The sequence below is a fragment of the Neobacillus sp. PVCKKU3 genome, assembly GCF_058323225.1.
Genome location: NZ_JBLVQN010000010.1, coordinates 57,672 through 114,449 on the forward strand (window position 1 = coordinate 57,672; position 56,778 = coordinate 114,449).

Annotated in this window: 65 protein-coding genes (2 of these 65 running past the window's edge); 60 read left to right on the top strand and 5 right to left on the bottom strand. The window is 40.6% G+C overall.

Annotated elements, in window-relative coordinates:
* A protein-coding gene (locus ACNQGS_RS08995) for a LysM peptidoglycan-binding domain-containing protein (protein WP_491487043.1) crosses the window boundary here: on the top strand, positions 1-669 show its 3' portion. It extends 48 nt beyond the left edge of the window; only the last 669 of its 717 coding nucleotides appear in the window; its start codon lies beyond the left edge, outside the window; its stop codon occupies positions 667-669.
* A gap of 90 nt (positions 670-759) precedes the next feature.
* A complete protein-coding gene (locus ACNQGS_RS09000; RefSeq protein ID WP_491487044.1) occupies positions 760-1,215 on the top strand; it encodes a DUF2663 family protein in 456 nt (151 codons plus the stop codon).
* A 27-nt stretch (positions 1,216-1,242) separates the two neighbouring features.
* Here ACNQGS_RS09000 and ACNQGS_RS09005 read toward each other — a convergent pair whose 3' ends face one another.
* Genes ACNQGS_RS09005 through ACNQGS_RS09015 form a run of 3 tightly spaced genes read right to left on the bottom strand, consistent with a single transcriptional unit; the run spans position 1,243 to position 2,352 of the window.
* Positions 1,243-1,812 carry a manganese catalase family protein gene (locus ACNQGS_RS09005; RefSeq protein WP_213145002.1) on the bottom strand — a complete coding sequence of 190 codons (570 nt, stop codon included), beginning with the start codon at positions 1,810-1,812 and terminating at the stop codon, positions 1,243-1,245.
* 52 nt (positions 1,813-1,864) lie between these two features.
* On the bottom strand, positions 1,865-2,125 hold the full coding sequence (locus ACNQGS_RS09010) for a spore coat protein CotJB (RefSeq protein WP_423798973.1): 261 nt from the start codon (positions 2,123-2,125) through the stop codon (positions 1,865-1,867).
* Positions 2,122-2,352, bottom strand: a complete 231-nt coding sequence (locus ACNQGS_RS09015) for a spore coat associated protein CotJA (protein ID WP_423798972.1) — start codon at positions 2,350-2,352, stop codon at positions 2,122-2,124. The genes ACNQGS_RS09010 and ACNQGS_RS09015 overlap by 4 nt, the downstream gene beginning before the upstream one ends.
* A 146-nt stretch (positions 2,353-2,498) precedes the next feature.
* Between ACNQGS_RS09015 and ACNQGS_RS09020 the strand changes: the two genes are divergently transcribed.
* The 15 genes from ACNQGS_RS09020 (at position 2,499) to fni (ending at position 15,871) form a co-directional block, all read left to right on the top strand.
* Positions 2,499-3,131 carry a CBS domain-containing protein gene (locus tag ACNQGS_RS09020; protein WP_491487045.1) on the top strand — a complete coding sequence of 211 codons (633 nt, stop codon included), beginning with the start codon at positions 2,499-2,501 and terminating at the stop codon, positions 3,129-3,131.
* A gap of 63 nt (positions 3,132-3,194) precedes the next feature.
* Positions 3,195-3,551: a hypothetical protein gene (locus ACNQGS_RS09025; RefSeq protein WP_464490976.1), complete on the top strand. Its 357-nt coding sequence runs from the start codon at positions 3,195-3,197 to the stop codon at positions 3,549-3,551.
* A gap of 22 nt (positions 3,552-3,573) precedes the next feature.
* On the top strand, positions 3,574-4,362 hold the full coding sequence (locus ACNQGS_RS09030; protein WP_491487046.1) for a metallophosphoesterase: 789 nt from the start codon (positions 3,574-3,576) through the stop codon (positions 4,360-4,362).
* Between the two features lie 190 nt (positions 4,363-4,552).
* Positions 4,553-5,134, top strand: coding sequence for an adaptor protein MecA (locus ACNQGS_RS09035; RefSeq protein ID WP_491487047.1), 582 nt, complete (start codon positions 4,553-4,555; stop codon positions 5,132-5,134).
* Positions 5,135-5,360: 226 nt separating this feature from the next.
* Entirely contained in the window at positions 5,361-6,638 is a 1,278-nt protein-coding gene (locus ACNQGS_RS09040) for a Glu/Leu/Phe/Val family dehydrogenase (RefSeq protein ID WP_213120339.1), read from the top strand.
* Positions 6,639-6,712: 74 nt separating this feature from the next.
* The gene (locus ACNQGS_RS09045) at positions 6,713-7,714 is read left to right on the top strand and encodes a YpdA family putative bacillithiol disulfide reductase (RefSeq protein ID WP_491487048.1); all 1,002 of its coding nucleotides are present in this window, start codon (positions 6,713-6,715) and stop codon (positions 7,712-7,714) included.
* A gap of 7 nt (positions 7,715-7,721) precedes the next feature.
* Entirely contained in the window at positions 7,722-8,678 is a 957-nt protein-coding gene (locus ACNQGS_RS09050) for an asparaginase (RefSeq protein WP_213145009.1), read from the top strand.
* A gap of 82 nt (positions 8,679-8,760) precedes the next feature.
* The gene (gene prsW, locus ACNQGS_RS09055) at positions 8,761-9,450 is read left to right on the top strand and encodes a glutamic-type intramembrane protease PrsW (protein WP_213145010.1); all 690 of its coding nucleotides are present in this window, start codon (positions 8,761-8,763) and stop codon (positions 9,448-9,450) included.
* Between the two features lie 157 nt (positions 9,451-9,607).
* Positions 9,608-10,363 (top strand): spore cortex-lytic enzyme, encoded by a 756-nt coding sequence (sleB, locus tag ACNQGS_RS09060; RefSeq protein ID WP_423798966.1) that lies wholly within the window; start codon positions 9,608-9,610, stop codon positions 10,361-10,363.
* Positions 10,364-10,375: 12 nt separating this feature from the next.
* Positions 10,376-11,725, top strand: a complete 1,350-nt coding sequence (gene ypeB, locus ACNQGS_RS09065) for a germination protein YpeB (RefSeq protein ID WP_491487049.1) — start codon at positions 10,376-10,378, stop codon at positions 11,723-11,725.
* A gap of 102 nt (positions 11,726-11,827) precedes the next feature.
* Positions 11,828-12,007 carry a DUF5359 family protein gene (locus tag ACNQGS_RS09070; RefSeq protein WP_213120345.1) on the top strand — a complete coding sequence of 60 codons (180 nt, stop codon included), beginning with the start codon at positions 11,828-11,830 and terminating at the stop codon, positions 12,005-12,007.
* A 281-nt stretch (positions 12,008-12,288) separates the two neighbouring features.
* Positions 12,289-12,963 carry a (d)CMP kinase gene (gene cmk, locus ACNQGS_RS09075; RefSeq protein WP_491487050.1) on the top strand — a complete coding sequence of 225 codons (675 nt, stop codon included), beginning with the start codon at positions 12,289-12,291 and terminating at the stop codon, positions 12,961-12,963.
* Between the two features lies 1 nt (position 12,964).
* Complete coding sequence (locus ACNQGS_RS09080; RefSeq protein WP_491487051.1) at positions 12,965-13,546, top strand: lysophospholipid acyltransferase family protein; 582 nt, start codon at positions 12,965-12,967, stop codon at positions 13,544-13,546.
* A 120-nt stretch (positions 13,547-13,666) separates the two neighbouring features.
* Positions 13,667-14,806, top strand: a complete 1,140-nt coding sequence (gene rpsA / locus ACNQGS_RS09085; RefSeq protein WP_464490969.1) for a 30S ribosomal protein S1 — start codon at positions 13,667-13,669, stop codon at positions 14,804-14,806.
* A gap of 12 nt (positions 14,807-14,818) precedes the next feature.
* On the top strand, positions 14,819-15,871 hold the full coding sequence (fni, locus tag ACNQGS_RS09090; RefSeq protein WP_491487052.1) for a type 2 isopentenyl-diphosphate Delta-isomerase: 1,053 nt from the start codon (positions 14,819-14,821) through the stop codon (positions 15,869-15,871).
* 155 nt (positions 15,872-16,026) lie between these two features.
* Here the strand turns inward: fni and ACNQGS_RS09095 are convergent, their stop codons facing one another.
* Positions 16,027-16,173 (bottom strand): YpzI family protein, encoded by a 147-nt coding sequence (locus tag ACNQGS_RS09095; RefSeq protein WP_213145018.1) that lies wholly within the window; start codon positions 16,171-16,173, stop codon positions 16,027-16,029.
* 106 nt (positions 16,174-16,279) lie between these two features.
* On the opposite strand from ACNQGS_RS09095, the gene ACNQGS_RS09100 reads away from it, so the two are divergent.
* The 29 genes from ACNQGS_RS09100 to ACNQGS_RS09240 all read left to right on the top strand — a co-directional run bounded on the left by ACNQGS_RS09100 (position 16,280) and on the right by ACNQGS_RS09240 (position 41,638).
* A complete protein-coding gene (locus ACNQGS_RS09100) occupies positions 16,280-16,888 on the top strand; it encodes a YphA family membrane protein (RefSeq protein ID WP_491487053.1) in 609 nt (202 codons plus the stop codon).
* Between the two features lie 161 nt (positions 16,889-17,049).
* A complete protein-coding gene (gene der / locus ACNQGS_RS09105; protein ID WP_423798959.1) occupies positions 17,050-18,360 on the top strand; it encodes a ribosome biogenesis GTPase Der in 1,311 nt (436 codons plus the stop codon).
* Between the two features lie 19 nt (positions 18,361-18,379).
* Positions 18,380-19,429: an NAD(P)H-dependent glycerol-3-phosphate dehydrogenase gene (locus tag ACNQGS_RS09110; protein ID WP_491487054.1), complete on the top strand. Its 1,050-nt coding sequence runs from the start codon at positions 18,380-18,382 to the stop codon at positions 19,427-19,429.
* Positions 19,430-19,653: 224 nt separating this feature from the next.
* Complete coding sequence (locus ACNQGS_RS09115) at positions 19,654-19,827, top strand: DUF2768 domain-containing protein (protein ID WP_491487055.1); 174 nt, start codon at positions 19,654-19,656, stop codon at positions 19,825-19,827.
* Between the two features lie 28 nt (positions 19,828-19,855).
* Entirely contained in the window at positions 19,856-20,563 is a 708-nt protein-coding gene (locus ACNQGS_RS09120) for a YphF family lipoprotein (protein ID WP_491487056.1), read from the top strand.
* A gap of 308 nt (positions 20,564-20,871) precedes the next feature.
* Positions 20,872-22,350 (top strand): stage IV sporulation protein A, encoded by a 1,479-nt coding sequence (gene spoIVA / locus ACNQGS_RS09125; RefSeq protein ID WP_213120356.1) that lies wholly within the window; start codon positions 20,872-20,874, stop codon positions 22,348-22,350.
* Positions 22,351-22,694: 344 nt separating this feature from the next.
* Positions 22,695-22,967 carry an HU family DNA-binding protein gene (locus tag ACNQGS_RS09130; RefSeq protein WP_213120357.1) on the top strand — a complete coding sequence of 91 codons (273 nt, stop codon included), beginning with the start codon at positions 22,695-22,697 and terminating at the stop codon, positions 22,965-22,967.
* A gap of 151 nt (positions 22,968-23,118) precedes the next feature.
* Positions 23,119-23,685: a GTP cyclohydrolase I FolE gene (folE, locus tag ACNQGS_RS09135; RefSeq protein ID WP_213145025.1), complete on the top strand. Its 567-nt coding sequence runs from the start codon at positions 23,119-23,121 to the stop codon at positions 23,683-23,685.
* A gap of 29 nt (positions 23,686-23,714) precedes the next feature.
* Positions 23,715-23,951 carry a trp RNA-binding attenuation protein MtrB gene (gene mtrB, locus ACNQGS_RS09140; protein ID WP_213120359.1) on the top strand — a complete coding sequence of 79 codons (237 nt, stop codon included), beginning with the start codon at positions 23,715-23,717 and terminating at the stop codon, positions 23,949-23,951.
* Positions 23,952-24,175: 224 nt separating this feature from the next.
* Positions 24,176-24,982, top strand: a complete 807-nt coding sequence (locus tag ACNQGS_RS09145) for a heptaprenyl diphosphate synthase component 1 (protein WP_491487057.1) — start codon at positions 24,176-24,178, stop codon at positions 24,980-24,982.
* Between the two features lie 3 nt (positions 24,983-24,985).
* Positions 24,986-25,690, top strand: a complete 705-nt coding sequence (locus ACNQGS_RS09150) for a demethylmenaquinone methyltransferase (RefSeq protein WP_213145027.1) — start codon at positions 24,986-24,988, stop codon at positions 25,688-25,690.
* 39 nt (positions 25,691-25,729) lie between these two features.
* A complete protein-coding gene (gene hepT, locus ACNQGS_RS09155) occupies positions 25,730-26,692 on the top strand; it encodes a heptaprenyl diphosphate synthase component II (RefSeq protein ID WP_491487058.1) in 963 nt (320 codons plus the stop codon).
* Between the two features lie 97 nt (positions 26,693-26,789).
* Positions 26,790-27,236 (top strand): nucleoside-diphosphate kinase, encoded by a 447-nt coding sequence (gene ndk / locus ACNQGS_RS09160; RefSeq protein WP_491487059.1) that lies wholly within the window; start codon positions 26,790-26,792, stop codon positions 27,234-27,236.
* 164 nt (positions 27,237-27,400) lie between these two features.
* On the top strand, positions 27,401-28,573 hold the full coding sequence (gene aroC, locus ACNQGS_RS09165) for a chorismate synthase (RefSeq protein WP_491487098.1): 1,173 nt from the start codon (positions 27,401-27,403) through the stop codon (positions 28,571-28,573).
* The gene (gene aroB / locus ACNQGS_RS09170) at positions 28,573-29,643 is read left to right on the top strand and encodes a 3-dehydroquinate synthase (protein ID WP_491487060.1); all 1,071 of its coding nucleotides are present in this window, start codon (positions 28,573-28,575) and stop codon (positions 29,641-29,643) included. The genes aroC and aroB overlap by 1 nt, the downstream gene beginning before the upstream one ends.
* A 20-nt stretch (positions 29,644-29,663) precedes the next feature.
* Positions 29,664-30,038 carry a chorismate mutase gene (gene aroH / locus ACNQGS_RS09175; RefSeq protein WP_213145031.1) on the top strand — a complete coding sequence of 125 codons (375 nt, stop codon included), beginning with the start codon at positions 29,664-29,666 and terminating at the stop codon, positions 30,036-30,038.
* A 44-nt stretch (positions 30,039-30,082) separates the two neighbouring features.
* Positions 30,083-31,171, top strand: a complete 1,089-nt coding sequence (hisC, locus tag ACNQGS_RS09180) for a histidinol-phosphate transaminase (protein WP_491487061.1) — start codon at positions 30,083-30,085, stop codon at positions 31,169-31,171.
* Between the two features lie 83 nt (positions 31,172-31,254).
* Positions 31,255-32,361 carry a prephenate dehydrogenase gene (locus ACNQGS_RS09185; RefSeq protein ID WP_491487062.1) on the top strand — a complete coding sequence of 369 codons (1,107 nt, stop codon included), beginning with the start codon at positions 31,255-31,257 and terminating at the stop codon, positions 32,359-32,361.
* 26 nt (positions 32,362-32,387) lie between these two features.
* A complete protein-coding gene (gene aroA, locus ACNQGS_RS09190) occupies positions 32,388-33,677 on the top strand; it encodes a 3-phosphoshikimate 1-carboxyvinyltransferase (protein WP_491487063.1) in 1,290 nt (429 codons plus the stop codon).
* A 104-nt stretch (positions 33,678-33,781) separates the two neighbouring features.
* Complete coding sequence (locus ACNQGS_RS09195; RefSeq protein WP_491487064.1) at positions 33,782-34,681, top strand: hypothetical protein; 900 nt, start codon at positions 33,782-33,784, stop codon at positions 34,679-34,681.
* Positions 34,682-34,704: 23 nt separating this feature from the next.
* A complete protein-coding gene (locus tag ACNQGS_RS09200) occupies positions 34,705-35,970 on the top strand; it encodes a tetratricopeptide repeat protein (protein ID WP_491487065.1) in 1,266 nt (421 codons plus the stop codon).
* 42 nt (positions 35,971-36,012) lie between these two features.
* Positions 36,013-36,579 (top strand): ReoY family proteolytic degradation factor, encoded by a 567-nt coding sequence (locus tag ACNQGS_RS09205; RefSeq protein ID WP_213145037.1) that lies wholly within the window; start codon positions 36,013-36,015, stop codon positions 36,577-36,579.
* Between the two features lie 139 nt (positions 36,580-36,718).
* Entirely contained in the window at positions 36,719-37,183 is a 465-nt protein-coding gene (locus ACNQGS_RS09210) for a YpiF family protein (protein WP_491487066.1), read from the top strand.
* A gap of 140 nt (positions 37,184-37,323) precedes the next feature.
* Positions 37,324-37,827: a QcrA and Rieske domain-containing protein gene (locus ACNQGS_RS09215; protein ID WP_213145039.1), complete on the top strand. Its 504-nt coding sequence runs from the start codon at positions 37,324-37,326 to the stop codon at positions 37,825-37,827.
* Between the two features lie 3 nt (positions 37,828-37,830).
* Positions 37,831-38,505, top strand: a complete 675-nt coding sequence (qcrB, locus tag ACNQGS_RS09220; protein ID WP_213120374.1) for a menaquinol-cytochrome c reductase cytochrome b subunit — start codon at positions 37,831-37,833, stop codon at positions 38,503-38,505.
* A gap of 62 nt (positions 38,506-38,567) precedes the next feature.
* Positions 38,568-39,344 carry a c-type cytochrome gene (locus tag ACNQGS_RS09225; RefSeq protein WP_464490958.1) on the top strand — a complete coding sequence of 259 codons (777 nt, stop codon included), beginning with the start codon at positions 38,568-38,570 and terminating at the stop codon, positions 39,342-39,344.
* Between the two features lie 88 nt (positions 39,345-39,432).
* A complete protein-coding gene (lhaT, locus tag ACNQGS_RS09230) occupies positions 39,433-40,026 on the top strand; it encodes a lipoprotein heptaprenylglyceryl N-acetyltransferase LhaT (RefSeq protein ID WP_491487067.1) in 594 nt (197 codons plus the stop codon).
* Between the two features lie 78 nt (positions 40,027-40,104).
* The gene (gene ypjB / locus ACNQGS_RS09235) at positions 40,105-40,899 is read left to right on the top strand and encodes a sporulation protein YpjB (RefSeq protein WP_491487068.1); all 795 of its coding nucleotides are present in this window, start codon (positions 40,105-40,107) and stop codon (positions 40,897-40,899) included.
* A gap of 61 nt (positions 40,900-40,960) precedes the next feature.
* A complete protein-coding gene (locus ACNQGS_RS09240) occupies positions 40,961-41,638 on the top strand; it encodes a zinc metallopeptidase (protein ID WP_213145042.1) in 678 nt (225 codons plus the stop codon).
* 34 nt (positions 41,639-41,672) lie between these two features.
* On the opposite strand, the gene ACNQGS_RS09245 is transcribed toward ACNQGS_RS09240, so the two are convergent.
* Positions 41,673-42,545: a YitT family protein gene (locus ACNQGS_RS09245; protein ID WP_491487069.1), complete on the bottom strand. Its 873-nt coding sequence runs from the start codon at positions 42,543-42,545 to the stop codon at positions 41,673-41,675.
* A 218-nt stretch (positions 42,546-42,763) separates the two neighbouring features.
* Between ACNQGS_RS09245 and ACNQGS_RS09250 the strand changes: the two genes are divergently transcribed.
* The 14 genes from ACNQGS_RS09250 to ACNQGS_RS09315 all read left to right on the top strand — a co-directional run.
* On the top strand, positions 42,764-43,090 hold the full coding sequence (locus ACNQGS_RS09250; protein ID WP_213145310.1) for a nucleotide pyrophosphohydrolase: 327 nt from the start codon (positions 42,764-42,766) through the stop codon (positions 43,088-43,090).
* A gap of 6 nt (positions 43,091-43,096) precedes the next feature.
* Positions 43,097-43,900 (top strand): 4-hydroxy-tetrahydrodipicolinate reductase, encoded by an 804-nt coding sequence (dapB, locus tag ACNQGS_RS09255; protein ID WP_491487070.1) that lies wholly within the window; start codon positions 43,097-43,099, stop codon positions 43,898-43,900.
* Between the two features lie 23 nt (positions 43,901-43,923).
* The gene (bshB1, locus tag ACNQGS_RS09260; protein ID WP_491487099.1) at positions 43,924-44,631 is read left to right on the top strand and encodes a bacillithiol biosynthesis deacetylase BshB1; all 708 of its coding nucleotides are present in this window, start codon (positions 43,924-43,926) and stop codon (positions 44,629-44,631) included.
* A 3-nt stretch (positions 44,632-44,634) separates the two neighbouring features.
* A complete protein-coding gene (gene bshA / locus ACNQGS_RS09265) occupies positions 44,635-45,762 on the top strand; it encodes an N-acetyl-alpha-D-glucosaminyl L-malate synthase BshA (protein ID WP_491487071.1) in 1,128 nt (375 codons plus the stop codon).
* 12 nt (positions 45,763-45,774) lie between these two features.
* A complete protein-coding gene (locus tag ACNQGS_RS09270; RefSeq protein ID WP_491487072.1) occupies positions 45,775-46,989 on the top strand; it encodes a CCA tRNA nucleotidyltransferase in 1,215 nt (404 codons plus the stop codon).
* Entirely contained in the window at positions 46,959-47,936 is a 978-nt protein-coding gene (locus ACNQGS_RS09275; protein ID WP_213145047.1) for a biotin--[acetyl-CoA-carboxylase] ligase, read from the top strand. The genes ACNQGS_RS09270 and ACNQGS_RS09275 overlap by 31 nt, the downstream gene beginning before the upstream one ends.
* Positions 47,937-48,184: 248 nt before the next feature.
* The gene (panB, locus tag ACNQGS_RS09280; protein ID WP_464490951.1) at positions 48,185-49,021 is read left to right on the top strand and encodes a 3-methyl-2-oxobutanoate hydroxymethyltransferase; all 837 of its coding nucleotides are present in this window, start codon (positions 48,185-48,187) and stop codon (positions 49,019-49,021) included.
* On the top strand, positions 49,018-49,866 hold the full coding sequence (gene panC, locus ACNQGS_RS09285) for a pantoate--beta-alanine ligase (RefSeq protein WP_491487073.1): 849 nt from the start codon (positions 49,018-49,020) through the stop codon (positions 49,864-49,866). The genes panB and panC overlap by 4 nt, the downstream gene beginning before the upstream one ends.
* Before the next feature lie 29 nt (positions 49,867-49,895).
* Complete coding sequence (gene panD, locus ACNQGS_RS09290) at positions 49,896-50,279, top strand: aspartate 1-decarboxylase (protein WP_213145050.1); 384 nt, start codon at positions 49,896-49,898, stop codon at positions 50,277-50,279.
* Between the two features lie 272 nt (positions 50,280-50,551).
* Positions 50,552-53,350, top strand: a complete 2,799-nt coding sequence (dinG, locus tag ACNQGS_RS09295; protein WP_491487074.1) for an ATP-dependent DNA helicase DinG — start codon at positions 50,552-50,554, stop codon at positions 53,348-53,350.
* 48 nt (positions 53,351-53,398) lie between these two features.
* Positions 53,399-54,247, top strand: coding sequence for a ComEC/Rec2 family competence protein (locus ACNQGS_RS09300; RefSeq protein ID WP_491487075.1), 849 nt, complete (start codon positions 53,399-53,401; stop codon positions 54,245-54,247).
* 138 nt (positions 54,248-54,385) lie between these two features.
* Positions 54,386-54,862 (top strand): cell wall elongation regulator TseB-like domain-containing protein, encoded by a 477-nt coding sequence (locus tag ACNQGS_RS09305; protein WP_491487076.1) that lies wholly within the window; start codon positions 54,386-54,388, stop codon positions 54,860-54,862.
* A 29-nt stretch (positions 54,863-54,891) separates the two neighbouring features.
* Entirely contained in the window at positions 54,892-56,079 is a 1,188-nt protein-coding gene (locus ACNQGS_RS09310; protein ID WP_491487100.1) for a pyridoxal phosphate-dependent aminotransferase, read from the top strand.
* Between the two features lie 123 nt (positions 56,080-56,202).
* Positions 56,203-56,778: the 5' portion of a DnaD domain-containing protein gene (locus ACNQGS_RS09315; RefSeq protein WP_491487077.1), read on the top strand. It continues 123 nt past the right edge of the window; the window shows 576 of its 699 coding nt (coding positions 1-576); the start codon lies at positions 56,203-56,205; its stop codon lies beyond the right edge, outside the window.

The following is a 56,778-nucleotide window of genomic DNA, read 5'->3' on the forward strand; positions in this document are numbered from 1 at the left end:
CGAATACAAAAGGTGAATGAAAATATCGAAGTGAACGATGAATTGCCGCCAAGAGAACTGGTCCATCGGGAAAAAAAGAAAAAGGTAAAATGGAAAATAAAATATCCGGTTATTCGGATCCTGGTATTATTCTTTATTCTTCTTCCTGTGATTATTTTCAGTGTTATTTCTTATCTTGATGGAAAACAAATAAATGGCTCTAAGAAAGCTTCAACGGATCCTGTTGGCTATGAAACTATTAACCTAAAAAAATCAACTTCAGAAGAGACTGATAAAGTGGAGGAAGAACAATCCGTAAATGCCGATGGAGCTGATAATCCGGAAAGTGTAGAAGCGGGCACCTTATTAACTCCTCCAGCCGAAGAACAGCCGACTGCCAATACGGAAAAAAATGTGTCCACGGAAAGTCCTGTTTCACCTCAAGGGGCTGCCAGCAATAATGCACCAGTGCAGACTCAGAATCAACCAACACAAACGGATACAAGTAAAAGTGAACCAGTACAAGAGACGATCATTCGTCATAAGGTTCAGCAGCAAGAAACATTATTTAGTATTTCGATGAAGTATTATAAATCTCAAAAAGGGATGGACATTATAAAAAAAGCAAACAACATGTCCAATGACGAAATCTATGTTGGTCAGGTATTGAAAATCCCAATTAGCAACTAACCGATCGTTTTTAGGTCGGTTTTTTTGATTTTTAAATCATAAGTTTGCGGACAAGTTCATATTTATTAATGGAGAAATGGAGGGATGGATATGGATTCTCCCATTAGGGAGCTTGAGCATACGGATGAAGCGACCAAGCAGGTTCTAGAAAATGTCCGGAAAAAGAAGGAAAAATTTGATAAAGCAGAAAAGTTACATTATCTTTCTATCTATTCGACTCTTTTATTGGCAGCCATCTTTTTTTGTTATTTTTATTTTGCCATTGCGAAATATTATTCTTATTCCTTTTTTGCCATGTTTTCTGCTTCGTTAAATGATTCGGTTATCATATTTTTAATGGCGGTTACGCTCATTGGGTACGGTTCAATGAATATTTTGAAGCAGCAAAAGGATAAGAAGGAGAAGGAATACCAGGAGTTGAGGGCTGAGATTGCTGACCGCAGTAAAGATTTTTGGAAGAAGGAAGAAGAGTGGAAAAATCGCCATATCGTTTTTGCAATGATGAAAAAAAATTACGATATCAATCTATATCATGAAAAAAAATAAAGAAGCAGAATCTCTGCCTCTTCCTAATTAAAATATCTTCTTCTTTCCTTTTTCTTCTTTTAAAATTTCGACCGCTTCGCGGAAGCGTTGCGAGTGGATGATTTCTCTTTCCCGGAGGAAACGAAGACCGTCATTCAAGTCGGGGTCATCGCTCATATTGATAATCCATTGGTAGGTTGCCCGTGCTTTCTCTTCTGCAGCAATGTCTTCATAAAGGTCGGCGATTGGGTCACCTTTAGCTTGGATATACTGAGTGGTAAAAGGAATTCCAGCGGCATTATGGTAAAATAGGGCTTTATCATGATCGGCATAGTGCCCGTCAAGCCCTGCTGCCTTCATTTGTTCAACAGTAGCGTCTTTTGTGAGCTTGTAGACCATGGTGGCAATCATTTCCAAGTGAGCAAACTCTTCCGTTCCGATATCTGTCAAAAGGCCGATGACTTTGTCGGGAATCGTGTATCGTTGGTTCAAATATCGGAGCGCTGCAGCAAGCTCTCCATCGGCACCTCCATATTGTTCTATCAAAAATTTGGCTAACATCGGGTTGCAGGTGCTGACACGGACAGGATATTGCAGTTTCTTTTCATATATCCACATTTTCCTTTATCCCTCCCTTTGAACGTTCACTACTGCTGATTTTTATGTGAATTTATACCTGCCATGGCCAAGGTGAATCGTCCCAATTCCAAGGATGCCCTGAATAGCTGTTGCCAAACTGCTGAAGGGGGCCAAACTGGCTTTCGAAGGCTTTTTTTATTCGCTTTCTTTCCTTTACATAATGGTTAAATTGGTTTATTGCTTCAAGATCATCATTGTGGGTATCCAAATACAAAGTGAGCTCGACCAGGACAAAGTCGACGGCTTGGAGCTGTTCCATCAATTGATAATACTCGGCAGGAACTTGCTTCATGAAGGGATACCCCCTTTTGCAATTTCATTGGGGCCGTACCAGGGATCATAGAAATCTTTCCAAAGCGTACCTGCTTTAAGAGCCTCAAAAGGAGAAAACTGTGGGAGATTTGGTGGTTGAAAACCCATATATAAATGAGGCGGTGTGGAATACTTTTTTTCAAGCATCGGCTTACAGGGGTCGAAAGGACTTACATACGGATGATAGGTCTTAAGATGAGTGTTCATGGAAACCCTCCCTTTATTTCAGCATCAGTTAATCATATGATAATATTCTTATGAAATGACATAAAAGTTTAATAAATGAAAGGTTTTCGAACGCTGACATAGAATTATAATGTAGTTGAAGTATTAACCTTAGAGGTGATAGGAATATGTTCGTAAAAAATATGATGATTCCAAAGCATGACTGTATTACAGCACAGGAAAACGAAACGCTTAAAGCAGCCTTGGATCGATTGGAAGCTCAAGAAATTGATGGCCTACCTGTTTTGCAAGGTAATAAATATGTCGGTGTAGTGACCAGATATGGGATTTATGAAAATTATTTTCTTTCCAATAAAACAAAGGAAGAATATTTAACAACGACGAGTGTGAAAGACATTGCTACCCACCAAGAGATGTTTTTAGAAGGTGCGGAACTATTTGAAAGGACGATGCTTGATTTAAAAGATTTTCCTCTGCTTGCAGTAGTAGATGAGGACCGTAATTTTCTAGGGGTGATAACTCGCTCAGATGTTCTGAGCTTCTTTGAGAGTGCTTTTGGAGTCAATCGCCCTGGGGTGAGGATTGCGTTTACATCAGTTGAGACGGAAGGGCGGATCGCTCGCTTGTCGGAAATCGCCCATCATTTTCACGAGCATATCATTTCGCTGGTCACCTTTGACGAAACAGATAAGCTGGTCCGAAGAATTGTCATGAAAATTGAAAAGAAAGATAACATTGATAAATTTACGAAAAAACTTGAAGAACATGGGTTCCGTATTTTAAGTATCGAAGAAGTGTAAAAATACTTAATCGTGGAAAAAATACCAATCCCCCTCATACATTGTTATGGGGGGGATTTTTGCATGCTTGCAGTAGGGAGGATTTTGTTTATCTACTTGTTCGGCTATTTATTCATTAAATGGATTTGGATTCCGAAACCATTTGTTTTGGCTGATTTTTTTATTGTTTTAATTACACACCCGCTTGAGTTTTTGGCTGCCTCCTTAGCCCTGTTCCTTGGTGTCCTTCTTACGGGTGGTCTTATCAAGGATTTCATACATAAATTAAGAGGTGCACAGAAGAAGCATATTCTCTTGAAGATTATAGAAATGGTTTTTCTGATCATCGTATTCACGATTCTTTTTCGATTTGGCTGGGAGCAGGCACTTGTTTTTTTTAGTTTAAGTATCGTTTATGGTACCATTTCATTAGAATCTTAGAGTTTTAAAGGGGTATGTGAATATGGGTTTAATCCCAATTATCTTGTTGATTGTTCTCATCATTGGGTTATGCCTGCTTTTATATATGCTGCGGGAGGCCTTTTTAAATGATGTTGTCCGGCATGAATTCCTTTTTCAGGATTTTCCTGAAACGTTTGGAAGGATGACCATCTTTTTTATTTCCGATATTCATAAACGGACAATATCTGATAAGGTCATTCAAACGGCCATAGGGAAGGCTGATTTTGTTGTAGTAGGCGGGGATTTGACAGAAAGAGATGTGCCTTTACAAAAGGTAAAGGCAAATTTAATGAAGTTAAGACAAATTGGTCCCGTTTATTTTGTATGGGGAAATAACGATTATGAGGCCAATTTGCATCAGCTACATACAGTGTTTCTGGAAACTGACATAAATGTCTTGGATAACTCAGCCGTCAGCCTGCATTCTAACCAAGGCGAAAAGATTTTTTTACTTGGAGTTGACGATGTCACTTTAGGAAGGGACCGACTTGAGTTGGCCTTAGACAGAACAGAAGCCAATCACTTTAAAATCTTGGTCAGCCATTCCCCGGATATTATCAAGAAAGTTGGACCAAAGCAGAATATCCGGCTGATTTTAAGCGGACATACACACGGTGGTCAAATCCGTCTTTTTGGATTCAGTCCCGGAGAAAAAGGGGGAATAAAAAGAGTTCAGCAAACAGTGCTTTTCATTAGCAACGGTTATGGAACAACTGCCATCCCCCTTAGATTGGGAGCCCCGGCACAGTGTCATTTGATTACTGTTAGAAACGGAACCGATACTCCTTAGTTAGCTAATAAGAAAGTATAAACTTTCTGTCGAAAGCTTTATACTTTCTTAACGCATAAATTCAACTACGCCTCATGAACCGTCCTATCGGACTCGCCAATCGGCGAGTTTTCATTTAAGGGAGACAATTCACAACCGCCTCTCTGCTTTCATAATCTAACACAAGAGATGTCTAGCAGGGGGCAAAAACATGCGCTTAGAACGCTTAGCAGCTAATAAAATAAAAATTATTTTAACGTCCGATGATTTGTTTGAAAGAGGGCTTTCCAAGGAGGATATTTGGAAAGAATCCGGCAAATGGAATCAGCTATTTCACGATATGCTTGAAGAGGCAAGTGAAGAATTCGATGTTGATATAAGGGGTTCGGTAGCGGTTGAAATTTTCTCCCTTCAAGCTCAAGGAATTATCATGATTATTACCGTCGACCATACGCGGGAAGATGAGGAAGCATTGGATGATGGTTTAATTGAAATGCAGGTAAGAGTAGGGGGCTGTGAGGACTTTTTATATGAATTTGAAGAATTAGAAGATATAATCGGTCTTGCGAAACGGCTTTCCTTATTAGATATTTATGGTGGGAGTCTATATGTATATCGCAGCCGCTACTTTCTTTTGCTGACAAAAATAGAAACCGAACAAAGCTCTATTACCGCCTCATTGATGTCGGAGTTTGGCAATGCATCTATATTAAGTCCGTATGTCCTAAAAGAATACGGAAAACTTATAGTCGGTCACGCAGCGATCGAAACCCTTCTCCACTATTTCAAATGAATAATACACATATCTAATAAGGAGGGGGTTAAACCGCTCCTTAAGTTTTTTCACAATGCAATTTGTTATTTTAAAATAGCAAATAAATGCGAATGACCGCCTTTGCATAATCACATTATATAAAAGGAAAGGTGGATTTTTGTTCTTGCATTAATTGCCTAAAGGTGTATACTTGTGACTGATAGCGGACATTAATCGTTTTAGTATTTTCTTAGGAGGTTTATAAATGTCTACCGAAAAAGGTAATGAAAAGACTAATCATGAGGGTAAGCACGATGTGTTAAAATCAACACAGACCGTTATACATAAAGCCCTTGAAAAATTAGGTTACCCTGAAGAGGTATACGAGCTCTTAAAAGAGCCGCTAAGAATGATGACAGTCAAGATTCCAGTTAGAATGGATGATGGATCTGTAAAAATATTTACTGGATACCGTGCGCAGCATAATGATGCAGTAGGCCCAACAAAGGGAGGAATACGCTTCCATCCAGGTGTAACAGAGACAGAAGTGAAAGCCCTTTCAATTTGGATGAGCTTAAAATGCGGAATCGTTGATCTTCCATATGGCGGCGGTAAAGGCGGGATTATCTGTGACCCGCGCGATATGTCATTCCGTGAGCTTGAAAGATTAAGCCGCGGATATGTAAGGGCAATTAGCCAAATTGTCGGCCCAACAAAAGATATTCCTGCTCCTGACGTATTTACAAACTCGCAAATAATGGCCTGGATGATGGACGAGTACAGCCGGATTGATGAATTTAACAATCCTGGTTTTATCACTGGAAAACCGCTTGTACTTGGCGGTTCCCATGGCCGTGAGTCGGCAACAGCAAAAGGGGTCACCATTTGTATCCGCGAGGCAGCGAAAAAGAGAGGCATCAATATCGAAGGAGCTAGAGTCGTTGTCCAAGGTTTCGGCAACGCTGGCAGCTACTTGTCAAAATTCATGCATGATGCAGGTGCTAAAGTAGTAGGGATTTCAGATGCCTATGGTGCGCTTTATGATCCGAATGGACTAGATATCGATTACCTGCTCGACCGAAGGGACAGTTTTGGAACAGTAACAAAGCTATTCAATAACACAATTACCAATAAGGAACTGCTTGAATTGGAATGTGACATTCTCGTTCCGGCAGCAATTGAAAATCAAATTACCGAAGAGAATGCCCACAATATTCGTGCCGGCATCGTGGTTGAGGCCGCAAACGGACCTACCACATTAGAAGCTACAGAAATTTTAACCGAGCGCGGAATTCTTCTTGTACCTGACGTATTAGCTTCTGCAGGTGGAGTAACTGTTTCATATTTTGAATGGGTACAAAATAACCAGGGTTACTATTGGTCTGAGGAAGAAGTAGAAGAAAAGCTTGAAAAAGTGATGGTCAAATCCTTTAACAATATATATGATACAGCCCAAACTCGCCGCGTTGATATGCGTCTTGCTGCTTACATGGTTGGTGTAAGAAAAATGGCTGAAGCAAGCCGCTTCAGAGGCTGGATTTAAGTTGTTACCATTGAAATATATCCTCAAAACTCCTATCATTAACAGGTAGGAGTTTTTTCTATATATTAAAACAGATGCATGAATGTTTTAAGGAGTGTTCCATTGTGCAAATAGAAGACGTAATTATTATTGGCGGTGGCCCGTGTGGTATGGCGGCTGCAATCGCCTTACAGGAAATAGGAAAAAGCCCGCTTATCATCGAAAAGGGCAATATTGTAAACTCTTTATATAACTATCCAACACATCAAACCTTTTTTAGTACAAGTGAAAAATTAGAAATTGGTGATGTCGCTTTTCTAACCGAAAATTATAAACCAAAAAGAAATCAAGCTCTAGTCTATTATAGAGAGGTTGCAAAAAGAAAAAAGCTTCGTATTAATCCCTTTGAAAAAGTGACACAAGTGACAAAAGACAATCAATTGTTTACAGTTGTAACAGAAAAAAATACTTATCGTGCCAATTATGTTGTCATAGCCACCGGCTACTATGATAACCCCAATTTTATGAAGGTACCTGGTGAGGATCTGCCTAAAGTGTTTCATTACTTTAAAGAAGCGCATCCCTATTTTGACCAGGATGTCTGTGTTATAGGCGGAAAAAATTCCAGTGTAGATGCGTCCATAGAGCTTGTAAAGGCGGGTGCAAGAGTAACTGTTTTATATCGCGGAAATGAATATTCTCCAAGTATCAAGCCATGGATTCTTCCGGAATTTGAAGCCTTGGTCCGGAATGGAGTCATCCATATGGAGTTTAATGCAAATGTCAAAGAAATAACTGAAAATGAGGTCATTTATGTAAAAGAAGGCCAAGAAAAGACCATAAAAAATGACTTTGTGTTTGCCATGACTGGCTACCACCCTGATCATCAATTCATTAAAAAAATGGGAGTGATAATCGACCAAGAATCAGGAAGACCGATTTTTAACTCTGAAACGATGGAAACAAACGTAGAAGGGATTTATATTGCAGGGGTACTAGCGGCCGGCAACAATGCAAATGAAATCTTTATCGAAAATGGAAGATTTCATGGCGGGCAAATTGCAGGTTCCATCTTAGAGAAAGAATTAAAAGGGTGATATTACTATGAAAAAGGTAGTTTTGTTAACTACAGGCGGTACAATTGCAAGTAAACCAAATAAAGATTCTGGAAAACTTGCATCTGGTGCTTTAACGGGTGAAGAACTGGCTGCTATGTGCCAATTGCCAAATGATATTGAAGTCATTGTTGAATCTGTCTTTCAAAAAGCTAGTATTCATATTACTTTTGACGATTTACTTTTATTAAAATCAAAAATTGAGGGCTATTTTAAAGATGATACGGTTTGTGGAGTGGTCGTCACACACGGGACAGATACAATGGAAGAAACAGCCTACTTCCTTGATTTAACAATTGCCGATTCCCGTCCAGTTGTAGTAACCGGATCACAGCGTTCCCCAGAAGATTTGGGGAGTGATGTCTACATTAACCTCAGGCATGCCATCTATTCTGCTTGTGCTAAAGATTTGCATGATGCCGGGGCAGTTGTCGTTTTTAATGAACGGATTTTTGCAGCAAGATACGTCAAAAAGGAACACGCATCCAATATTCAGGGGTTTAACTCCTTTGGATTTGGCTATCTAGGAATCATTGATAACGACCAGGTTCATATTTTTCAAAAGCCTATCAAACGGGAATTTTATAAGGTTCTTACAGCTATCCCCCAGGTTGAGATTATTAAATGCTATATTGGTGCCGATGGGAAATTTATTAAGGCCGCAAGAGAAGCGGGAGTAAAAGGAATCATCCTTGAGGGGGTAGGGCGTGGCCAGGTAGCCCCTAAAATGATGGAAGAAATAGAACTATCAATAAAAGCTGGAATTAAGATGGTCGTTACCACCAGCGCTGAAGAGGGTTCTGTTTATACAACCTATGATTACGAGGGCAGTGCCTATGACCTTTATAAAAAGGGAGTCATCCTTGGCAGCGATAATGACTGCAAAAAGGCAAGAATTAAACTTGCTGTTTCGCTAGCAAGCGGACTAGAAAATATTCAATATTAATGGAAGCTGGAATAAATCTTTCATTTTCCTTACGTCATTTCCATGTTAGACTTAAGAAAATGGAGTTGAAAAGAGGTTCATCATGCTGGGAATCTTATCTGCCGGGATCGCTCCCGGCTTGGCCTTGCTAAGTTATTTTTATTTAAAAGATGAATATGAATCTGAGCCTATTCCCCTTGTTCTTAGAACATTTTTGTATGGTGCGCTGTTGGTATTTCCGATTATGTTTATCCAGCATGTCCTAAAGACAGAGCAATTACTTGATTCAAGCATGATTAACGCATTTATCAGTACCGGTTTTCTTGAGGAATTTTTTAAGTGGTTTATTGTTTTTTATGCCATTTATCAACATGTTGAATTTGATGAACCGTTTGATGGAATTGTCTACGGTGCAGCAGTTTCCCTTGGTTTTGCTACCGTTGAAAATATTTTTTACCTTATTGCTAACGGCATTGAACATGCCATAACCCGGGCGCTGCTCCCGGTCTCCAGTCATGCACTCTTTGGAGTTATAATGGGATTTTATTTTGGCAAGGCAAAGTTTACCGAAGGCAATAAAGCGAAATGGCTTGCTTTGTCGTTGCTACTCCCATTTGTTTTGCACGGCTTCTACGATTTAATCCTGTTATCTTTAGAGAATTGGCTGCTTATCATTTTCCCTTTCATGATCTTTCTATGGTGGTTTGGACTTAGAAAAGTGAAAAAAGCGAAATTGTTAAGTGCTAACCATTTTAAAAAACAATATTCACTTGAAAAGACCCTTCATCATTGATGTTGGGTTTTTTCAGCTAATAAGAAAGTATAAATCTGTCTTCGCCCTTACAGGCTCGCCAATCGGCGAGTTTTCTTTATTTAATTGGAATAAAAACACCATTTAAACAAAAAATAGGATTAATGCAAAAAGATTTACAAATGGGGGTTAATGTTCCATGTTGAAGAAATCGATATTAATAAATCTGCTAATCTTATCCCTTTTAATAACGCCATTACCATTCGTAAAAACCAATCAGGTTCAGGCTTTTTCGGGTCAGGTAATCCAGCATGGTGCGGTTGGCGCGGATGTCATTGAATTACAAGAAAGGCTCAAACATTTAGGTTTTTTTACAGGGACGGTGGATGGAGTTTTCGGCTGGCGGACCTATTGGGCATTACGGAATTTCCAGTATGAATTTGGGATGCCGATTGATGGGATGGCAGGGCCGGATACAAAAGCGAAACTCGTGAAGGCGAGCAAAAACTATAAGGCGGGCAATAATTCTGCGGCAAAACCAAATGCAAAACCGCAAGCACCTGCCAAAAAGCCCACCGCAGCAAACACTCCGGCTGGTTTTTCGCAAAATGATATTCGCTTAATGGCAAATGCCGTTCATGGGGAGTCGAGAGGTGAACCATATATCGGCCAGGTAGCAGTTGCTGCAGTGATTCTAAACAGGGTACAAAGTGCGTCATTTCCAAACACGGTTTCTGGAGTTATCTTTGAACCGGGAGCATTTACGGCAGTCGCCGATGGACAGATTTGGCTGACCCCGAATGAAACTTCCAAGAAAGCAGTGATCGATGCGATAAATGGCTGGGATCCTACCGGCGAAGCCTTGTATTATTTTAATCCGGCAACGGCCACGAGTGGATGGATTTGGGGAAGACCGCAAATTAAAAAAATTGGCCAACATATTTTTTGCAAATAGAGGTGAAAACAGTTGATTAGAGGAATATTGATTGGCGTTCTCGCGGTAGCTATTGCGGGTACTGCCTACTGGGGTTACCAGGAACATCAAGAGAAAAACGCGGTGCTTTTAAATGCAGAAAACAATTATCAACGGGCGTTCCATAATCTTACTTATCGAATGGACCTTTTAAATGACAAAATTGGCACAACACTTGCTATGAACTCAAAAAGTTCATTATCACCGTCGCTAATTGAAGTCTGGAGACTCACGTCACAGGCGCACAGCGATGTTGGGCAGCTTCCATTGACGCTGCTGCCATTTAATAAAACAGAGGAATTTCTTGCGAATATCGGAAACTTCAGCTATCGGACTGCTGCCAGGGATTTGGATAAGGAGCCCCTTTCTGATCAGGAATACGAAACATTGAAATCCCTTTATAAGCAATCCGGACAAATCCAGTCAGAGCTTAGAAAAGTCCAGCATATGGTACTAAAGAACAATTTGCGCTGGATGGATGTTGAGCTTGCCTTGGCCTCAGGTAAGGAAAATACAGATAACACGATTATTGACGGTTTCAAAACGGTTGAGAAAACCGTCAGCGGCTATGAAGAAACTGCTCAGGGGCTTACTTTAACAAACCTGCAAAAAAAGGATGAAAACTATAAAAAAATTAAAGGGAAATCCATTACAAAGCAAGAGGCTGCCGACATTGCGAAAAAATATATGAAAATTGACGACAATGCGGATGTGAAGGTCACCAAAAATGGCAAAGGGTCTGACTACGGCTTTTACAGTGTTTCCGTAAGGAATAACAAAACTGGTCAGGAAGCTAGTATGGACATTACAAAAAAAGCCGGCCATCCCATTTGGTTTATGAACAACCGCCCGATCGATAAGCAGGCGATCAGTTTGAATGATGCCAATAATAAAGCACTTGCCTTTTTAAAAGAAACCGGCTTTAAAGACTTAGAAACTTTTGAAAGTTTTCAATATGATAATGTTGGTGTCTTTAATTTTGTCACCACTACTAATGGGGTTAGAATCTATCCGGAATCGGTAAAAGTTAAGGTTGCTCTAGATAATGGCGATATTGTCGGCGTCTCTGCGGAGGATTACTTAAAGTCCTTTCAAACAAGAAATTTAGATAAACCAACCATTACACTTGAAGAGGCGAGAAAGAAAGTGAATCCAAATCTAAAGGTGATGGAGGACCGGCTTGCTGTAGTCATCAATGATTTAAATGAGGAAGTATTATGTTACGAATTTCTCGGGACAATGGGAGAAGATACTTACCGCATTTTTATTAATGCGAAAACAGGTATGGAGGAAAAAGTAGATAAACTAAAAAATGCGGAAAATATGTATGAAGGTGTTTTATAAGGGAAAGCGCTTGCTTTCCTTTCTTTATTTGGTGCGATAATGAGAATAAAACATCGAATCAGCCCCCATAATAGGAATATCTTGGTTTCGAGGTGAATGGATTTGGAGAAAATCGAAAAAATATTAATGAAGATAATCATCATACAGTTTCTGTTTTTACTTCTAACGCAATTTTTTCTTCATCAGCTTGACACGCTGCCAGAATTGCAGCAACTAACCAAATACGAAGGCGTCAACGAAAATTCCATCACCGAAATACTCCAGACCTTTCAAGGAAACTAATTTATTGCCTCTGCAAACGGGCCTGTTGATTTCCGCTCCGGGCACTCGCTTTCCGCGGGGAGGCTCCCCGGCACGCCCGCGGAAAGCGAGTGCCTGGAGCACCAATCAACAGACTTAATTAAATCATAAATGATTAGAATTTCAACACGATAATTATTAATGAAAAAAATATGAGCAGGCTTGCCTGCTTTTTTTGATTTAATGGATTAAATTAAGGAAGGATTCCATTCTCTTATGGTAAAATAAATATAGACAACTTTAGATATTCATTAGGAGGATTTATGAATAGAAAAATATCCATCGCAATTGACGGTCCTGCTGCTGCCGGTAAAAGCACTGTAGCAAAAATTGTGGCAGAAAACTTATCGTATATTTACATTGATACAGGTGCCATGTATCGGGCGTTGACATATAAAGCAATTGCGAACAATCTTGATCTTGAAGATGAAGACTCCCTAGTGGAGATGCTGCTCAAAACAGAAATAGGACTCCTGCCTTCTGATAACGGGCAAATCGTTTTACTCGATAATCTGGATGTTACTAACGAAATTCGCACATCTGAAGTAACCAATTTGGTATCCATTCCTTCCAAACATCTAAGGGTAAGGGAAGAAATGGTGAGAAGACAGCAATCGTTTGCGAAAAGCGGCGGTGTTGTCATGGATGGGCGTGACATTGGCACCCATGTTTTACCGAATGCAGAGGTAAAAGTCTTTTTACTCGCCAGTGTGGACGAAAGAGCTGAGCGGCGCCATAATGAAAATCTTCAAAAGGGATTCCCATCAGACTTGGAAAAACTAAAAGAAGAAATTGCGCGAAGAGATAAAATCGACTCTGAAAGAGAAGTAGCTCCTTTGAAAAAGGCCGAAGATGCCACCGAAATTGATACCACCTCTTTGACTATTCCGGAAGTAGTCGATAAAATTATGGCTCTTGTGCACGAAAGGATTGGATGAGTTGACGTTTTATACCTTTGCCAGATCAGTAGTAAACGCAATTTTTAAACCATGGTATCGAGTTGAAACGATTGGAGCGGAGAATATTCCAAAAGAGGGCGGCGTGCTTCTTTGTTCCAATCATATTCATAATTTTGACCCCATTATTGTCGGGATTACCGGGAAAAGACCTGTCTATTTTATGGCCAAAGAGGAAATCTTCCGAGTCCCTGTCTTGGGGAACATCGTGCGGAAATGTAACGCTTTTCCTGTAAAAAGAGGAATGAGTGATCGGGAAGCACTAAGAAAAGGAATCAACATCTTAAAGGATGGGCATGTGCTTGGGCTTTTTCCAGAAGGAACGAGAAGTAAAACTGGGGAATTAGGGAAGGGTCTTGCCGGTGCTGGTTTTTTTGCCTTGAAAACAAACTGTGCTGTTGTTCCGTGTGCGATTCTTGGCCCTTACAAAAGCCTGCAAAAGTTAAAGGTAGTTTATGGTAAACCTATTCAAATGGACGAACTTAGAACTTCGAAGGCATCTGCAGAAGTAGCCACTGAATTAATTATGGCTGAAATTCATAAACTTATTAAAGAGGATCGATAGGTTTCCGCTTGACAAAAGACATGATTTATAAGAAGTTAAATATGAGATTCAATTTTGGGCAAATCAGAATTTATAGATAATTATAGATTTTGCTAGTCAATGGATTAAGGAGGATTACATATGTCTGAAGAATTAAATCAGGTAGAAGTGAAAAGCTTTGAAGTTGGCGACAAGGTAACCGGGCAAGTTACTAAAGTAGAAGAAAAGCAGGTGCTTGTAAATATCCAAGGCAGCAAACTTGATGGGATTATTCCAATCAGCGAATTATCAAGCCTGCATATCGAAAAAGCTTCAGATGCCGTTAAAGAAGGCGATGAACTAGAGCTTGAAGTAATGAAGGTTGAGGAAGAAGCATTAATTCTTTCAAAAAGAAAAGTGGACGCCGGCAAGGCTTGGGAAAGCCTTGAGCAGAAATTCCAAAGCGGCGAGGTTATTGAAACCGAAGTAAAAGATGTAGTGAAAGGCGGCCTAGTTGTCGACCTAGGAGTTCGCGGCTTTGTCCCAGCTTCCCTTGTTGAGACATATTTTGTCGAGGATTTTAGCGACTATAAGGGCAGAACGATTACTTTTAAAATTGTCGAACTTGATAAAGATAAAAATCGCTTAATCCTTTCCCACCGTGCTGTTGTTGAACAGGAAAAGGCAAAGCAAAAACTATCCCGTCTTGATGCAATCCAGCCGGGGGATATCATTGAAGGTACAGTTCAAAGATTGACTGATTTTGGTGCTTTTGTTGATATCGGCGGAATTGACGGACTTGTCCATATTTCCCAATTATCACACGAACATGTCAATAAACCAACAGATGTTGTACATGAAGGCCAAAAGGTTAATGTAAAAGTCCTAAGCGTGGATCGGGGCAGCGAAAGAATCTCATTATCCATTAAAGAGACACTTCCTGGGCCATGGTCAAACATCTCAGAAAAGGCTCCAAAGGGCAGTGTGTTAACCGGAACCGTTAAGCGATTGGTTTCTTATGGAGCTTTCGTTGAGGTATTCCCTGGTGTTGAAGGCCTTGTTCATATCTCCCAGATTGCCCATAAACACATCGGTACCCCTCATGAGGTGTTAAAGGAAGGACAAGAGGTATCCGTTAAAGTTTTAGATGCAAATGAAGCGGAGCAGCGCCTATCTTTGAGCATCAAGGAGCTTCTTGAAAAAGAGGTTGAGGAAACCTACGATTATGAACTTCCGGAAGAATCAAAAGGATTCCAGCTTGGTGAAATGATTGGAGATAAGTTAAAGAATCTGAGAAAATAATGGTGATAAAACGTGTCTAGATTGGAACGTAAATGGGATCACATCCGCCTAGCTATTGAAAATGGGCACACGCGTTCTTCAGCATTTGATGATATTAAATTTATTCACCAAAGTTTACCGAATATTGGTATTAGTGATGTTCGATTAAATCATGAAATAGGCGAACTTTATTTAAGTTCGCCTATTTTTATCAATGCGATGACGGGCGGCGGCGGTGAAAAGACCTATTCGATTAATAAGGAACTGGCTATTGCTGCAAGTGAGCTTGGATTGGCGATGGCTGTCGGTTCTCAAATGTCGGCTGTTAAGGATCGAACTCAAAGTTATACCTATGAAGTTGCCCGTAAAGAGAATCCGAAGGGCGTTTTGATTGCCAATCTTGGCAGTGAGGCACAGTTGGATGATGCAAAATATGCAATTGAAATGATTGAAGCCAATGCGCTGCAAATTCATTTAAATGTGATCCAAGAGCTGACCATGCCGGAGGGGGATCGTGACTTTTCCGGAGCCTTAAAAAGAATTGAAACCATCGTAAACGGTGTAGAAGTCCCAGTGATCATAAAAGAGGTGGGCTTTGGTATGTCCCGTGAAACGATTCAAATGCTTTTCTCGATAGGGGTGCAAATTGCCGATTGTGGGGGAGCCGGAGGAACCAACTTTGCGGAGATTGAAAATAAACGCAGAGAGAAATCCCTTCCTTTTTTCACTGATTGGGGCATACCCACTCCTGTGTCTATTGCGGAAGCTTCATCCATTTCCAACATTTCCATCCTTGGCTCTGGCGGTTTTATGAACGGTTTGGATATCGTCAAAGGAATAGCCTTAGGAGCGGATGCGATTGGGATTGCCGGTCATTTCCTGAGGATTCTTGTAGAAAAAGGGACAGAAGCATTAGTGGATGAAATGCAGGAGCTGCTTATGGAGATTACTCTTATTATGACAGCCTTAGGGGTAAAATCCATTTCGGAATTGAAACGTGTTCCTTTGATTATTTCCGGAGAGACTTATCATTGGTTAACCCAAAGAGGAATTGATACTAAACAATACAGCCAGCGACAAGTTTAAAGCTCCTGCAAAATGCAGGAGCTTTTCTTCTTGTCTGGCTGCAGCGCCTAGGGGCTCGGGGTCATAAGCCAATCCGTCAAGAAGGCTAAAAAACAGCCTTCTCGCCGGCTCGTCTTATGCCTGTCGCCCCTGGTCAAGGCGCTTCCGCTTTTCTTTTAGTAATCGTCCTTCCCATCATTTAAACCTCTTGCCTCATCAGGACCTGACAGCTTCGTGGACCCCTTATAGTGCAATGCTTGATCACGGTCTGACTCCACTCTTCTGCTTGCTTTTAGCTTTTTCTCTTGGCGGTCTTTTCCCATTTTTCTACACCTCCTCTTTATAAGATGAATCACATAGGAAATATTATTCAGTAAGTATAAAAGTTCATCAGGAATATCAATAATGATAATAATAGGAGGTGTATGTATGGAAGGTGCGGCATTTTATTTGATTTTTTGGATGTTTTGGGTTTACCTTACGTTTATTTTACCTAAGGATAATCCGTATCGGCTAAGGGTTGCGGCTGCAGTATTAATCTTGATTATTTTTTCAAACCATCATTTTAGTTTCGGCATGGTTGACGTTTATGGAAGCGGGGTTGTCATCTTAGGTTATTCATATTTATTTATAAGCAAAGAAAAGCAGCGGGTTATCATATACCTTCTCATATGTTCTTTAATTATCACAATTGCCTACGTAACCTTCCATTTGTTCGAAATATTTGACCCGGTTTGGTTAATATTTAAGAAGGAATGGATGATGGGAATCGGTATCGGCTATTTGGCTATAATCCTGCAAAACACATTAAAGGGGAGACTGCTGATTATATTTAGCGGAACCATGCAGGGAGAGTTATTGTACGCGTATATTTTAAATAAATTTCAATTTCCGCATTCAATCGGAGATTTTGCTTATTTAGATGTATGTGCGTTGATTTCCGCAGTAACGGTTGGCTGGAGCCTTTTGGAAAATGCAGGAGCTGTACTGCAAAATCATTTTCATTTTTTGGAAAAAGCAAAACAAAAATCTTCTTAACAAGATTTATTCCCCCTATCCGTTGCAGGAGGAGATTAACATTTGCTAAGATAGGATAGTTAGACCTTTCTGGGGGTACCCCGAAGGGTTCTTTCATCATTTTTAGTAACTTTACATACTAAAAAAGTTTGATTAACGGATAAGAAAGGATGGCGATTTGAATGGTTAAACCTGTTATTGCCATTGTGGGAAGACCGAATGTCGGAAAATCCACTATTTTTAATAGAATTGTTGGTGAACGAATTTCCATTGTTGAAGATATCCCAGGTGTGACGAGAGACCGAATTTATAGCTCAGGCGAATGGCTCAACCATGATTTTAATATCATCGATACAGGCGGGATTGATATTGGTGATGAGCCGTTTCTGGAGCAAATCCGGCAGCAGGCCGAAGTGGCGATTGATGAAGCTGACGTCATTATCTTTTTAACGAATGGGAGAGAAGGGGTTACGGCTGCCGATGAAGAAGTGGCTAAAATTCTTTATAAAACAAAAAAACCAATTATCCTAGGGGTTAATAAGATTGATAATCCTGAAATGCGGGATATGATTTATGATTTTTACGCACTTGGGTTTGGAGAGCCAATCCCAATTTCGGGGTCTCATGGACTTGGCCTGGGGGATTTGTTGGATGCTGCTGCAAAACATTTTCCAAAGGGCGGAGAAGCAGAGTATGATGAGGATGTTATTAAGTTTTCTTTAATTGGCCGGCCAAATGTCGGAAAATCTTCTTTGGTTAACGCCATATTAAGAGAAGACCGGGTAATTGTCAGCAATATCGCCGGGACAACCCGTGATGCCATCGATTCTCCTTATACGTACGAAGGACAAGAATATGTTATCATCGATACAGCAGGAATTAGAAAAAAAGGTAAAGTATACGAAAGCACCGAAAAATATAGTGTGCTGCGTGCACTTAGGGCCATTGAACGATCAGACGTGGTTTTGGTGGTCATTAATGCCGAAGAAGGAATCATTGAACAGGATAAGAAAATCGCAGGCTATGCCCATGAAGCCGGAAGAGCGGTCGTCATTGTCGTCAATAAGTGGGATGCTATTGAAAAAGATGAAAAAACGATGAAAGAGTTTGAGCAGAAGATCAGAGATCATTTTCTGTTTCTTGATTATGCACCGATCGTTTTCTTATCTGCGAAAACGAAAAAAAGAATCCATACCTTGCTGCCAGTGATTAATTTGGCTAGTGAGAACCATTCTATGCGTGTTGAAACAAGTGTCTTAAACGATATTATTATGGATGCGGTTGCCATGAACCCGACACCAACGGATAAAGGCAGAAGATTAAAAATTTATTATGCTACACAGGTTGCCGTGAAGCCGCCAACCTTTGTCATTTTCGTCAACGAACCAGAATTATTGCATTTTTCTTATGAACGTTTTCTTGAAAACAGGATAAGGGATGCATTTGGCTTTGAGGGTACCCCTATTAAAATTTATGCAAGAGAAAGAAAATAGCCTTGAGGCGGTGATCGTAATGGAAGAGAAACAAAAGGCTGCTGCCGTCGTCGGTGCTGGATCCTGGGGGACAGCCCTGGCGATGGTACTGGCGGATAATGGACTCGGGGTCCGGTTGTGGAGCCATAATGAGGAACAAGTTAAAGAAATTAATCAGTTTCATACAAACAAAAAATATTTGCCCGGAATAGACCTTCCTGAATTAATCGTTGGCTATGCTTCCTTAAGCGATGCCTTGGCAAATATTAAGCATGTTATTTTAGCGGTTCCCACAAAGGCCATTCGCGAGGTCATTCGGAAAATTCAAGCTGTCGTAACTTCTCCGATTATGATAACACATGTAAGTAAAGGGATTGAGCCCGATACTTTGATGAGAATTTCGGAAATCATCAAGGAAGAAATGCCTGAAGAGCTCTTAGATGCTGTTGTTGTTCTTTCTGGTCCAAGCCATGCCGAGGAAGTTAGTCTCAGACACCCGACAACGGTTGCAGTTACTTCGGAAAATATGGAAGCAGCAGAAGAAATTCAGGATTTATTTATTAACCACAATTTCCGTGTCTATACGAATTCCGATGTAATTGGGGTTGAGATTGGCGGTGCCTTGAAAAACATTATTGCCTTGGCTGTAGGAATTACCGATGGTTTGGGCTATGGGGATAATGCCAAAGCTGCCCTAATGACAAGAGGGTTGGCTGAAATCGCGCGGCTTGGCACAAAAATGGGAGCTAACCCGTTAACTTTCTCCGGCTTGGCAGGAATAGGCGATTTAATTGTCACCTGCACCAGTGTTCATTCAAGAAACTGGAGAGCAGGAAATTTATTAGGGAAAGGAAAAACCCTAGAGGAAGTACTTGATAGCATGGGTATGGTCGTGGAAGGTGTCAGAACCACGAAAGCTGCTTACCAGCTGGTCGAAAAATATGAAGTAAAAATGCCTATTACCCGTGTGCTCTATGATGTTTTGTTTAATGGCAAAAATGCAAAAGACGGGGTAGAGGTATTAATGGGCCGCAGCAAAACACATGAGATGGAAGATTTGGTTAATATTTTGGATGAAAGAAATATATAACGAAAAAATGTGCTTTTTCCTTCAAAAAATAGGCGTTCTTCTGATACGCTTTAACATGAAAATGCATACAATGCAACGAAGCAACTTGGTAGTATGACGCTGGAGTATGGGTTATTTAGTCTTGACCATGGCTGAAGTAAAGAACTCGCCCCTCTTTACTTCAGTTTTTTATTTTTATGTTATAATAACTTTCGGACAAGGGGGGAATTACGTTGTCACCAGGTATGTTAAAGATGTGGATATCCGTTGGCGGAATGGCTTTAATGTTTTTCGCCATTATTACCATTTATTTGAGCAGGTATAAATTAACAGGAGTACTCCGTTTTGTTACAGCTATTCTTGCCTATCTATTTATGATTGCAGCAGGGCTGACACTGCTTATCGTATTCCTGACATGACGAAAAATATACATATAAAGGTGATTATATGAAGTGGAAGATGCTGGGCTTGTGTGCAGCTTTGGCTTTCCTGTTAACGGGATGTATGTATCCAAAGGAGGAATTGGCAAAGAATCAGATTCCCTACAAGGATCAAATACAAGCAGTTCAAACGGCTGTGGACGATTTTAGAAATGATAATGGCGGTATACTGCCAATCAAAACGAAAGAAGCGGGTACCCCTATTTATCAAAAGTATCCAATTGATTTTAAAAAGATTGCCCCTAAATATATAGCTGAACCACCCGGTAATGCGTTTGAAAACGGGGGTATATTCCAATACGTTTTGGTTGATGTGGAAACCAGTCCAACGGTGAAACTTATTGACTTAAGAATGGCTGAAACGATCCGGGATATGAAATTAAGATTAAAGGCAATGGGGTATCCGCCCTATAAAAAACAAATTGCCAAAAATGTGTTTACTCTAGACTATAAAAAATTGGGATATAAGGAGCCTCCATATGCCGTCAGTCCGTATTCCAATCAAAATTTATCCTTTGTCATCACTGGGAATGCCGAAGTATATATAGATTACAGCCCTGACCTTTATCAGGCAATTAAGAAATCAGACCAGAAGGTGAATCCTGGCGAGGATATCCGGCCTATTCTAGTCAATAACTCTATGTTCGTTCCGGCTTTTTCCCTGCCCTACACCATAGACCCAAAAACAAATGAACCGGTATTTCTAGAAGAATAAGATTTAAAAGTCATAACCCTTTTCCTGCGAAATATATTGTAGGAGAAGGGTTTTTTTTCAATAAATAAACGCGGTACGGCGAATTCCTAATTCCATCGTATCGATGAACATAAATAGAAACCCTCCATCCATTTTGACCTTACAGGTACTGTAAATACCAGCATTACATGAAATTTTTTTTGAAGGAGGTAAAAAATTTTTAGAAAAGTGTCATAACTGGGTAGGACAACATCATAAACATATACTGTCCAAAAATACCTATATGGATGAAACTATCCCACTTTACTCTATGATCAGGAGGGGATCACTTGGAAAAGGTAGATATTTTTAAAGATATTGCCGAAAGAACGGGCGGCGATATTTATTTAGGAGTAGTCGGAGCAGTACGAACAGGAAAATCAACATTCATTAAAAAATTTATGGAGCTTGTTGTCTTACCGAATATAAACAGCGAAGCAGATAGATCGCGAGCACAGGATGAGCTTCCGCAAAGTGCAGCTGGAAAAACAATCATGACAACTGAACCTAAATTTGTTCCAAACCAGGCCGCAACTGTTCATGTTGATGAAGGCTTGGATGTCAACATAAGACTTGTGGATTGTGTTGGCTATACAGTACCTGGAGCTAAAGGGTATGAAGATGAAAATGGCCCTAGAATGATTAATACGCCATGGTATGAAGAACCTATTCCATTCCATGAGGCCGCTGAAATTGGCACCAGAAAGGTCATTCAGGAGCATTCCACAATAGGTGTGCTGGTTACAACAGATGGAACCATTGGAGAGATTCCAAGGAGTAATTATATCGAGGCCGAGGAAAGGGTTATTGAAGAGCTCAAAGAAGTCGGCAAGCCGTTTATCATGGTGGTGAACAGTGCCCAGCCATATCATCCAAGTACAGAGACTCTTAGGTCCAACCTGGCTGAAAAATATGATATTCCTGTCATTGCCATGAGTGTTGAGAGCATGCGGGAAAATGACTGCTTAAATGTACTCCGCGAAGCACTTTATGAATTCCCTGTTCTTGAAGTCAATGTCAATCTGCCAAGCTGGGTAATGGTTCTAAAGGAAAATCATTGGCTGAGAGAAAGCTATCAGGATGCTGTTAAGGAAACGGTAAAAGATATCAAGAGATTGAGAGATGTCGACCGGGTTGTACAGCATTTCAGTGAGTTTGAGTTTATTGACAAGGCAGGACTCGCCGGAGTGGAAATGGGTTCAGGTGTAGCTGAAATCGATTTATTTGCTCCGGATGAATTATATGATGATATTTTAAAAGAAATAGTCGGGGTAGAAATCAGAGGAAAAGACCATTTGCTAGAGCTTATGCAGGATTTTGCCCATGCAAAAGCGGAATATGATCATATTTCAGACGCCCTAAAAATGGTAAAACAGACCGGCTATGGAATTGCTAGTCCAACACTTTCAGATATGAGCCTCGAAGAGCCGGAAATAATCCGTCAGGGTTCCCGTTTCGGTGTTAGATTAAAAGCAGTTGCACCGTCCATTCACATGATTAAAGTGGATGTGGAATCAGAATTTGCACCGATTATTGGAACAGAAAAACAAAGTGAAGAGCTAGTCCGTTACCTAATGCAGGATTTTGAAGATGACCCGCTTTCTATTTGGAATTCTGATATATTTGGTCGCAGTTTGAGTTCCATCGTCCGTGAAGGCATTCAGGCTAAGATTTCCTTAATGCCGGAAAATGCTAGATACAAATTAAAAGAAACACTTGAAAGAATTATCAACGAAGGCTCAGGCGGTTTGATTGCCATTATTTTATAAAATTGGACTCCTCTGGAGTCTTTTTTTTATGCGTTTCTACCCAACTATGACCAATAAAGTAGAATTTTGTAGAAGAAAAGAAAAGATTCCCATAATTTCTTGAAATCTTCTTGATATGCTGAATTGATTATGATAATCTTTTAACAGAATTACGTTAGTAGTGCATCAGTCCTTTATTTTAAAAGGTTTTTTCAAAGATTTAGAAATTGCTGCAAATGCGGTAATTTTTATAACTTTTACAATAAAACTGCGCTGTTGAACGTATAGAAATCAGAAAAAGTGTTTAGAAATGTAGATAAGTAATCTTACTTATCTCGATAAACCTTTGGGAGGAGGTGAAAGGCATGAACAAGACAGAACTTATTAATGCAGTAGCGGAAGCCAGCGAACTTTCTAAAAAGGACGCAACTAAAGCGGTTGATGCTGTTTTTGATTCGATTTTAGATGCTTTAAAGAATGGTGATAAGGTTCAACTTATCGGTTTTGGTAACTTTGAAGTACGCGAGCGCGCAGCACGTAAGGGGCGTAACCCTCAAACTGGTGATGAAATCGAAATCGCGGCAAGCAAGGTTCCTGCTTTCAAACCAGGTAAAGCGCTTAAAGACGCAGTAAAATAATTACATAAATTATTGCTTTAAGCGAATGCTTAAGAGCAAAGGCCATGGCAAACACCATGGCCTTTTTCTTTTGGCACTTAAATTGCCTGCTAAGAAAACAATATGCTAATATGTATTTGACATCTATTAGAGGCAAATAGGAGGAGTTAACATGGCAGAGGTAAATCGTGCCCAAATTGAAGAGGCGGTACGTTTAATATTAGAAGCAGTCGGGGAAGATCCAAATCGGGAAGGACTTCTTGACACCCCTAAGCGTGTGGCAAAAATGTATGAAGAAGTTTTTAGCGGGTTAAAGGAAGATCCTAAAAAGCATTTTGAAACGATTTTCAGTGAGGATCATGAAGAATTAGTATTGGTGAAGGATATTCCGTTCTATTCGATGTGTGAACACCATCTTGTCCCATTTTTCGGGCATGCTCATGTGGCCTATATCCCGCGTAATGGCCGTGTAACGGGCTTAAGCAAGCTGGCAAGAGCCGTCGAAGCTGTTGCCAAAAGACCACAGCTGCAGGAACGAATTACTTCCACCATAGCTGATAGTATTATGGAAAAATTAGAGCCGCACGGTGTAATGATTGTGGTGGAAGCAGAACATATGTGTATGACGATGCGTGGAGTGAAAAAACCGGGAGCAAAAACAGTAACAACTGCTGTTCGTGGAACACTTGCCGAGGATGTCAGCGCCCGCTCCGAAGTGCTCTCCTTAATAAAAAATTAACTTTTTCTAAAACTCTAGAGGTGATGATGATGGAAAACCGGCAGCCACAAAGTAGTGATTATATTGTCATTAAAGCAAATGATGATGGAGTTAGTGTCATTGGTCTGACGAGAGGTACTGATACAAGATTTCACCATTCTGAAAAGCTTGATAAAGGTGAGGTATTAATTGCTCAATTTACAGAGCATACTTCTGCTATTAAAATTAGAGGGAATGCCAAAATTCTTACTCAATACGGGGAAATTGAAAGTGAAATAAAAAAATAGAGGACTTTTTGGTCCTTCTGTTTTTTATAAGAGTATTCTTAGTTGATGAGAAATATAATTATTTTGTGAATTCCTGCTCATGTATGTTTATATGTGTTATAATGGTGACTGCCTTGTTTATTGGCAGAGTTTTTCTTACTTAATTATTTAACATGCATTTTCCTTTTGGATTAGGAAATAAGAATACATAATGATACTACTTCGGGGAACAAGGGTGATTAAAAATGCAGGATATTCGACAAAAGTTAATAAGCATTAAGGAAAAAGTCGAAAACCGTGTTTTTGATCCTTACTTGCTACAATTTATTGAGACCCCAATAGTTGACGAGGATAAACTCCTAATTTTAGTTTCCATCATGGACCGAATGGATTTGTCTTATCACGAAATGGAAAACTATGCCCTCTCGACTATGCTGGTACAAATCGCCCTCGATACCCATGAACATATTACCTCAACAAATGAGGAAAAAAACCGCCAGCTTACTGTTTTGGCCGGGGATTATTTTAGCGGATTGTATTATAAGCTCCTGGCCGATTCAGATGACATTTTCATGATAAAAGCACTGTCGGAAGGAATTAAGCAAGTAAATGAACATAAGACTTCAGTATATTTTACTGAGTCAGAGGATATCGAACAGCTGATGAAAAGCATGATGGTCATTGAAAGCTCGCTGCTTTCGAAGCTTGCCGAATATTTTAATATCGACCTTTGGAATGATGTTCTAGCCTATTACTTGCTATTCAAACGGTTACTAAACGAAAAGGCTTTATTTCTTCAAACAGGCAGTTCCATTTTATTTGCTGCATTGAAAAAAATAATGGTACCACTCCACGACCATAACAAAGACTTGCCGGATATTCAGAACGATCAGCTTTTAAAGGTATGTGACCGGTATCTTGAACTTTCAAAGCAAATAATTGAAAAAGGGATTCCAAAGCTTCCATATCTAAATCATTTGCTTGAAGGCAGGATTTCCAATTTATTAAATCAATATCAGCCATATGCCAAAACATTTGTGGAAGAAGGGTGAAACATGCAGCAATCGAAAGAACAACGTGTTCATCAAGTGTTCGAAAAAATTTCTGATAGCTACGACAAAATGAACTCTGTTATCAGCTTTCAGCAACATATTAGATGGCGTAAGGACACGATGAAAAGAATGAATGTACAGCCTGGCTCAAAAGCCCTGGATGTCTGCTGCGGGACAGCTGATTGGACAATTGCTATGGCAGAAGCTGTCGGTCCATCCGGAAAAGTGATTGGCTTGGATTTTAGTCAAAATATGCTAAACGTGGGTAAGGAAAAAGTCCGCGAGCTTGGGTTGAATCAAGTTGAACTCATCCATGGCAATGCAATGGAACTGCCTTTTCCTGATAATAGCTTTGATTACGTCACCATTGGCTTTGGTTTAAGGAATGTGCCGGATTACCTGCAGGTACTAAAAGAAATGCAACGGGTTGTAAAACCGGGCGGAATCGGGGTTTGCCTTGAAACATCCCAGCCAACCCTTATTGGTTACAGACAGCTGTTTTTCTTTTACTTCCGCTTTATTATGCCTTTATTCGGAAAGATGTTTGCGAAAAGCTACCAGGAATACTCTTGGCTTCAAGAGTCTGCGCGCGATTTTCCAGGGATGAGAGAGCTGGCTAGAATGTTTGAGCAGGCTGGCTTTCAAAATGTTAAATATAAGCCATACAGCGGCGGTGCGGCTGCTGTTCATATCGGACATAAGAAATAACATGGAACAGAGACAGGATGAAAAGCTAGGTGGATACAAATGAAATTAAAAATGATGTATTCATTTTTGAATTCGGATATTAGTTTAATCGAGAAAAAACTGGAGGAGACGATCAAATCAGAGTCTATCCTCCTGCAGCAAGCTTCGTTGCATACATTACAAGCCGGGGGAAAAAGAATTCGTCCTGTTTTTGTTTTGCTTGCAGGAAAATTTGGCACCTATGATATAAACGTCATGAAGAATGTTGCGGTTGCATTGGAACTAATTCATATGGCCTCGCTTGTTCATGACGACGTCATCGATGATGCTGACTTAAGAAGGGGACAGCCTACTGTCAAAGCAAAATGGGATAACAAGACTGCGATGTATACGGGTGACTTCGTGTTTGCCCTTGCACTCGAATTGATGACTAATATCAAGCATCCTTTAGCCCATAAAATTTTGGCCAATGCCATAGTCGAAGTAAGCGTAGGGGAAATCCAGCAATTTAAGGATAAATATCGTTTTAATCAGAACCTTCGGGACTATCTCCGCAGAATTAAAAGAAAAACGGCTTTGTTAATTGCTGTCAGCTGCCAGCTTGGGGCGGTTGCCGCAGATGTTGAAGAAGCCATTCATAAAAAGCTTTATCGGTTTGGGTATTATGTGGGAATGTCCTATCAGATAATTGACGATATTTTAGACTTTACGGGAACAGAAAAAGAATTAGGCAAGCCTGCTGGCGGTGACCTTCTGCAAGGAAATATCACGGCTCCTGCTCTGTTTGCAATGGAAAATGAGGCAGCCCGGAAAGAAATAGAAAAGGTTCATGCAAACAGCTCAAAAGCCGACATAGAAAGAATTATTTCTTTGATCAAGCAAACCGGTGCAATTGAAAAATCGCTTGCTTTAAGTGACCTTTATTTAGAAAAGGCCCTGTTGATTCTAGAGGAACTGCCTGCCAACAAAGCAGGTAAAGCGCTTCGGGATATTGCCAGGAACATTGGCAGAAGGAAATTCTAGTTTGATTATATTCTTGCCATTTATACCAAACAATGTTAATATTTTCGTGGATTGTTTTCGCTAGCAATCATATACATAATTTTTAGGAGTGGAATAGATGGAAAGAACTTTTTTAATGGTTAAACCAGATGGCGTACAACGTAATTTAATTGGTGAAATTGTTGCCCGTTTCGAGAAAAAGGGCTTCCAATTAGTTGGAGCAAAATTAATGAACATCTCTACAGAACTTGCTTCTGAGCATTATGGCGAACATAAAGAGCGCCCATTCTTCGGGGAATTAGTTGATTTCATTACCTCCGGACCAGTATTTGCAATGGTGTGGCAAGGTGAAAACGTGATTGCGACTGCCCGCCAAATGATGGGTTCTACCAATCCTAAGGATGCTGCACCTGGAACAATCCGCGGTGACTTTGGATTAACGGTTGGCAAAAATGTTATTCATGGCTCTGATTCACCTGCAAGTGCACAACGTGAAATCGGCATTTTCTTTAATGAGGCTGAATTAGCAGAATACACAAAATTAGTAAACGAATGGATCTATTAATCCAAATAATGAAAGCACTTGTATAACAAATACAAGTGCTTTTTTGTATACGCATTCATAAAGAAAATTTCTTTTTTCTGAATTGTCCTACTATGTTTATTCGGCTGTATATGTTATATTGATACATAATTCTTTAATGAGTTGAAGGGGGAAAGAATATGGGAATGAGGTACTTAACTGCGGGAGAATCCCATGGTCCGCAGTTAACGACAATATTAGAAGGTTTTCCAGCAGGTATGCCTTTAGAGGCAGATGATATAAATAATGATCTTTCAAGAAGACAAAAGGGCTACGGCCGCGGCAGAAGGATGCAAATCGAAAAGGATACTGCAGAGATTATGTCAGGTGTCCGCCATGGATTGACACTCGGCTCACCGATAGCTTTAGTCGTTAAAAATAACGATTGGAAGCATTGGACAAAAATCATGGGAGCTGAACCACTTGAAGAAGGCCAGGAGGACGAAGTAAAAAGAAAAGTCAGCCGGCCAAGGCCAGGCCATGCCGACTTAAATGGTGCGATTAAATATGGACATCGTGACATGAGAAATGTCCTTGAACGTTCGTCCGCACGTGAAACAACGGTTCGGGTAGCAGCAGGGGCAGCAGCCAAAAAACTCTTGTCGTTAGTGGGTGTGGACATTGTATCACACGTTGTTGAAATTGCCGGGATTAAGGCGAATGTTGACAGTTCAATTACACTGAAGGAATTAAAAGAGCGGACAGAAAATTCACCAGTGCGGACCGGAGACCCCAATGTGGAGCAGGAAATGATGAATGCTATTGATGAGGCCAAGAAAAATGGTGATTCCATTGGTGGCGTAGTGGAGGTCATTGCGACTGGGATGCCGGCTGGCGTGGGCAGCTATGTTCATTATGATCGTAAATTAGATGCCAAATTGGCGGCGGCGATTGTCAGCATTAACGCATTTAAAGGTGTGGAAATCGGCATTGGTTTTGAAGCAGCCTCTAAACCAGGCAGTCAAGTCCATGATGAAATAGCTTGGAATAAAGAGCAGGGCTACCGCCGTTTGACAAACCGGCTAGGCGGTTTTGAAGGCGGAATGACAACAGGTATGCCAATTGTTGTCCGCGGTGTCATGAAGCCGATTCCGACCCTTTATAAACCGTTAATGAGCGTTGATATTGAAACAAAAGAACCGTTTTCAGCCAGCGTTGAACGTTCCGACAGCTGTGCCGTTCCAGCGGCTGCTGTGGTGGCGGAAAGTGTCGTAGCTTGGGAGCTTGCAAACGCGTTAGTAGAGCAATTTTACAGCGACCGTTTCGACACCTTTGCGGCAGAAATCGATAAGCAGCGTGCCTATGCGAGGGATTTCTAATGGACACAATTCAAATCCTTACAAAGTCAAAAAACTATCCTGTCTTTGTAGGAGAAGGAACCCTTCAAGACATCGGCCCGTTTTTAACGCATCACTTTCCTAAATTGACAAAACTATTCATTATCACGGATGAAACAGTTGCAGGGCTTCATCTAGAGAAGCTTCTGGCCGTCTTAGAACCATTCAAAACGACTGTTTTTACTGCTCCGAAGGGTGAGAAGGCTAAAACCTTTGAGGTCTATTATAATGCCTTATCAACCGCACTTGAGAACCGTCTTGACCGGAAATCCATCGTATTAGCCTTGGGCGGGGGTGCTGTTGGAGACCTGTCAGGATTTGTTGCGGCTTCTTTTATGAGAGGAATTCCATTTATTCAGATACCAACCACAATCCTTGCACACGATAGTGCCGTAGGCGGTAAGGTAGCCATTAATCACCCGCTTGGCAAAAATATGATCGGCGCTTTTTATCAGCCAGAGGCTGTTTTTTATGACTTGGAATTGCTTAAGACTCTGCCGATCCAGGAGATTCGCTCGGGATTCGCGGAAGTGATTAAGCATGCACTTATCAATGATGCTTATTTTTATCAATGGCTTTCCTCCAATATAGAGGATTTAAATTCCCTAACACTGGAGGAATTATCCAAGTCATTAACAAAAGGAATTCGGATTAAAAATGAATTTGTCAGTCAAGATGAAAGGGAAACAGGCGTCCGTGCCTTTTTGAATTTCGGGCACACATTGGGTCATGCCATTGAAGCGGAAATGGGCTATGGGAATTTCACTCATGGTGAATCGATCATGATTGGGATGGTGTTTGCCTTAAAGCTCAGTATCGAGTATAGAGGGCTCTCTTTTCCATTGCCAGAATTCATCCAATGGGTTGAAAGGCTGGGGTATCAAACCAATATACCTGATCATTTATCTCTTGAAAAATTAGTAACCAAAATGAAACAGGACAAAAAGTCCGTTGGGGAAACAATTCATTTTGTATTCCTCGAAGAAATAGGGAAACCGGTACTTCAAGAAGTAAATGATGCTGATATTCTTGAAAGACTCAGGAAGTTTTAAAGCGAAGGGGGAGTTTAGCCATGATTAGAGGGGTGAGAGGAGCGACAACGGTTGACGCAAACACGGAAGAAGCAATTGTATCTGCAACCGAGGAGCTTTTGGCAAAATTGATTGAGGTCAATCATATCGAGCCGGACTCCGTCGCATCCGTTTTTATTTCTACAACTGAGGATGTCAATGCCGTTTTTCCGGCAAAAGCATTGCGTAATTTCGCTGGCTGGACATATGTTCCGGTCGTATGCATGAGAGAGATTCCTGTTCCAGGTTCTTTAAAAATGTGCGTAAGAATCATGATGCACGTCAACACATCTGTTTCCCAAAAAGACATCATTCATGTCTATTTAAAGGATGCAGTGGTACTTAGACCAGACTTAGGCAGCAGCTTGTCATTATAGGGCTCTGTCCATTTTAGAAAAATACAGAAAGGATGTAAATGATCATGAGATGGAAAGAACAATTATTAACTCTTACACCATATCAACCAGGGAAATCCATTGAATCAGTAAAAAGACAATATAATTTAGAGCAAATTATTAAACTGGCTTCGAATGAAAATCCGTTTGGATGTTCACAAGCGGCTCTTTCAGCACTAAAAGAAAATTCGACAAGCCTTGCTATTTATCCTGATGGGTATGCCACAATTTTAAGAGAAAAGCTTGCTTCCTTCCTACAAGTGGGCGAGGAGGAAATTATCCTTGGAAACGGTTCAGATAACTTAATCCAGATGATTTCAAGGGCGCTCCTGCATCCAGGTGCCAGCACGATCATGTCGACCCATACGTTTTCCCAATATAAGCACAACGCTGTAATTGAAGGGGCTGTCATTAAAGAGGTGCCTGACATTGATGGGGAGCATGATTTAGAGGGATTTTTGACGGCCATTGATGATCAAACCAATGTTATTTGGGTGTGCAGTCCGAACAATCCAACTGGTACATATATACCGGAAAATAAACTAATCCCATTCCTTGATCAAGTTCCTGAACATATTCTTGTCGTACTTGATGAAGCCTACTATGAATATGTGGTGGCGGAGGATTACTATGATTCCACCAGTCTCGCACAGAAGTATCCGAACTTGATTGTGCTAAGGACATTTTCAAAAATTTATGGCTTAGCAGCGCTCCGTGTCGGTTATGGGATTGCCAATAGCAGCATTATCAAAGCGCTTGAGCCAGCCAGAGAACCATTTAACGTAAACTCATTAGGGCAGCTTGCCGCAGCTGAAGCTCTTTCTGACCAAGAGTTTGTCGAACAATGCAAGCAAAAAAATAGACAGGGTCTTGCTCAATATTACGAATTTTGCAAGAACAACAGCCTGAAATATTATCCATCCCAAACAAATTTCGTTTTAATCGATTTTCAAGTAGATGCGAATGAGGTATTTCAGTATCTGTTAGAACGAGGCTATATTGTCCGCTCCGGTAAAGCACTTGGTTTTCCAACAGCTGTTAGAATTACAGTAGGCTCTCCTGAACAAAATGAAGGATTAATTAAGGTTCTAGAGCAATTCCTTTCAGAAAAATAAACAGCAGTGCCTAAGAAAATTGTCCAGCATATGGCGCCGATAGAAAGGCGCCTTACGCTTTTTGTTTTAGGGGGAGTGATCCATTGAAAGGCCGGGTTTTTGTTATTGGATTAGGGTTAATCGGGGGCTCGCTGGCGCTTTGTATAAAAAAGGAGCATCCGGAATCGACCATTATTGGATTTGATATTAATAGAGAACAGGTCAGACTTGCCAAAATGCTGGGTGTCATTGATGAAACAGCGGAGAATATTCCCGATGGCTCACAGAATGCTGATTTAATTATCGTTTCCGCACCTGTAAATGATTCGAAAACGATATTAAAGGCTCTCTCCACATTACCATTAAAACCGGATGTCATTATTACTGATACGGGCAGCACAAAGAAGATAATCGTCGAAAATGCTGCTGATTTAAGGGAGAAGGGAATCACCTTCATTGGTGGTCATCCGATGGCGGGGTCGCATAAAAGTGGTGTTTCAGCTGCGAAGGATATCTTGTTTGAAAATGCTTTTTATCTTTTAACCCCCGAAGAAATGGTCGATATAGACAAGGTAGACGAGCTTAAGGGCTGGTTAAAAGGAACAAAGGCAAAGTTTTTGACAATAACACCTGAAAACCATGATTATCTGACAGGCATTGTCAGTCACTTTCCGCATATAATTGCCGCATCCATTGTCCGCCAGACAGAAAAATTGTCTGAATCAGAATCCCTAATCCCCCGTCTTGCGGCAGGAGGCTTTAGAGACATTACCAGGATTGCCTCCAGCAGTCCAAATATGTGGAAGGATATTTTGCTGCATAATCGGGAAAATCTAATTGCTTTATTAAATCAGTGGCAGGAAGAAATGGAAGGGGTAAAGGAATTACTCCAAACAGGTAACGAAAAGGAAATCTATCAATATTTCTATCAGGCTAAACAATATCGGGACGGCCTGCCAATCAAAGAAAAGGGTGCAATCCCAGCCTTTTATGATTTATATGTTGATATTCCAGACGTTCCCGGGATTGTTTCTGAAGTGACCGGTTATTTGGCGAAGGAAAATATCAGTATCACAAATATTCGTATCCTTGAAACACGTGAGGATATTATCGGAGTCCTTGTCATTAGTTTTCAAACAGAAGGAGACAGGCAAAGAGCCGAGAAGTGTATTCTTACTTATACAAACTACTCCACCTCCAATGGGAGTTAAAAAGATTTAAATTAAAAGGTGATGACATGACTTCATTAAAGCTAGCAACAAACAAAAAAAGTTTAACCGGTGAATTAACGATTCCAGGGGATAAATCAATCTCCCATCGTTCTGTCATGTTTGGTTCGATTGCCCACGGAGAAACGCGGGTCACGAATTTCTTACCAGGTGATGATTGCCTAAGCACCATTTCCTGTTTTCGTAAACTCGGAGTAACCATTGAAGAAAATGGCGGAGAACTCCGCATTCTAGGCCAAGGTTTTGAAGGCTTAACCGAGCCTGACGAAGTTTTAAATGTGGGCAATTCCGGCACAACCATACGATTACTAATGGGAATATTAGCGGGCAGACCATTTTTCTCTACACTTGTGGGTGATGAGTCGATAGCGAAAAGACCTATGACCAGAGTAACAGGTCCATTATCGAAAATGGGTACGGCCATCGACGGTCGGAAAAATGGAGCATTTACTCCCATCTCCATAAGAGGTGGCAAATTAAATGCTATTCATTACGAACTTCCAGTTGCAAGTGCACAGGTAAAATCAGCACTAATTCTCGCCGGTCTTCAGGCCGAAGGCGAAACGACGATTTTAGAACCGGCCGATACTCGTGATCATACCGAGAGAATGATTCGTAAGTTTGGCGGAAAGATTTCTAAAGAAGGTCAAACCATTAGGGTAGAAGGGGGACAAAGGCTGTCTGCAGCAAGCGTAAATGTGCCGGGAGACATATCTTCTGCGGCTTTTTTCCTAGTTGCCGGCGCTGTTGTGCCAAATAGTGAAATCGTTCTGAAAAACGTAGGTTTAAATCCGACCCGGACAGGGATCATTGAGGTTCTGAAAAACATGGGCGCTGAACTAGAGATTATCCAGACCGAGGATGATTCCTTTGAGCCAGCGGGTGATCTTGTGATCAGAACATCAAGCTTAAACGGTACAGTAATCGAGGGAGAGTTAATTCCTAAATTAATCGACGAAATTCCAGTCATTGCTCTTCTTGCCACACAGGCCGAAGGTCAAACGGTCATAAAGGATGCAGAGGAGTTAAAGGTAAAGGAAACTAACCGGATTGATACAGTTGTTCATGAACTGAAGAAACTAGGTGCGGACATCGAAGCAACAGAGGATGGGATGATTATTCACGGCAGAACCAAACTTCATGGCGGAGTAGTGTCCAGTCACGGGGACCATCGAATCGGTATGATGCTTGCTATCGCTTCTCTCCTTTGTGAAGGTGAGGTCACCCTGGATAACCCAGAAGCAATCGCCGTCTCCTATCCCAATTTCTTTTCACATTTAGAAAGTCTAATTCACTAAAAAGCTGCCTTCCGGGGCAGTTTTTCCTTTTTAAGCCTCATGCCCTATCATACTTTTTCAAAAATCCGCATAGCTTGTCTTAAACAGATGAAAAGGGTGAGAGGATGGCGTATATCATTGAAAATGCCAATATCCTAAAAAGGAAAGAGCTAAAAACGTGCTCGTTGTTCATACAAGACAACCGGATTGCTTCCATCCAATCAAATTTTAAGTACTATCGTCATATTAAAATGGACCTAGAACCATATATCATGACCCCTTCATTTGTCCTGTTGAATTCAAACATTCCACTGAAAAACTCGTTTCAAGACATGAAAAAATGGATGATTGATTACTTTCTTTCCAAAGGCTCCACTACCTTATTCACTTATGTACAGGCTTCCTTTGCAGAGGAAATACCCGATAAAATCAATGAACTGAAAGTTGCCCTCAGCAGCAGCCCAATTGATTATCTAATAGGGGTAAAAATACCAATGCGACTGATTACCCCTTCAATGATCCGCAAATGTAAAAAAGAAAAAGTGCCTGCCATTTTTGTTGATTTGGATAACCCTGATGAATTAGCGTCTGTACCATGGGGATGGATTAGAGAAGCGTTATTTCCCTACAATTGCCCGTTAATTCCAATTTTTTCTTCAACAGAAAAGAAGGAAGCAAAGGCCGTTCTGTCGAAATGGTTAACTATAATGGAAAAGGAAAAAATACCGGCCCTATTAGAGGAATTAGAAGAAAACATACCGCTCTCAGCAACTGTTTTAAATAAGATTGGTTTATTTCCGCATAAAGGCAGCCTGATGAACGGGACAGAACTAAGCTATAATCTATATGAAAAGTCCAGGGAAATCATCAATGTTGATGAAGCTGCTTTATTTCATTATTATGGTGATAGACTAGCAATCACAGTACACAAGGGAAAAATCGTCCGTTCTGGGAAAGAGGTATTATTTAAACCAGGATATGGAGAATATGTAAAGGTGCGAACACCATCGTTTTTTTCCTTGTAAGTAAACGGGAGAGGTATTTGTCAATGGAGCGAATCAAGAAAATTATTACGATGTTAGAAAACGGCCAACATAAAGAGGCCTTAAATGAATATAATGTTGTACTACAAAGCGGTATGCCAGAGGAGAAATTTCTTCTTGGTGAAGAGTTATTCCAATATGGTTTTCTCGATGAAGCTAGGGCCTTGGTAGAGAATTTGTTAAACAGCTATCCTGAAGAAGGAGAACTGCTGATTCTTCTTGGTGAAATTCTGATTGAAGCAGGTGAAGAGGAAGAAGCCATTCTTGTTTTGGAAAGAATCTCCGAACTTGATGTTCATTATGCGCAAAGCTTGCTGCTCATGGCTGATCTTTATCAGCTGCAAGGATTATATGAAGTTTGTGAAAATAAACTCTTAAAAGCAAAGGAAATCTTACCAAATGAAATCATCATTGATTTTGCACTAGGCGAGCTTTACAGTGAGCAAGGGGAAGTAACAGCAGCATTAAATGCCTATGAAAAGGTTCTTAAGGAGACAACTGAAGTTGCCGGTGTTAACATCTATGCCCGAATGGCAGACCTGTTAAGTGCATCCGGCGTTTTTGAAGAAGCATTAGTTTATTACGACAAAGCACTTGAAGAGAAATTAGAAATAAACACACTTTTTGGTTACGCTTTCACAGCCCTGCAGGCAGGCTACAACCGGACAGCTATTGAAAAGTTTATAGAATTAAAAGAACTAGATCCGGAATATCATTCGCTTTACTTACTTCTTGGAAAGGCATATGAGCGGGAGGAAGAGCTTGAAAATAGCCTCCGGATTGTTCAAGAGGGCATTAAAATTGACGAGTTTAATAAAGATTTATTTTTCTATGGTGGTCAAATTGCCGCCAAGCTAGGGAAACTTCCCGAGGCTGAACAATATTTGCGGGAAGCACTTGTTTTGGACCCCGGATTCACTCAGGCTGTAATGGTGTTAAATAAGCTGTTTTTACAGGAAGAGCGCTTTGAGGATGTTTTACTTCTTCTATCAGATCTTGGAATGACCGACGACGAAGAGCCTCAGCTTTTATGGGACTCAGCCCTTGCTTATCAAAAGTTAGAGTCATATTCAAAAGCATTAGACAAATATGAAAGTGCATATACTTTTTTTAAGAATAACGAAACTTTTTTACAGGATTATGGATATTTTCTAATGGAAGAAGGAAAAACCACCCCTGCCGCCGAAATTTTTAAACAACTGCTCGCATTTGATCCAACCAACAGCGAGTATCTGGATGTGCTTGAACGTCTTGGCGAATTTGAAGAATAAATAAAACAAAAAAGATGAATATGCAGAGGAGGGAATACGACTATGGCAACCCCTGTTTCTGTCAACGAGAAGAAGGATTTTATACGCTGGTTTTTAAATCATTATCAATTAAAAAGAAGAGAATGTGTATGGATTCTAAATTATTTAATGAGTCACGATCAGCTTATGGAAAAAGTTCATTTTGTGGAGCAGGCCCAATATTGTCCGCGCGGCCTGATCATGTCGACTCATTGTGTGGATAAAGTGCCATTCCGCTTTTATAAAGAAAATGTGATGACCACAGATGCCGAAAAGTCCTTCCATGATATTCGCTTGAATCGCGATGAGGACATTTATATTCAATTAAATTTTCATGCTTCTAATCAAGCACACCAGTATGCAGCTGTTTTGGAGGAGAATCCATACGTTCCGAAACACCTCCAGGTAAATGAGAAGGATGGAATCGTAGCAGAGCAATTTTTGCAAAACAGTATCGAACGCTTTCAGCGGGAAAAACTCCTCCAATTAATAGATGAGGCCCTAGATAAACAAGACCGCCCCGCTTTTGAACGATTAACCAAACAACTAAATAAATTAAAAGCAACCGAACCAAAAGGAAGCCTGCGCTAAGCAGACTTCTTTTTTTTAAATCTAGCTGCAGCTTTTTTTGTTATTTTAAACAAATTTTTTTAGAAGTTTTATTTTCTTTTAAAGTTTTAGGAAATAATGATAATATAGGGGTAGATGAATAAAGGTTGGTGTAACATAGATGAAATGGATATCCCAAGAGGTTGAGACCTACTTAAATGCGAAGGAGTACGTCGATACCGCTGTTGTACCGCTATATTCGGTAGCCATTGGCGGGGAGATGAAAGAATCAGCAGAAGCTGCCGAATTTATTGGCCTGTTGACCACTCATCTCGAAAGACAATTTACAGGAAGAATTTTGCTATTCCCGCCATTTACATATTTAAAAAGTGATTCAGGCGAAAAAGTTTTAGGCGAATTAAAGAATTGGGAGGTGAACATATTAGAGGCTGAATTTAAACATGTATTTTATATTACCTCGGATATCGAATGGAGAACACGTGAAAACGAGCTTGATGGTGCTGTAATCTGGGTTCCCTCGATACCTCTCGAACAGATGAATGATTCGCAAAAATTAAAAATGATGGACAGCCAAGTAAAACAGCTTCTAACACTTTTTACACAAAAGTGGCATCAAAAAGCGTAAAAACTATGCATAAACCTTATTTTAAAACAGTATTGATATTGACCTTACTCAGAAGTTGATATATCATTGTTATGTCCTAGTTTTATATGTGTTTAATTAATGTCCGCTGGACTTACTTCGTGAATAGAGGGGGGATAATCATGAGTAAAGAGCGCGTTTCTAGACGTCAATTCTTAAGCTACACATTAACAGGTGTAGGCGGTTTCATGGCTGCCGGCATGTTAATGCCAATGGTAAGATTTGCAGTTGACCCAGTGTTAAAAGCCGAAGCTGGCGGTGATTTCATCGCAACTCCGAAAAAAGTGTCAGAACTTACTGACGAACCAGTTCGTGTAGACTTCACATTCAAGCAGAAAGATGCTTGGTATGAGTCAGAAGTAACCGAATCTGCGTGGGTTTACAAGGACGGAGATAAGATTATTGCACTGTCGCCAGTATGTAAACATTTGGGCTGTACCGTTAACTGGAATTCTGACAAGGAACATCCGGAACAATTCTTCTGTCCGTGCCACTACGGCCGTTATACGAAGGATGGAACCAACATTCCAGGTACACCACCACTTCACCCGCTAGATGTATATCCATACAAAGAAAAAGACGGTTTCCTATACTTAGGAAAAGCAAAACCACGGAAGGAGGCGTAATCATTGTTAAACAAAATTTACGATTGGGTAGATGAACGTTTAGATATTACGCCTATGTGGCGCGATATCGCAGACCATGAAGTGCCAGAGCATGTTAACCCTGCCCATCATTTTTCTGCGTTTGTCTATTGCTTTGGCGGTCTGACATTTTTCGTTACTGTAATTCAAATTCTTTCCGGTATGTTTTTAACTATGTATTATGTGCCGGACATCAAAAACGCATGGGAATCTGTTTTTTATCTGCAAAACCAAGTAGCGTTCGGACAAATTGTCCGTGGAATGCACCACTGGGGAGCAAGCTTGGTATTAGTTATGATGTTTTTACATACGCTTCGGGTCTTTTTCCAAGGAGCCTATAAAAAACCTCGTGAATTAAACTGGATTGTCGGAGTACTGATTTTCTTCGTCATGCTTGGCTTAGGTTTTACAGGCTACCTTTTACCTTGGGATATGAAGGCATTGTTTGCAACTAAGGTAGGTTTGCAAATTGCCGAAGCGACGCCGTTTATCGGTTCCTATGTTAAAATTCTGTTATCCGGACATGAAACCATTGTCGGTGCGCAGACATTAACCCGTTTCTTTGCGATTCATGTATTCTTCCTGCCTGGAGTATTATTTGGTTTAATGGCAGCACACTTTGTCATGATTCGCAGACAAGGTATTTCTGGACCGCTATGATTCAAATTCTAATCTAAACTAGAAAGTTATCATATTACGATGAAAAAGGAGGGGATTGCTCAATGCATCGCGGTAAAGGTATGAAGTTTGTCGGTGATTCACGTGTAGTTGCACCTGAATCACGAAAACCGAAACTTCCTAAAGATTATTCAGAATACCCTGGCAAAACTGAAGCGTTCTGGCCTAACTTCCTTTTGAAAGAATGGATGATAGGTGCAGTTTTCCTGGTTGGCTTTTTATGTTTAACCGTTGCTCATCCGGCTCCGCTTGAAAGGATTGCGGACCCGACGGATACAGGTTATATTCCATTACCAGACTGGTATTTCTTATTCTTGTACCAATTGTTAAAGTATACTTACGCATCTGGGCCATATACGGTTATTGGTGCAATGATTATCCCAGGACTTGCTTTTGGAGGATTATTATTGGCTCCATTCCTTGATAATGGACCGGAACGCCGTGCAAGTAAGCGTCCAATTGCAACAGGAGCTATGTTATTGGCATTGGCTGCAACTGTGTTTTTAACTTGGCAATCTGTAGCTACACATGACTGGAAAGCTGCTGAACGTCAAGGGAAAATCGTTGAAAAAGTCGATATTGATAAGTCTTCAGAAGGATATCAAATCGCTAAAGATAACACGTGTATAACATGTCACGGTGAAAATCTTCAAGGCGGTGCCGGTGCACCAACCTTGATCGGTACAGGTTTAAAACCTGAAGAAATTGCTAAGATTGCAAAAGAAGGTAAAGGCGGCAAAATGCCTCCAGGTATCTTTAAAGGTGATGACGAACAGCTGAAGAAGCTATCTGAATTTATCGCGGGTCTTGGCGCAAAATAATGCTGCACTATAAAAGCTGACGGGATTACGTCAGCTTTTTTGTATATTCTGTAGCAAACTAAAAACGAATAATGGAAGGGGAGTCGTTGTGCGCTGGATTTACCCTCTTTTGGCCAATCGGTCGATTCTTAAATTGCTATTAATTGTCAATATAGCAGGAACAATCTATGGGTATTATTGGTATGGATGGCAGTTGGAGAATACCCCGGCTATATTTTTAATTTTTGTACCGGACAGTCCCACTGCAAGTCTCTTTTTTGTCTTTGTTCTTATTGCCTTTTTATTGAGAAAAAATTGGCCGCTGATGGAAGCACTGGCGATTGTCACACTTTTTAAATATGGAATTTGGGCTGTCGTGATGAATATCCTTGTTTTTGTTGTTCAAGGGGAATTGGATCCAGTCGGTTTTATGTTGATTTTCTCTCATTTTGCCATGGCAGTCCAAGGACTGTTATTCTCACCGTTTTATCGTCTCAAACTATGGCATTTAGTAGTGACTGCAATTTGGACACTGCATAACGATATCATCGATTATGTTTTCTTTATGCTGCCAAGCTATCAAATGCTTGACCGCTATATCCCGCAAATCGGCTACTTTACGTTTTGGCTGTCCATTCTTTCCATTGGAATTGCCTATTACCTATGTATCCGCCAAAAAAGTTTTAAACTTGAAATTAAATAATTCAATACTGTAAATTATGGTCTAACCTTGTCCACCCTTTCATACATTTTATTAGTAACGAAAAGGGGGACAAGGTTAGTGAATATAAAGAAGTTCCTGTTATTAGCAATTATATGTTTACTAATGCCGATATCAGTATATGCGGAAGGACAATCCCCGATGGAGCGGCTTGATGACATTTCCGATGAAGCTCTTCAAATGGTCAAGTTTCATAGATATGATGACGCCAGGAAGTTGCTTGATTATTTTTCTGATCAGTTTAAAGGTGTGACAGTCACCGGACAGCCATTAACAATGGATGAGGTTCGAATCATTAACACTTCCCATGACGAAGCAATGGAAGCAGCAGTAAGTCCAGATATGAAACATGAGGAACGTATTAATAAGTTGACGAAATTCAGGCTGGTTATGGATGCGATTGCCACAAGTCATCAGCCCCTATGGACGGAGATGGAAGGTCCGATCATGACAGCGTTCCATCAAGCCAGGGAAGCGGCTGTGAACGGTAATTCTGCGAACTTTCATGCAAGTTTTAATACGTTTTTATCTCTCTATAACGTCATTTACCCAAGTATGAAAATTGATGTTCCTGTGGAAAATATACAAAGATTAGATGCACGTATCAAATTTATTGATGAATATCGCTCTCAAGTTTTAACTGATTCACAAGGCCGGGTAGAGCTGGATAAACTTGATACAGACCTGCAGAATTTATTTGCCAATATAGAGGATGATGAGGCCGATCCTTCCCTTTGGTGGGTGATCATTTCAACAGGGAGTATTATCATTGCGACATTATCTTATGTCGGCTGGAGGAAGTACCAAGGGGAAAAGGATGTTAGAAAAGGCCGGTCCAGAGAGCATAAAGATTGACGCCTCTAAGCCCTTTTACTAAAATGTAAATCATCATAGAGCTCTCTTAGGAGGTTTCATCATGTATTTGCTATATTTTGCTTTCATCATTCTGATTCCTTTATGGGCACAGTGGAAAGTAAAAAGTACATTTACAAAGTATTCTAGAGTTTCTACCTCAACATATCGTAGAGGTGCAGAAGTGGCGAGGGAAATATTGAATGCCAACGGTTTATATAATGTTGCCGTAGAAGAAGGCCGTGGATTTTTAAGCGATCATTATGACCCAAGAAGCAAAACCGTTCGTTTGTCACCAGAAAATTACCACGGACATTCCATTGCAGCGGCAGCAGTTGCGGCTCATGAATGCGGACATGCCATTCAGGATGCTCAAGGATATGCATTTTTGCGGTTTCGACATGCCTTAGTTCCAGTTGCAAACCTTGGTTCAAATGCCTCATGGATTCTTATCATGATCGGCATATTTGCCCATCTGTCAGGAATGCTGCTGTTAGGAATTATTTGTATGGCAGCGGCTGTACTTTTTCAAATCGTAACTCTTCCTGTTGAATTTAACGCCTCAAGCCGGGCCATGAACCAAATTGCCTCTCTTAGATTGGTCGGCAGCGGCGAGGAAAGGGAGGCCCGCAAGGTTTTAAACGCGGCAGCCCTTACTTATGTAGCAGCGGCAGCTGTTGCCGTTCTGGAATTACTTAGATTAGTATTAATTTTTACTGGGATGAATCGAAGTGAAGATTAATCAGAAAAGGCTGACTCGTTCCCGAGTCAGCCTATTAGTCTGTTATCGGCATTTTATTTTCATCCAGCGTAAAGCCTTCCCCGTGGACATCATGGACGATAGAAATGGAGATAAATGCATGCGGGTCGACTGAAGTAATCAAATTTTTCAAACGCATAATTTCATTCTTAGCGACCACACAATATAGGACGTCCCGTTCATTTTTTGTATAGGAACCGAAACCTTTCAGAGCTGTAACACCGCGTTCCATCTCCTCCATAATTTTAGCGGCAATTTCATCGTTTTTCTCGGAAATAATCATCGCGCCTCTTGCTGAGTAGGCACCTTCTTGAATAAAGTCAATTACCCTGGCCCCAACAAAAACGGCAACCAAGGTATACATCGCCTGTTTGTAATTCAAATAGGTGATTAAGGAGAGGGTGATGACACAGACATCAAACAGAAACATCGTTTTGCCCATGTTCCAGCCAAAGTATTTTTGGACGAGTCGGGCAATAATATCAACGCCACCAGTTGTGCCGCCATACCTGAAGATGATTCCTAATCCGATACCGGCAAAAACTCCAGCAAACAAGGCAGCGAGCGTTAAGTCATGATTTAATGGCATGTCAATCGCGTTGCGCTGAATAATCCATAGAAAGACGGACACACTGACTGTCCCAATTAGTGTGTAAAAAAAGGCATTACGGCCAAGTAGCTTCCATCCTATAAAAAATAGCGGGATATTTAAAATCAAGTTGGTATACGACGGATCCCATTTCCAAAGGAAAAATAACAAAAGCGTGATCCCCGTAAAGCCGCCTTCCGCCAATTTGTTCTGCATATTAAAATGAACTAGTCCAAATGAAAATATCGCTGCTCCAAGCAGGATAAAAAGTATATTTTTTATTTTAAGGTTAAATATCATATCCTTCCTCCTCATCCATATTTTTCTTTCTAATGGCGGATTTAATTATATCGAATAATTTATTGTTGGGCAATCTGGCCAGCGAATTCCAATCATTCCGGTGAAAACATTTGTAAATCAGCCATAATTTAGCTAACATAAAATAGTGAGCAGGAGCATGCCTGCCTGACAAATAACAGCATCGTTTGGAGTGATAATGTTTGGCTAATGGGAAGACAATGAAAGAACTTCAAGAAGAAGTTGATGCATATATAAGTCAATTTAAAGAAGGATATTTTAGTCCTTTGGCAATGCTCGCAAGAATGACAGAGGAGCTAGGTGAACTGGCACGGGAAATCAACCATTATTATGGCGAGAAACCGAAGAAATCAACAGAAAGCGAGAAAGCTGTTGATGAGGAGCTTGGCGACCTTTTGTTTGTGTTAATTTGTCTTGCCAATTCCTTAAACATTGATTTGGAAAAAGCGCATGATTATGTGATGAACAAGTTTAATACACGGGATAAGGATCGTTGGACAAGAAAAAATCAGGAAAATATGGAGTGAGAAAAAATGGAGCAGATTAATATAATGATCGCAGGTCCTAGAGGTCGAATGGGCAGTGAAGCAGTAAAGCTTGCGGCAAAAGCTGAACACTTTAACCTAGTGGCTGTCCTTGACCATAAATATGATGGAATGATGCTTAGCGACATTGAGGGTTTTCAATCGATACATAACGTTCCCATTTATACCGATATTGAAAAGTGTTTACAAAATGTTCAGGCAGATGTACTAATCGACTTAACAACGCCAGAGTTTGGCATGCTGCACGCCAAAACAGCACTTAGCTATAATGTGCGGCCTGTGGTAGGTACGACTGGTTTTTCAAAAGAAAATCTTGAAGAATTAGAGCGCCTTTGCAAGGAAAAGGAATTAGGCTGTATTATCGCTCCAAATTTTGCAATAGGAGCGGTGCTAATGATGAAATTTTCGCAGCTTGCGGCAAAATATTTTCGTGATGTTGAAATTATTGAATTGCATCATGATAAAAAGCTAGATGCCCCGTCCGGTACAGCAGTTAAAACTGCTGAAATGATATCGGCTGTCAGGGAAGCGAAAAAACAAGGTCATGAAAATGAAAAAGAAACTATAACAGGAGCACGCGGTGCTGAATTTGACGGGATGCATATCCATTCTGTCCGCTTGCCTGGGCTGATTGCCCATCAGCAGGTATTATTCGGTTCAGACGGACAAACCTTAACCATCCGCCATGATTCCTATAACCGAGAATCATTTATGTCCGGTGTAAAGGTCGCTGTTGAAACGGTTATGAAACATAACAGCTTTGTGTACGGGCTGGAAAATATTTTGGACTAAAATAATCAAAGTTGGTGAAGGACATGCAAGGTAAATCACTTGATATTCTTGCATTTGGGGCCCATGCCGATGACGTCGAAATCGGCATGGCAGGCACAATTGCAAAATTAACAGCAGAAGGGTATCGGGTTGGAATATGTGATTTAACGGATGCGGATCTTTCCTCTAACGGAAATGTAGCACTAAGGAAAGCGGAAGCGGCTAAGGCTGCAGATGTTTTAGGGGTCTCATACCGGACCTCACTTGGGTTTCCTGATAGAGGGTTATATTTAAAGGATGAATACATACGAAAGATAGCTGATATCATTCGTCAACATAAGCCGAAACTCGTGTTTGCTCCTTTTTTGGAAGATCGTCATCCGGATCATGGGAATTGTGCCCGTCTCGTCGAAGAGGCGGTTTTTTCGGCGGCAATAAAAAAATATGAAACAGAATCTAGCGAGCCCCATCGGGTAAATAGATTGTATTTTTATATGATAAATGGCTTTCATAAGCCGGACTTTACTGTCGACATTTCCATGTCCATGGAGAAAAAAATAGCGGCATTACAATCCTATAAAAGTCAGTTCGACCGGACAGATACAAGCTACGACACACCTCTTGTCAATGGTTATATTGAAACCGTCGAGGCAAGAGAAAGAATGTTTGGGAAGCTGGTCAATGTTACATATGCGGAAGGCTTTAAAACAAAGGTTCCTATTCTATTGAACCGTGATTTGCTGGGAGATTAACGTATGAAAAAATTAAAAATTGGCATTACCTGTTATCCGACTGTCGGAGGTTCCGGGGTTGTCGCGACAGAATTGGGAAAACTCCTGGCTGAGAAGGGGCATGAGATTCATTTCATAACATCAAGCATCCCATTTCGGCTGAACAAAATCTATCATAACATCTATTATCATCAGGTAGAGGTAAACCAATATTCGGTTTTTCAATTTCCGCCCTATGATATCGCTCTCGCCAGTAAGATGGCAGAAGTGGCCAATCGTGAGAAACTGGATCTGCTCCATGTCCATTATGCTATCCCGCATGCGGTGTGCGCTATTTTGGCAAAGCAAATGGCAGGAAGGGATATAAAAATAGTCACCACCCTGCACGGTACTGACATCACCGTGCTTGGGTATGATCCGTCCCTCACAGATGCAATAAAATTTGGCATTGAAAAGTCAGATGCGGTGACGGCTGTTTCAAATGCATTAGTCCAGCAGACATATGAGGTTATCAATCCTGACAAGCAAATTGAAACAGTATATAACTTTATTGATGACCGAGTATATCAAAAAACAGATTCCAACCATTTAAGAGCTGAATTTGGGATAAGGGAAGATGAAAAGGTCATTATACATGTATCCAATTTCCGCGGCGTCAAGCGCGTCCAGGATGTGGTGAAAACATTTGCCAATATTTCCGCTGTGATGCCGGCGAAATTGTTGCTAGTCGGGGATGGACCCGAAATGACCATCCTTTGCAAGCAAGTCAGACAGCTTGGATTAGAGGATCAAGTCATTTTCCTAGGAAAACAAGAAAACCTCGAAGAGTTATATTCCATCAGTGATTTGATGCTCCTATTGTCGGAAAAGGAAAGCTTCGGTCTTGTTGCCCTAGAGGCAATGGCCTGCGGAGTGCCGGTGATTGGAACCAATGTAGGAGGGATCCCTGAGGTTATTGAGAACGGCAAAACGGGCTATACTTGTAACGTCGGTGATATCGGGGATATTTCTGATAAAGCAATTCGTCTATTGAATGATGGAGCTCTTCATCAGCAATTTTCACAGCAGTCAGAAGTAACAGTTAAAACGAAATTTAAAGCAGAGCAAATTGTCGAGCAATACGAAATGCTTTATTTTAAGCTGCTGAAATAAGGTGAGAAAAATATGAAAGAACCCTTTTTATCGGCTGTTCCAGTCATCAAAAGGCTTGAGTCCGCCGGATATGAAGCCTATTTTGTGGGCGGATCGGTTAGGGATTATTTACTTGGAAATAAAATTAGCGATGTCGACATTGCGACGTCAGCCACACCTGAAGAAGTGAAAGTCATTTTTCCTAAAACTGTTGATATCGGTATTCAACATGGAACGGTTCTTGTCCTGTTAAAAAACAATTCTTATGAAATTACCACCTTTCGGACCGAAGGAGAATATCAGGATTTTCGGAGGCCTAAGGAGGTTTCCTTTATTCGCAATCTTAACGAAGATCTGATGCGCAGGGATTTTACCATGAATGCCATCGCAATGGATGCACATGGCAGCATTATTGACCCTTTTGACGGTCAAACAGCCATTAAGGAAAGGGTTATTCGAACGGTAGGAAGCCCGGAGGAACGCTTTCGCGAAGACGCCCTAAGAATGATGAGAGCGGTACGCTTTGTCAGCCAGCTCTCTTTTCAAATTGCAGGTGAAACATTACTAGCTTTAAAAAAGGATGCACATCTGCTCAAAAAAATTGCTATTGAGAGGAAGAGAGCCGAGTTTGAAAAGCTGCTCTCTGGCGACAATCGAAAAAATGCTTTCAGGATTTTGCTTGAAACGCAGGTTTTTGAATATTTACCTGGGCTCAAGAAGCAGGAATTGAAAATTGAAAAATTACTTTCTTATCCATGTGATTCGTTAAATAAGAAAGAAATGTGGGGATTGCTTCTTTATTGTCTAGAACTTAATCAACAAGATAGCGAGGCTTTTCTTCGGAATTGGCGACTTCCTGTAAAGGAAATGAAAGAAATTCAGGACATCTTGCTATATGCCAAACAAAGACTTATGAAAGATTGGTCCCGTTACGATTTGTATACGGCTGGCAGCGAGACAATTCGATCCGCAGAAAAGCTTTATCTTGTTTTAAAAGGCATAAATGATTATGACTCTGTAAAGTATTGGTTAAACACTTACGACCATCTGCCTATCAAGCAGCGGTCTGAACTGGCTGTGACCGGAAGCGACATAATGGCTTGGCGGGAACAGGCAGGTGGCCCATGGCTGAAAGAGCTGCTTACTAGAATAGAACATGCAGTTTTGCAAGATGAAGTTGTAAACGAAAAAGAAAAGATAAAGGAGTGGCTGAAAGCGTGCAGTCAGAAATCAGAAAAAAATTGCTAGATTCCTTTACCAACGCTGGTGAATCCTATTTATCCGGCCAATTTCTTGCTGAATTAATTGGCTGCTCGCGAACGGCAGTCTGGAAGCATATCGAGGAATTAAGAAAAGAAGGCTTTGAACTTGAGGCGGTCAGGAAAAAAGGCTATCGAATTATCAAAACACCTGAAAAAATTACTGCCGATGAAATTAGACTTGGCTTGACTACAGAGTTTATTGGAAAAAACATCCATTACGAAGAAACCGTAGAATCAACCCAAAAGATTGCCCACAGATTATCTTCTGAAAATGTGCCAGAGGGAACAGTTGTAATAGCAGAGGAACAAATTTCCGGCAGGGGAAGAATGAATCGCCCGTGGCATTCACCAAAATATACAGGGATTTGGATGAGCCTTATCCTCCGTCCTAATATTCCATTGACAAAGGCGCCACAGTTAACGCTTTTAACAGCCGTGGCTATTGTCCAGGCAATCGAAGAAGTGACAGGCCTTAATCCGGAAATAAAATGGCCAAATGATATTTTGCTGAATGGGAAAAAAATAACCGGCATTTTGACTGAAATGCAGGCAGAGGCTGATCAGATTCATTCCATCATCATTGGGATGGGCTTGAACGTCAATCAGACAAAGGATGATTTCCCACCTGAATTGCAAAATATTGCAAGCTCTTTGTTGATTGAAAAAGGAGATGCACTTTCACGGGCCAGCATCATAAGAAGTATTTTTACCCATTTTGAAAAATTATATTTGCTCTTCCTCGAAAAAGGTTTTTACCCAATTAAACTGCTATGGGAAGGCTATGCCATAAGTATTGGGAAAATGATCAAAGCTAGAACCTTGACAGGTGTCATTGAAGGAAAAGCCCTTGGGATTACCGATGAAGGCGTTTTAAAGATTGAAGATGCATCCGGTGTGATTCACCATGTTTATTCCGCTGATATAGAACTATAATCCTAATATTTCATTCTGTACGGAATGGATAATATTTGCTATAATTTTTATGGGCAGTATCCCGAAGGAACTGCACCTTGGAAGTCTATAAAACTAAAAGGTATCTGCCTAGATCCGTAAAACGGACCGGGACAGAGGGATGGAACAAGAAGTAAAGTAACGAAAATCCTTCTGCCTTCAGAAGGATTTTTTTATTTAGCTTCTTATTTGTTTTATCACCTCTCCCCTAATTTAAGGAGGGAATAAGGATGAAGCAAACGACAGATTTTCTGAAGATGAAAGAAAAGAATGAAAAAATTGTAATGTTAACGGCTTATGATTATCCTTCGGCAAAGCAAGCGGAACAGGGTGGCGTAGATATGATTCTCGTCGGTGACTCTCTCGGAATGGTGGTTCTTGGTTATGATTCTACTATCCCTGTCACATTGAATGACATGATTCACCATGCAAAAGCTGTCAAGCGCGGGGCTAAAGAAACATTCATTGTTGTGGACATGCCATTTTTAACCTACCATTTATCGGTCAGGGATACATTAGTGAATGCAGGCAGATTGATTCAGGAAACCGGAGCACATGCTGTTAAGCTTGAAGGGGCGGATGAAGTCATCGAACATATTGCTGCCCTGACGCGGGCGGGAATTCCAGTGTGTGCCCATCTTGGCTTAACACCGCAGTCAGTCGGTGTATTAGGCGGCTACAAGGTTCAAGGCAAAGATGCAGATGCGGCAAAAAAGTTAATTGAAGACGCTAAAAAATGCGAAGAAGCAGGAGCATTCGCGCTCGTCTTGGAATGTGTTCCAAAGCAGTTAGCGGAGCAAGTAACAAAAGCCTTGTCTATTCCGGTAATTGGCATCGGTGCAGGAATTGATGTCGATGGCCAGGTGCTTGTCTATCATGATATTCTTGGCTACGGTGTTGAACGGGTTCCTAAATTCGTCAAACAGTACCATTCTGTAAGTCCATTTATGATTGAATCGATTCAAGCGTATGCCCAGGATGTGAAAAACAAACAGTTCCCTGAAGATAAGCACAGCTACACCATGAAGGAAGAGCAATTGCTCGTTTTATATGGAGGTAAAGAATGAAGGTTATTACAACCATAAAAGAGATGCAGACTGAAATCAACCAACAAAAAAGTGAGGGTAAATCGATTGGCTTTGTCCCAACGATGGGATATCTTCACGAAGGTCATCTCACTCTTATAAAGCAGGCCCGACAGGAAAATGATATTGTGGTTCTAAGTATCTTTGTCAACCCATTGCAATTTGGACCAACAGAGGACTTTTCCACATATCCTCGCGATTTTGAGCGAGACCGGGCGCTGGCCGAATGTGAACATGTCGACTACATTTTCCACCCAACAGTCAAGGAAATGTATCCAACTGAACCATCGGTGAAAGTCATTGTCCAGGCTCGGACCGATGTGTTATGCGGGAAATCGCGCCCTGGTCATTTTGATGGCGTCGCTACAGTTGTGTCTAAGCTTTTCCATATTGTCATGCCGACAAGGGCTTATTTTGGCAAAAAAGATGCGCAGCAGGTGGCGGTCATTGAAGGATTAGTTTCCGATCTCAATTTTCCACTAGAAGTAGTGGCGGTGGATATTGTCCGCGAAGAAGACGGGCTGGCCAAAAGCTCTCGTAATGTCAATTTGCTGCCCGAAGAAAGAAAGCAGGCAGTTGTTTTGTATAAAAGCCTGCAGGAAGCAAAAAAGGCAATTGACCAAGGCGAACGGAACCCTAACAGTTTAATCATTTTAATGAACGAAATGATTATGAGCAATTCGTCTGGGGTAGTCGACTATGCGGAGATTTATTCCTATCCTCAGTTAAAACCACTGGAAAAATTAGAGGGTAGGATAATCATAGCGCTTGCTGTAAAATTTACAAAGGTTCGTTTAATTGATAATCTCATTCTGGATATAGAGTAGACACTTGAATAGAGGAGGAACCACATTTTATGTTTCGCCACATGATGAACGGAAAAATCCATCGAGCAACAGTCACAGAAGCGAATTTAAACTATGTTGGCAGCATTACAATAGATGAGGATTTATTAGACGCAGTTGGCATGGTGCCGAACGAAAAGGTGCAAATTGTCAATAACAATAACGGAGCTCGTCTTGAAACCTATATCATCCCGGGTGAAAGAGGGTCTGGTGTTGTCTGCTTAAATGGGGCAGCCGCCCGCCTCGTACAGCCTGGAGATATTGTGATCATCATCTCCTATGCTCTTGTTGCAGAAGACAAAGTCCCTTACCATAAACCAAAAGTAGCGATTATGGACGAACTTAACCGGATAAAAGAACTTATTCATGCCGAACCGGCACATACAATTATGTAAAAAACCCCCCTTTATTTGGGATCAGTTTGTCGAGAAAGAATATCTTTCTCGGCAATTTTTCTATTTATTGATTGTTTCTGCTATCGGGCCTGTTGATTGCAGCGAAGTGCCTGGAGCGCCAATCAACAGACTTGTTGCCTGGCCCATTTTTATTAGAGGATTTTTCTTTTCAATGGGACTTTATTATAATGAATAGCGAATATATTAATTGTTTTCATTTTTTATTTTTTTATGTTACCGTTTAAGGAATGAAGCTTTGGGGTGTTATGTAAATGTCTAATAAATTTGTTGTAATCGATTTAGAAACTACCGGAAATCTTCCGAAGAAGGGCGACAAAATTATTCAATTTGCCGCTGTTGTAATTGAAGATGGACAAATAACGGAGAAATTTTCGTCACTGATCAATCCCCAAAAATCCATTCCGATATTTATAGAAGAGTTAACTGGAATCAATGATGAAATGGTGAAGAATGCCCCTGTTTTTTCAGAGATTGCTGCGAAGGTTTTTTCCTTGCTGGACGGGGCTTATTTTGTAGCCCATAATGTTTTATTTGATTTATCCTTTCTTCAAGAGGAATTAATCCAAGCCGGATTTGAAGGATTTTATGGGTCTGTCTTGGATACAGTGGAAATGTCGCGGATTCTATATCCGACAGCGGACGGATATAAACTTACTGATTTGGCTGAAATGCTAAACCTCAAGCACGATCGGCCTCACCAAGCCGACAGTGATGCGGAAGTGACTGCGGAAATTTTCCTGCTGTTGGTCCAGCGTTTACAACAGCTGCCCTTTATTACGCTTAAGCGGCTTTTTCCGTTATCCGGCGGATTAAAAAGCGACCTTGAGCAACTACTTGAAGAAATGATTGACAGCATGGATGAAAAGTCTGTACATAATGAGGATTTTGAGGCGTTCAGGGACCTCGCCATAAAAAAAGTGCTGCCTCAGCCGGAAACATCGTCAGAATTCCAGGCTTATCATTATCCTCAAGCCGAAGAAGAGAAATTAAGGCTGATGAAAAGCGGCCTTAAATCCTTTGAGAACCGGACAGGGCAATTTCAGATGATGGATGTGGTCTACAATGCCTTCGTATCCGAGCGTCATACGTTAATCGAAGCAGGAACGGGAGTAGGAAAATCGTTAGGGTATCTGCTGCCAGCTGTCTTCTTTGCTAAACAGCGGAAACAGCCGATCATCGTCAGTACACATACCACTCAGCTGCAGGAGCAAATATTAAGAAAAGAAATACCCCTTCTCGAAAAAATGATTCCTTTTCCGGTAAAGGCTGTGCTCTTAAAAGGCAGGAGCCATTATATCTGCTTGGAAAAATTTCATCAGTCGCTGCTTGATGAAAACGATAACTATGATACCACCTTAACAAAGATGCAGATTCTTGTTTGGTTAACCGAGACAGAAACCGGTGATAAGGATGAACTGAATCTTTCCAGCGGCGGATTCCTTTTTTGGAATAAAATTAAAAATGAGCAAACCGCTTTTTCAAAACATCCTGATTGGGAAGAACGGGATTTTTATTTGCGAGCAAAAAAAGAGGCTAAAGTCTCGGATATTGTTATTACCAATCATTCTTTATTATTAAGTGATATTAAAAGGAACGGCGCTGTTTTGCCGGAATATGATTTTGTCGTTATTGACGAAGGACATCATTTGGAAAAAGTGGCAGTTCAATTCTTTGGTACCTCCTTGGATTACCTATCTGCAAGAATGCTGGCCGGTCAATTTGGTTTATACGAACAAGAACAGCTTTTTTATGAACTAGAAAAGATTCTTGCTATTTATCCTTTCACGAAGGAACCGATTATCCATACATTTGAGCTTAATCAAATGATGATAGACTTTTCGTATGAAATGGATGAATTTTTTAAGTTAATTGCTCTATTTGCTAAAAAGAGGATTAATAACAAAAATGGATATTACCGCACAAAAATCCCTTTTAGTAAACCTGATAGTTCTAAAGAAAGAATGGCTTTAGTGCATAGTGCGGAAAGGCTATCATTTTTAATAAAGGATTTGCATGCCGCAATTAGTAAAAGGGTGGAATGGATTATTTCCCAAAAGGATGGGTTAACCAAAAAGCAGGAGGGGAAAATCGAGGAAGTCCATGTGTTTCTTATGGAATTAGAGGAATTAAGGGGCAGGGTAATAAACAGCTTTTTAAGGGACACCAATGATGTTAAATGGATTGAAATCGATGTACGTGCACCGCAGAATATAACAACCTTTATCGCACAGCCGGCCAGTGTAGCGGCTGCTTTAGAAAAATATTTTTTCGCTAGTAAAAAGGCAGCAGTCATTACTTCTGCAACGTTAACTGTTAATAATACCTTTGACTTTTTTCTCAAGGAAATCGGCCTTAATTCCAGTAATCCGGAAAAGGTAATCATCCCCTCTCCTTTTAATTACAAGGAACAGGTACAGCTGATAATTCCTGATGATTTGCCCGAAATCAATTCGGTTTCCTTGGATGAATTTGTGATTGCCATAACCGAGAACATCATCACGATTGCTGAGGCGACGAAAGGAAGGATGCTGCTTCTTTTTACTGCGTATGACATGCTGAAGAAAACGTACGAATTGATAAAGGAAAGCGGCTTTCTCGATGACTATGTATTAATTGCCCAAGGGATTACGAGCGGGAGCAGAACAAGGTTGACGAGAAATTTCCAGCGCTATGAAAAGGCCATTCTGTTAGGAACGAGCAGTTTTTGGGAGGGTGTGGATATCCCAGGGGAGGATTTATCATGCCTGTGTTTAGTACGGCTTCCCTTCAGCTCACCGGATGAGCCGTTAACAATGGCGAAATGCCAAATAATTGAGGAAAGTGGCGGCAATGCCTTTTTTGAATATTCTCTGCCTGAAGCTGTACTAAGGTTTAAACAAGGCTTTGGCCGGTTAATCCGAACTGAAACAGATAGGGGGATTGTGATTGTTTTTGACAAGCGGATAATCACAACGAAATATGGAAAGGCCTTCTTAAATTCCATTCCGCCAGTCACGATAAAAAAAGAATCGGCCAAAGAAATAGTCAAAATTATTCAATCCTGGTTATGATAAAATTTGGAAGAAATACACATCCTATAGATGACAGGAGGAATGTGTATGCGAATTTTATTCATTCTATTGGCCTTGTTTTGTCCGGCTGTTTCAGTAGTTCATGCGGAAACGGCTATTTCAGGTAAGGTTGAAAATATAGATTTAAATATAAAGGAACACGAAATGGCCGTTACTTTTATAGGACTGTCCGCTGGCGAGGCTACTTTAATTCAAGGCCCGAACAACGAGAATATTCTGGTCAATGTCGGGGGGCAAGACACGGAAGCGGAATTGGAAGAGTGGCTCAAACTTTATGATGTAAAAAGCATTCAAACCTTAATCATTACTACAGATGAAAATAGCCTGTCGTTTAAAAAAGTAAATAAGCTGATGGACAAATATAACATAGAAAAATTGATTACCACTCCAAAAATATCGGCCCAGGCAGCCTTTGGACTTGATGATCAAAAGCAGGCAGCGGTATCAACATGGAAAGAAGGGACAACAGAATCACTTTTTCCTGACCTGACGGCCGAAGTCCAATTTGTCGGAAATGAAAAAAACGAAGGGATGGATTTTATCCTTAAGTTTTTCAATCACCGTCTCTTTTTAATGTCGTCCTGCAGCGAAAGGGCGGAGCAGGCATTACTGACAAAAAACCTTGAAGATGTCCATGTTTTAAAAATTCCGGATTACGCTAAGGCTTCTTTTTTATCAACTAACTTTATCCACTATTTGAATCCGGAGATTTCTGTATTGTTTACGCCGGAGGAATATCATCCGGACCGTGATATCCTTCAAGGCCTGCACGAAACGTGGTCTGAAGTTTATTTTACAAAAAAGCATGGAACGGTGACGCTTAAGTTCACGGATTCCAAATACGAGGTTTTTACCATCCCAACAGAAGAAGAATAAAAACTTAAAGAAAAATTACGATTCCTTGGTTTCAGATAGGGCATTTTTCCTTTTACCTGTTATAATGATATTTGGTAGGAAACAAGTAACAAGAATTAATTGGAGGAAAAATATCGTACATAAAAGAGTGATTTGAAAGTGAAAAAGTGGATTATAATTGGAGCATGTTTATTACTAGCTGTGGTGATCGGGGTTTCCATAAAAGTATATCATAGTGCAATGGAACCATTAATTACCGCTGAAGAACGTGCTGTTCAGGCCGCTGAAAAAAAGGTTCCATTAAAAAGCGTTGAAGATTTTCATGTTTATAATGGTCAAGAAACCGTTAATGTCATTGAAGGGAAGAATAACAAGGGCGAAGAGATTATTGTCTGGGTTCCCGAAAAGAGCAAAAAGGTTATAGTCCGAAAAGCCAAGAGCGGCCTTACAAAAGAGGAAGCAATTCAAACATTTTATAAAGAAAAAAATCCCCAAAAAATCATTTCAGTCCGGCTGGGAATGGAACAAAACATCCCTTTATGGGAAATTTATTATCGTTCTGATAATAATTTAATAAATTATTATTATCTCCATTTCGAAACTGGCGAGTGGCTGAAGGAAATTGAAAATCTATAGGGTAGAGACAGGAGGAAAACATAATGAAAGTGGAATTGGCAAGCCGGGTGTTGTCCTTAACACCTTCAACAACATTGGCCATTACTGCGAAAGCAAAAGAATTGAAGGAACAAGGTGAAGACGTAATTGGACTCGGTGCAGGTGAACCCGATTTTAATACCCCACAGCACATTTTGGATGCTGCGGTAAAATCGATGAATGAGGGACAAACCAAGTACACTCCTTCGGCTGGTCTTCCTGCCTTAAAAAAGGCGATTATTAAAAAGTTCGAATCAGATCAAGGCTTAACCTATAAGCCAAATGAAGTGATTGTCGGGAATGGTGCAAAACATGTCCTCTATACGCTGTTTCAGGTTCTTTTAAATGAGGGGGATGAGGTTATTATTCCTACTCCTTATTGGGTAAGCTATCCGGAGCAGGTTAAGTTAGCAGGCGGAGTTCCTGTTTATATCGATGGATTGGAAGAAAACCATTTTAAAATAACACCGGAACAACTGAAAAAGGCGATAACCAATAGAACTAAAGCTGTCATCATTAACTCTCCAAGCAATCCAACAGGGGTCTTATATTCCGAACAGGAGCTTTTGGAAATTGGTAAGGTATGCTTGGCAGAAAACATCTTGATTGTTTCTGATGAGATTTATGAAAAGCTCGTATACGGCGGTGTAAAGCATGTTTCGATTGCGGAAATTTCGCCGGAGCTTAAAGAACAAACAATTATTATTAATGGTGTTTCCAAGTCCCATTCGATGACAGGCTGGAGGATTGGCTATGCTGCTGGTAATGCTGAACTTATTAAAGCAATGACCAATCTCGCTAGCCATAGCACATCTAACCCGACCACTACCGCTCAATATGCAGCCATCGCGGCTTACAATGGGCCGCAGGAGCCTGTTGAAGAAATGCGGAGAGCATTCGAAGAAAGATTGGAAATTATCTATGATAAGCTGGTTGCCATTCCTGGGTTTACTTGTGTAAAGCCGCAGGGTGCTTTCTATCTGTACCCAAATGTGAAAAAGGCTGCTGAAATGGCAGGCTACAGCAATGTCGACGACTTTGCATCGGCCCTTCTGATTGAAGCAAAAGTAGCTGTAATTCCCGGTTCAGGATTCGGAACACCTGACAACATCCGTCTATCCTATGCAACATCACTAGACTTATTAGAAAAAGCCGTATCCCGCATTCAGCAATTCGTAGAATCAAAAGTTAGGGTATAACCTTTAGTAAAATCAAAAAGTCTGCGACCTGCAGGCTTTTTGATTTCTTTACCAAAACAGGATGCCTAATTCTCTTACTCGAAATCACCTGTTCGTGATATACTTTTTAGGAGGTGTCCTAACATGAAAGATAATATAGTAGCTTGGCTAGAAGAAGGTACCATTACCGTACCCTCTTTACTATTTTCCGAATATCGCAATTTGAATTTAAACGAAGCAGAATTAGTTCTGTTACTAAATATCATGACGTTTGTCGAGAAAGGGAATGATTTTCCAACCCCCGAAGAGCTTTCCTCAAGAATGACCATTTCGCTATCAGAATGCAGTGACATGCTCAGAAAGCTGATTCAAAGAGGCTTTCTTGCCATCATTGATGAATATTCGCAAGACGGCATTCGTTTCGAGAAGTACACTATTAAACCATTATGGGAAAGACTCGTGACACAATTTTTAACAAGCACGCAGAATGTACAAGAAAATCAAAAGAAAACGGATGAAACCGATTTATATACATGTTTTGAAAATGAATTTGGCCGTCCTTTGTCTCCTTTTGAATGTGAGTCTCTTGCGATGTGGATGGATGATGACCATCATGATCCTGTCATTATCAAAGCCGCACTTCGTGAAGCAGTCATGTCAGGTAAATTAAATTTTCGCTATATTGATAGAATTCTTTTTGAGTGGAAGAAAAACGGCATT

Bases quoted from the DNA above. Each gene is read 5' to 3' on its own strand.
- ACNQGS_RS09000 (WP_491487044.1), top strand. From the start codon at position 760: ATGGATTCTCCCATTAGGGAGCTTGAGCATACGGATGAAGCGACCAAG.
- ACNQGS_RS09005 (WP_213145002.1), bottom strand. From the start codon at position 1,812: ATGTGGATATATGAAAAGAAACTGCAATATCCTGTCCGTGTCAGCACC.
- ACNQGS_RS09010 (WP_423798973.1), bottom strand. From the start codon at position 2,125: ATGAAGCAAGTTCCTGCCGAGTATTATCAATTGATGGAACAGCTCCAA.
- ACNQGS_RS09015 (WP_423798972.1), bottom strand. From the start codon at position 2,352: ATGAACACTCATCTTAAGACCTATCATCCGTATGTAAGTCCTTTCGAC.
- ACNQGS_RS09020 (WP_491487045.1), top strand. From the start codon at position 2,499: ATGTTCGTAAAAAATATGATGATTCCAAAGCATGACTGTATTACAGCA.
- ACNQGS_RS09025 (WP_464490976.1), top strand. From the start codon at position 3,195: ATGCTTGCAGTAGGGAGGATTTTGTTTATCTACTTGTTCGGCTATTTA.
- ACNQGS_RS09030 (WP_491487046.1), top strand. From the start codon at position 3,574: ATGGGTTTAATCCCAATTATCTTGTTGATTGTTCTCATCATTGGGTTA.
- ACNQGS_RS09035 (WP_491487047.1), top strand. From the start codon at position 4,553: ATGCGCTTAGAACGCTTAGCAGCTAATAAAATAAAAATTATTTTAACG.
- ACNQGS_RS09040 (WP_213120339.1), top strand. From the start codon at position 5,361: ATGTCTACCGAAAAAGGTAATGAAAAGACTAATCATGAGGGTAAGCAC.
- ACNQGS_RS09045 (WP_491487048.1), top strand. From the start codon at position 6,713: ATGCATGAATGTTTTAAGGAGTGTTCCATTGTGCAAATAGAAGACGTA.
- ACNQGS_RS09050 (WP_213145009.1), top strand. From the start codon at position 7,722: ATGAAAAAGGTAGTTTTGTTAACTACAGGCGGTACAATTGCAAGTAAA.
- prsW (WP_213145010.1), top strand. From the start codon at position 8,761: ATGCTGGGAATCTTATCTGCCGGGATCGCTCCCGGCTTGGCCTTGCTA.
- sleB (WP_423798966.1), top strand. From the start codon at position 9,608: ATGTTGAAGAAATCGATATTAATAAATCTGCTAATCTTATCCCTTTTA.
- cmk (WP_491487050.1), top strand. From the start codon at position 12,289: ATGAATAGAAAAATATCCATCGCAATTGACGGTCCTGCTGCTGCCGGT.
- rpsA (WP_464490969.1), top strand. From the start codon at position 13,667: ATGTCTGAAGAATTAAATCAGGTAGAAGTGAAAAGCTTTGAAGTTGGC.
- ACNQGS_RS09095 (WP_213145018.1), bottom strand. From the start codon at position 16,173: ATGGGAAAAGACCGCCAAGAGAAAAAGCTAAAAGCAAGCAGAAGAGTG.
- ACNQGS_RS09100 (WP_491487053.1), top strand. From the start codon at position 16,280: ATGGAAGGTGCGGCATTTTATTTGATTTTTTGGATGTTTTGGGTTTAC.
- der (WP_423798959.1), top strand. From the start codon at position 17,050: ATGGTTAAACCTGTTATTGCCATTGTGGGAAGACCGAATGTCGGAAAA.
- ACNQGS_RS09110 (WP_491487054.1), top strand. From the start codon at position 18,380: ATGGAAGAGAAACAAAAGGCTGCTGCCGTCGTCGGTGCTGGATCCTGG.
- ACNQGS_RS09115 (WP_491487055.1), top strand. From the start codon at position 19,654: ATGTTAAAGATGTGGATATCCGTTGGCGGAATGGCTTTAATGTTTTTC.
- ACNQGS_RS09120 (WP_491487056.1), top strand. From the start codon at position 19,856: ATGAAGTGGAAGATGCTGGGCTTGTGTGCAGCTTTGGCTTTCCTGTTA.
- ACNQGS_RS09130 (WP_213120357.1), top strand. From the start codon at position 22,695: ATGAACAAGACAGAACTTATTAATGCAGTAGCGGAAGCCAGCGAACTT.
- folE (WP_213145025.1), top strand. From the start codon at position 23,119: ATGGCAGAGGTAAATCGTGCCCAAATTGAAGAGGCGGTACGTTTAATA.
- mtrB (WP_213120359.1), top strand. From the start codon at position 23,715: ATGGAAAACCGGCAGCCACAAAGTAGTGATTATATTGTCATTAAAGCA.
- ACNQGS_RS09145 (WP_491487057.1), top strand. From the start codon at position 24,176: ATGCAGGATATTCGACAAAAGTTAATAAGCATTAAGGAAAAAGTCGAA.
- ACNQGS_RS09150 (WP_213145027.1), top strand. From the start codon at position 24,986: ATGCAGCAATCGAAAGAACAACGTGTTCATCAAGTGTTCGAAAAAATT.
- hepT (WP_491487058.1), top strand. From the start codon at position 25,730: ATGAAATTAAAAATGATGTATTCATTTTTGAATTCGGATATTAGTTTA.
- ndk (WP_491487059.1), top strand. From the start codon at position 26,790: ATGGAAAGAACTTTTTTAATGGTTAAACCAGATGGCGTACAACGTAAT.
- aroC (WP_491487098.1), top strand. From the start codon at position 27,401: ATGAGGTACTTAACTGCGGGAGAATCCCATGGTCCGCAGTTAACGACA.
- aroB (WP_491487060.1), top strand. From the start codon at position 28,573: ATGGACACAATTCAAATCCTTACAAAGTCAAAAAACTATCCTGTCTTT.
- aroH (WP_213145031.1), top strand. From the start codon at position 29,664: ATGATTAGAGGGGTGAGAGGAGCGACAACGGTTGACGCAAACACGGAA.
- hisC (WP_491487061.1), top strand. From the start codon at position 30,083: ATGAGATGGAAAGAACAATTATTAACTCTTACACCATATCAACCAGGG.
- aroA (WP_491487063.1), top strand. From the start codon at position 32,388: ATGACTTCATTAAAGCTAGCAACAAACAAAAAAAGTTTAACCGGTGAA.
- ACNQGS_RS09195 (WP_491487064.1), top strand. From the start codon at position 33,782: ATGGCGTATATCATTGAAAATGCCAATATCCTAAAAAGGAAAGAGCTA.
- ACNQGS_RS09200 (WP_491487065.1), top strand. From the start codon at position 34,705: ATGGAGCGAATCAAGAAAATTATTACGATGTTAGAAAACGGCCAACAT.
- ACNQGS_RS09205 (WP_213145037.1), top strand. From the start codon at position 36,013: ATGGCAACCCCTGTTTCTGTCAACGAGAAGAAGGATTTTATACGCTGG.
- ACNQGS_RS09210 (WP_491487066.1), top strand. From the start codon at position 36,719: ATGAAATGGATATCCCAAGAGGTTGAGACCTACTTAAATGCGAAGGAG.
- ACNQGS_RS09215 (WP_213145039.1), top strand. From the start codon at position 37,324: ATGAGTAAAGAGCGCGTTTCTAGACGTCAATTCTTAAGCTACACATTA.
- ACNQGS_RS09225 (WP_464490958.1), top strand. From the start codon at position 38,568: ATGCATCGCGGTAAAGGTATGAAGTTTGTCGGTGATTCACGTGTAGTT.
- ACNQGS_RS09240 (WP_213145042.1), top strand. From the start codon at position 40,961: ATGTATTTGCTATATTTTGCTTTCATCATTCTGATTCCTTTATGGGCA.
- ACNQGS_RS09245 (WP_491487069.1), bottom strand. From the start codon at position 42,545: ATGATATTTAACCTTAAAATAAAAAATATACTTTTTATCCTGCTTGGA.
- ACNQGS_RS09250 (WP_213145310.1), top strand. From the start codon at position 42,764: ATGAAAGAACTTCAAGAAGAAGTTGATGCATATATAAGTCAATTTAAA.
- dapB (WP_491487070.1), top strand. From the start codon at position 43,097: ATGGAGCAGATTAATATAATGATCGCAGGTCCTAGAGGTCGAATGGGC.
- bshB1 (WP_491487099.1), top strand. From the start codon at position 43,924: ATGCAAGGTAAATCACTTGATATTCTTGCATTTGGGGCCCATGCCGAT.
- bshA (WP_491487071.1), top strand. From the start codon at position 44,635: ATGAAAAAATTAAAAATTGGCATTACCTGTTATCCGACTGTCGGAGGT.
- ACNQGS_RS09270 (WP_491487072.1), top strand. From the start codon at position 45,775: ATGAAAGAACCCTTTTTATCGGCTGTTCCAGTCATCAAAAGGCTTGAG.
- panB (WP_464490951.1), top strand. From the start codon at position 48,185: ATGAAGCAAACGACAGATTTTCTGAAGATGAAAGAAAAGAATGAAAAA.
- panC (WP_491487073.1), top strand. From the start codon at position 49,018: ATGAAGGTTATTACAACCATAAAAGAGATGCAGACTGAAATCAACCAA.
- panD (WP_213145050.1), top strand. From the start codon at position 49,896: ATGTTTCGCCACATGATGAACGGAAAAATCCATCGAGCAACAGTCACA.
- dinG (WP_491487074.1), top strand. From the start codon at position 50,552: ATGTCTAATAAATTTGTTGTAATCGATTTAGAAACTACCGGAAATCTT.
- ACNQGS_RS09300 (WP_491487075.1), top strand. From the start codon at position 53,399: ATGCGAATTTTATTCATTCTATTGGCCTTGTTTTGTCCGGCTGTTTCA.